Genomic DNA, 57,671 nt, shown 5'->3' on the forward strand with positions numbered 1-57,671 from the left:
CCGCTCGACTTGCATGTGTTAAGCCTGCCGCCAGCGTTCAATCTGAGCCATGATCAAACTCTTCAGTTTAAAAAGTTTGCTCAAACTCATGAATCACGTCTGACTTTTACTATATTCTTCAACCCGAAGATCAAAGAACGTAAAGCGAATTGACATGGTCACTTGTTTAAGACTTCAAAGTTTTTGAGAAGTCTCCAGCAAGCGCCCACACAAATTATCTGATTATCTATTTTAAAGAGCGTCTGACGCGCTGTGCTTCGTTGTTGTGAAGCGTTGTCCGTGTCAGTGGGTGCGTATAATACGCATCAGAATTTTCAGCGCAAGCACTTTTTTAAATAATTTTAAAAAAGTTGCGATTCTTACGATAAAACCACAAAACTGATTATTTATCGATCAAAATCAAGTAGAATACGATCAATTAATATACAACACTTAGCAAAATAGGCCTCATAAAGATTGCTAGACCCCCAACCCTTTTGAAAGGGGTAGATCCCTTAACAGATAGTAGACACTAGAAGCTGATACATAGAAGGGATCTAACCACTGAGCTTGAAGAGCTCTAAAAACAAAAAGAGAAGCCGAAGCTTCTCTTTTTATTGAGCTGTCCAGAAATGCGCTTTAAGCACGCTCTTTCACATACGGCTTGCCAATCGCCTTTGGTCCTACAGCCTTACCAATAAAGCCAGCTAGCAAGAGCACAGTCAACACATAAGGTAATACCTCGATCGCTTGAACCGGTACTTCACCAATACCTGGTAGCGAGACCCCTTGTAGGCGAACCGCCACGGCATCAAGAAAACCAAATAGCAAGCAGGCAAACAAAACCGGTACTGGACGCCACTTACCAAAGATCAGCGCAGCCAGCGCCATATAACCTTTACCGGCACTCATATCTTTTAGGAAACCCGCATTATGCGCAGTAGATAAATAAGCTCCCGCGATACCACACAATACACCACAAATAATCACCGCACGGTAGCGTATCAGTGCTACTGAAATACCCGCTGTATCTACAGCATGAGGATTCTCACCTACTGCACGAAGACGCAAGCCAAAGCGTGTTTTAAAAACCACCCAGTAAGTCAAGGGCACCATAGCAAATGCTAAGTACACCAATATATTGTGACCACTTAGTAACTCAGAATAGATCAAACCAATCACAGGAACATCGGCCAACTGGTCAGCCAAAGGAAACACAATCGGTGTAAAACGCGCATCACCTGTAAGCGATGGTGTTTGCCCCCCTTGATCAAACCAATCCAAACCAAGGGTGATGGTCAAGCCAGCTACAATCGTATTGATCGCCACGCCCGAAACAATGTGATCCCCGCGATGAGTAATACAAGCGAAACCATGAATCAGCGCCAAGCTTACCGATGCAGCGATTGCAAACAATAGTCCAATCCAAGCGGAACCAAATACCGCGGCAGCAGCAGCGGCGGCAAACGCGCCTGCAAGCATTTTACCTTCAAGACCGATATCAACAATACCGGAACGCTCGGAAAACAAGCCGGCAAGAGCGGCTAGTATTAAAGGGGTCGATACGCGAAGCGTCGCATCAAGAATCAGTATTAATGTCTCAAACATACCGCGCTCCTATGCTACCGCTCGACGTAAAAACAAACCTTCAATTTTGCCTTTAAACATATTCTCTAACGCACCAGAAAATAGAATCACAAGACCTTGAATCACCACCACGATTTCAGGGGTAATGGTTGGGATCTCGAAAGCCAGTTCAGCACCACCTTGATACAGTGCGCCAAACAAAATCGCAGCTAAAATAATGCCTATTGGATGATTTCGTCCCATCAGAGCCACAGCGATACCCGCAAAACCATAACCAGCAGTGAAGTTCAGCAATAAGTTATGGTTCACCCCCATAATCTCGTTGACACCCACTAATCCTGCAAAGCCCCCCGAGATCAGCATCACCCAAATGGTCACTTTGGCATTATCTATACCTGCGTATTGTGCGGCTGTTGGGTTTGTACCCACTGTACGCAGTTGATAACCCCAACGAGTATGCCAAACCAATGCCCAGTAAAACACACAGCAGAATAAAGCCAGGACAAACGCGAGATTTAGAGGCGAATCGCCAATATCCAAGCCAAACGGCGCAAAGACATCGTGCATATAAGGCAACCAAGCGCTCTCTTCAAAGGTACGACTAATGGGCGACATCACTCCCTCTTCTTTAAGCCAGTTCACCATCAGGTAAACCATTAACGAAGAAGCGATGAAATTAAACATAATGGTCGTGATCACAATATGGCTACCACGACGGGCCTGAAGATAAGCTGGAATATAAGCCCATGCAGCACCAAATAGCGCACCGCCAATAATCGCCAACGGCGCTATGACCAATAGAGGCAATGAACTGTCGAACCATAAGCACAATAAACCGACACCAAGACCACCAATATAAGCCTGACCTTCACCACCGATATTGAATAAACCTGCTTTAAAAGCAATCGATACCGCAAGACCGGTAAAAATCAAATTGGTAGCGTAATAAAGGGTATATCCAATACCTTCATCGTAACCAAAAGCACCATAAATTAAGTACCCCGCTGCTTCGATAGGGTCTTCACCGATAGCCAGGAACACCAGTCCAGACACAAAAAAAGCAAGCAAAATATTCATTAGAGGGATTAAACCGACACTGACCCATGCAGGGACTTTAGCTTGACTCATACCTGCACTCCTCGTCCCTCATTCCACGCATTGGCCATCATTAGACCCAGCGTACGTTCGTCCGCTTCACTTGCCGCGACTTCACCGACGACAGCCCCATCAAACATCACAATAATTCGATCACTCAATGCCATAATTTCATCTAACTCTACTGATACCAGTAATATTGCCTTACCGGCATCTCGTAGTTTCACGATTTGTTCGTGAATATTTTCAATGGCGCCAATGTCTACACCACGAGTGGGTTGGCCAATCAAAAGCACCTCTGGATTTTGCTCCACTTCCCGGGCAATTACGATTTTTTGCTGATTACCGCCGGAAAAATTGGCGGTTTTTAAATGTGGATTAGGTGGTCGCACATCCCAAGCAGCCATACGCTCATTACATTCGTCTAGCATAGCTTTGCGCTTCATCAGCACCTTACCGTTATAGGCTTCCGAATCGTGATACCCCAGCACTGCTGCTTCGTAGGCTTCAAAACCTGTCACCAAACCCATTTTATGGCGATCTTCAGGCACATGTGCCATTTTCAGATCACGCATCTGCGCTGCATTTTTTGGCGCATTAGCCGTAATGGTTTGACCCGCAAATTGAATTTCACCTGAAGCCATCGGCGTAATACCTGACAACACATTCAACAGTTCACTTTGGCCGTTACCTGAGACCCCTGCTATACCAAGAATCTCGCCCGCTTTTAAATCAAAAGACACCTTTTTCAGACGCTCAACACCCTGGCTATCAAAGTAAGACAACTCTCTGGCTGACAATAACGTTTGTTGTGGTTCGGCCTCATTCTTATCCACTTTAAGGCGCACTTTTTTACCAACCATCAACTCCGCCAGTTCTTCTTTATCGGTGTTCACCGTTTCACGGTGAGCGACCATTTCGCCCTGACGCATTACAGAAACATTATCTGTGGACGCTAAAATCTCACGCAGTTTGTGTGTGATTAAAATGACTGTGACACCCTGATCCTTTAATGACTTAAGGATTCGGAAAAGGTGATCGGCTTCCTGCGGCGTCAACACGCCTGTTGGCTCATCTAAAATCAAAATTTTAGCGCCGCGGTATAATGCCTTTAGAATTTCAACACGCTGCTGTAGACCAACAGGTAAATCTTCGACAATGGCATCCACATCGATATCAAGACTGTATTCTTGCTCTAGACGTTTCAGCTCTTGTCGTGCCGCATCCATGCCTTGTTTTAGAACAGCACCACCCTCGGCACCCAGTATTACGTTCTCTAAGACCGAAAAGTTTTCCACTAGCATAAAGTGTTGGTGCACCATGCCAATGCCGACCTTGATAGCATCTTGAGAATTTCGAATCGAAACAAGCTGGCCATCAATAGAGATAGAACCAGCATCGGCTTCGTAAAAGCCGTAAATGATGCTCATCAAAGTCGATTTGCCTGCGCCGTTTTCACCAATAATGCCGTGAATCGTGCCCGCAGGGACCTGCAAGTCAATATTCTTATTCGCTTGCACTGTACCAAAGCGTTTTGAAATCCCTTTCAGCTCAATCGAGTATGGATGTGTTCGTGGAGTCATATTTCTTTCTATGCAAAGTTCCAAGCAAAAAAAACAGCTGTTCACTATCAAAGATAGTGAACAGCTGCTTATTTAGCGATTAATAGTTACAAGTGCTATCAGACATGTAATCGTGAACACTGATCTCACCATTGATGATCTGCGCTTTCACTTCGTCCATCTTTGCTTTCATTTCGGCACTAATAAGTGCTTTGTTATTATCATCCAATGCCCAGTCCACACCACCGTCTGACAAACCAAGAACTTCTAAGCCTGGCTTCCAAGAACCAGTGTTCGCTTCTTCATAGACTTTATAAGCCGCAGAGTCGACACGTTTCACCATCGAAGTAAGCATGGTACCTGGATGAATATGGTTTTGGTTTGAATCCACACCGATGGCCAACTTGCCTTCGTCTTTTGCCGCTTGGTAAACACCGATACCAGTACCACCCGCTGCAGCAAAGACCACATCAGCACCTTTTGAGAATTGGCTTTTCGCCAGCTCAGACCCCTTTGTTGGATCATTAAATGCCGCACCCGTTGAGCCCGTCATGTTCTGAATGACTGTTGCGTTTGGCGTAATGAACTTCGCGCCTTGCTCGTAACCACAACCAAACTTGCGGATTAGCGGAATGTCCATACCGCCAACAAAGCCTACGGTATCTGTCTTAGAGGCCATGGCCGCAAGCGCCCCCACCAAGAACGAGCCTTCATGTTCTTTAAATACAATTGACTGAACGTTTGGTAGGTCAATCACTGCATCAATGATGGTAAATTGAATGTCTGGGAAGTCCTGCGCTACTTTTTGCACCGCAGACATCATGGTAAAGCCTACCGCGACAATCGGTGAATAACCACGCTTAGCCAAACGACGCAGGTTTTGCTCAACCTGAGCTTCGTTTTTAGGCTCAGACTCACGAATTTCAATACCCGTATCTTTGGTAAACTTTGTGATGCCGTTGTACACACCTTCGTTAAACGACTTATCAAATTTACCTGCTTGATCGTAAACTACAGCAGGTTTAATGTCTGCCGCGTACGCAGATGATGCAGCGATGGCTAACGCAGTAGCCGATGCAAGAAAGACACCTTTCATCAATAATTCCCCTTCAAATGCTTCACTATTCCAGCTGAATAGACATAAAACTGGCTAATCGGTCAAAAATAAACTGATTACTGTTTGAGCGCAATGGCGGCTTGCACATTTGCACCATTATTCGCGTTTATGAAATACGATACAGAGTTAGAAAATAGACCTAAACAGAGCATTTTGCTGAATCAACTTCACAAAAAGCTCTGTTTGGTAAGGAAGTTATTACTTTTGGCAATGGGCACAATACACTGTGCTGCGCTGACCTTGGCGAATTTCTTTTAACGGAGCCTGACAAGTTACGCATGGCTGCTCAGCACGACCATACACTTTTAACTCTTGCTTAAAATAGCCCGGCTTACCTTCGCCGCTGACAAAGTCTTTAAGTGTGGTACCACCTTGTGCAATGGCTGCCGCCAATACAGTTTTGATACAGTCCACAAATACCGCTAAGCGCGCTTTACTAATATTCCCTGCCGCATGAGTTGGGCGAATACCTGCCATAAATAATGCTTCATTGGCATAAATATTCCCCACCCCCACCACGATCTTGCTATCCATAATAAACTGCTTAATCGCCTGTTTACGGCCTTTGGCTTTTTCATAGAGGTAATCAATATTAAAAGCATCGGTAAGCGGTTCAGGGCCGAGATGGGCAATTAATTCATGGGTCTGCCAATCTCCCTCTTGCCATAACATTGCACCAAAGCGACGCGGATCGGTGTAGCGCAGCACTTTATTAAGCCCTGCAAAATGAATATCCACGTGATCATGGAACATTGGTGGCGTTTCGGGAGCAACAAAATACAAACTTCCCGACATACCTAAGTGAATGATCAGCGTTCCAGCATCCGTCTGCACACCAATATACTTGCCACGACGCGTGACACTGTGAACCACCTGCCCCGGTAATTTAGTCGGTACATCATCGGGTATGGGCCAACGCAACTTAGGCTGGCGAATATCAATGCGTTCGATGGTTTGATTTAGAATATGCGGCGCAATGCCGTTCTTAGTGGTTTCAACCTCTGGTAATTCAGGCATACATTCCTCAAATTCAACGTGGTTAGCAAATTTAGGATACAAAAAAACCGGCACTAGGCCGGCTTTTTCGTTTACAAGAAAGCAAAAATTATTTGATTTTCGCTTCTTTGTACATCACGTGCTTACGAACAACTGGATCAAACTTTTTCATTTCCAGTTTGTCTGGAGTGTTACGTTTGTTCTTGTCAGTTGTGTAGAAGTGACCAGTACCTGCAGAAGATACCATGCGGATTAGATCGCGAGCGCCTTTAGAAGCCATGATTCAGATTCCTTATACTTTTTCGCCACGGGCACGCATTTCAGTCAGAACTGAATCGATGCCTTTTTTATCGATGATACGCATACCTTTAGAAGATACACGAAGACGAACGTAACGGCTTTCACTTTCTACCCAAAAACGGTGCCAGTGAAGGTTAGGAAGAAAGCGACGCTTAGTGTGACGCTTTGAGTGAGAAACGTTGTTACCTGTAATAGGACGCTTCCCAGTAACTTGACATACGCGAGACATAATTAAATACCTTATGCTATCCGAAGATTATTGGAAGTTTGCACTTCCTCAGGCGGAGCGTGGGTCACTCTGGAACACTTTACAGCGAACGCGGGGGCCACAAAATCCCGTACCGAGGATATAGCGGCGCGAATTCTCCCACAGTCCCCTGTAAACAGCAAATGATTTGTTAAAAATTTGATCAACTTCCACTGCTCAGTGTACTTTTCCACCGCCAGAGCAAGCAAATCACCCCAGAGATAAAGCAAGCAACGAAGAAAGATAGGATGACATTGGAAATGATGTACAGATCATAAGCTTCTTCAGCATTGCTTGGTTTAAAAGTATCCATCAGAAACTCGCTATACCACATGGGATATTCAAATCCGATTTGGCGATAGTAGTTACCAAGGATATATGCACCCAAGATTGTAAGAAGAACAGTGAGCGTAACTAAGAGTGTCTTTAGCATACCGTTATTTTTCCATAACACTCCAATCCAACTTCTGGTATTACTTCGGTTTCAACACCCTTTAGTAGAGCACGTAATATCTGAAAATCAGAATAACTATTAATTGTTATACAGCCCTGGCTCACCCCTAAAGGCCCTTTCGGGTGTAATCTGAACTGCCCCCGCTTAACTTCATCACAGAAAGTCTCATCATCAATGCTTGAGTCATCAGCATAAAGCGCAAACCACTCATCCTTATCACTAAAAATGTCTCTAAGCGGTCCGAGCATGCCCCCTGACTGCCGATCAAAAATATAATATTCACCCTTAGGTATAGGTCCATGATTCGCTATACATGTGGATAGAACACGATTTACATGCTTTCCCAGCCCAGAAAATGCATCAAATGACCTCTCGCTTCCCATCTTTAAAGAGCTCATAGGTTCATCATTAAGTTTAAAACTAAATTCGAGCACATTAAGTCCTTTTATACTTGATTGTGAATTAAGCATTAATCTTAAATACTAACTCCTTAATCAGTAAATATGACTTACTCTATATTTACACCCAATAAAGTTTTCACGTGGCTCCCACAGTATATTCGTAAAGTTAGAGCCAAGTTAGCCAGCGGTAGCCATCTATAGCTTTATAAGCCTACGAGCAACCTCCAATAAAAGCGCAGAAATGAAAGCGACTTCAAAGCTCTCCGTCACAAAATATACCAAAACGTTAAGAGAAAAGTTCGTAAGTAGAGCAATCAGTACATAGACCCGCCTAAACGCAATGACTAGATACAATAAACTTTTCCTTAGTCTGAACCGAACCCTAGATACATCAATCGCTCCGACTGCCTCATTTATCAAAGGGTCAGCCAAAGGCTCAATAAACAAATACTGCAGATAATATTTGTAATAAAGAACCTGAAGAATTTGCCCCCTAAAGAAAGAAGTAAACAGCCCTACCGGAATATGCAAATTCAATTGCTGAGGATATCCGTGCTTGCCCTCAACATCTTCATCCTCAGGACTTCCACTCAAAGAGGATGTCGTTACAAGCGATTCTAGAATTTCTTCGCCAAAGAGAACTTCAACAAAACATAACCAAATCCACTTAAATAGAGGTACCTTACCTTTAACTTGTCTTCCTCTGAAAAACACAAGCTTAAAGTAGTTTTGCTTAACTATTGATGATGTATCTATGACCTTTAAATACTTTCCCATTGAGACCCCGACAATTCTTTCTAGATATTAAAACTCTATACTAGCCCCCGCTCCGCCAACGACAAGGGCCGGCTATCGCCCACGATAAAATGATCCAGCAAGCGAACATCAATTAACTCTAACGCTTTGCGGATGCGCTCGGTGATATTGATATCCGCTTGGCTTGGCTCTGAAATACCAGATGGGTGATTATGGGCGAGAATTACTGCGGCGGCGTTATGGGTCAGGGCAGCTTTTACCACTTCTCTTGGATAGACAGCCGCGCTGTCTATGGTGCCCATAAAAAGTTCTTGGTAACGGATCAAGCGGTGTTGTGAATCTAAAAACAACACTGCAAAGATTTCCCGCTGGGAATGGCGTAGCTGAGTGGATAAGTAGGTTCGCACGGCTTCCGCGCTATTAAAGACGGTATCGCGGGTCAGTTGCTCTTGCAGGTGTCGCTTGGACATTTCGAGAACGGCTTGTAGCTGGGTATATTTGGCCTCACCTAGCCCATAACCTTGGCAAAAGTCTTCGCGAGAAGCTGACATTAAGGCTCGCAGCCCTCCAAACTGGTGCAACACTTGCCGTGCCAGCTCCACCGCGCTTATGCCTTGCACTCCGGTACGTAAGAAAATCGCTAACAGTTCCGCATCACTGAGCGCGTGCGCGCCCTGCTGCATCAATTTTTCTCGTGGGCGCTCGGCTTCAGGCCACTGTTTTATACTCATAATACTCACCTCCTTGTGGTACTCTTTGCGTATTCTAAACGCGAATAGGTAAGCACTTCCTGTGCCTCATCATATTCTGCGAATATCTGCCACTTTGTGATAAGAAGCGAATTATGTCCAGTCTTGCAAACAAACAGATTCTAGTGGGTATTACTGGCGGTATTGCCGCTTATAAAACCATTGAGCTGATCCGTCTGCTCACCAAAGCCGGCGCAGAAGTTCAGGTGGTATTAACAGAGGGCGCCAAAGCTTTCGTGACAGAAATGACGCTGCAAGCGATTTCTGGGCATCCCGTTCGCAGCACATTACTCGATCCCACAGCAGAGCTTGGCATGGGGCATATTGAGCTAGCTAAGTGGGCCGATTTAATCGTTGTAGCGCCCGCTTCTGCTGATTTTATAGCTCGTTATAGTCAAGGCATGGCCAATGACTTACTGACCACTCTTTGCCTCGCTACCGATGCAAATGTGTTACTCGCACCAGCGATGAATCAGGCCATGTGGCGTCATCCTGCGACACAAGATAATGCCACGCTGCTAGAAAAACGCGGTGTGCTACTGTGCGGCCCTGCTTCAGGCATTCAAGCCTGTGGTGATGTGGGGCCAGGTCGTATGGAAGAGCCAGAAAGCATTTTTGAACACATTGCCAAAACCCTATCACCAACCAAACAAGACTTGCTCGGCCAGCACTGGGTCATTACCGCAGGGCCCACCATGGAAGCCATCGACCCGGTGCGTTTCATCAGTAACCATAGCTCTGGAAAGATGGGCTATGCCCTAGCAGCTGCCGCACAAGCACGTGGTGCAAAAGTCACACTGGTGAGTGGCCCTACGCAGCTCGATGCCCCACAAGGCGTACAACGCATCGCCATTAAAAGCGCCGGCGATATGCTAGCCGCTTGTCGTGATGCCATGAGCAAGCCTGCAGATGTGTTTATCGGTGCGGCGGCCGTAGCCGACTTTCGTATGAAAGAAGTCGCTTCACAGAAAATGAAGAAAACTGGCGACAGCGATGAAATGCAGCTGACATTAGTGAAAAACCCAGATGTGATCGCCACGTTAAGCCAAGAAAAAGCCGCAAAATGCATGGTGGGGTTTGCCGCTGAAACACAAGATGTGATCGCTTACGCGAAAAGCAAATTAGAACGAAAAGGTCTGGATCTAATCATCGCTAACGACGTCTCGCGTAGCGATATTGGTTTCAATAACGATGACAACCAAGTCACTGTATTGTCGAAAGACCAACAATGGACGCCGCCTAAAGGCGCAAAATCCGCCCTAGCCAAAGAGCTGGTCGAGCTGATTATTCAATACCAATCCACCCAGTCATGAGTGAAACAATGAAACACCCTATTCAACTGAAAATCCTAAACCCAAAGATTGGCACTGAACTTCCACTGCCAGCTTACGCCACGGAAGGTTCTGCTGGCCTTGACCTGCGCGCCTGCCTAGACGAAGCGATAGTCCTAGAGCCAGGCCAAACAACACTACTGCCGACTGGCCTTGCGATCTATATCGAAGATCCCAACCTCGCCGCAACGATTTTGCCGCGTTCAGGTCTGGGTCATAAGCACGGTATCGTATTAGGCAACTTGGTTGGCTTGATTGACTCTGATTATCAAGGTGAGCTCATGGTCTCTTGCTGGAACCGTGGTCAAACCAGCTTCACCATCGAGCCCGGTGAGCGTGTTGCTCAGTTAGTACTTTTGCCTGTGGTACAAGCAGAATTCAACATCGTTGAGGATTTCAAAGCCAGTGATCGAGGTGTCGGTGGTTTTGGCTCAACGGGTACGAAGTAACTCTTTTCTAGAGCTAGATAGTTGAATCCAGTTCAACTATCTAGCCCCTCTTTTTGAACCAACTCATGCATCTTATGTTTGGTAAATAAAGATCACCTTAAATGGTCAATTTAGCGTCAATTTTCATTATTTTTTTCTAGAGAGTCGACGCAGTTCACGTTATTATTTTCAACCATAAGTGGTCGCTTACACTCGCTGTAATGATTCTGCTACATACCTTAAGTAAACTTTGGTGAGCAAAACTTTGCGCCCTCTTCACTCTCTTCTTTGACCTAGTCAAAAGAGCTCTTTGAATAACAATAGGAGTGTTTCCATCGTGGCATATACACGCGAATCAGCATTAGATGTGGCTCAGGTATTGAGCGAGTCCCTACCCTATATCCAGCGTTTTGCTGGCAAAACGCTCGTTATTAAATACGGCGGCAATGCCATGACAGACGAAGCGCTTCAAGCAGGGTTTGCGCGTGATATCGTGTTGATGAAAGCGATTGGCATCAACCCTATCGTGGTTCATGGCGGAGGTCCGCAAATCGGCGATATGCTGGCTAAGCTAAGCATCGAATCTAAATTCATCAATGGTATGCGTGTGACTGACACAGCAACGATGGATGTAGTGGAGATGGTTCTGGGTGGTCAAGTAAACAAAGACATCGTCAATCTGATTAACCGTGCTGGCGGTAAAGCCATCGGTCTGACAGGTAAAGACAGCAATTTCATCAAAGCGAAGAAACTGTTTGTTAAACACCAAGCAGAAGGTATGAGTGCACCTGAACAAGTCGATATCGGTCACGTAGGTGAAGTGTCAAGCATTGACACAAGCGTTCTGAAAGTTCTGGAAAACAGTGACTTCATTCCGGTAATCGCTCCGATTGGTGTGGATGACGAAGGCAACTCTTACAACATCAATGCGGACTTGGTGGCAGGTAAAGTGGCAGAGGCGGTGGGTGCTGAGAAACTCATGCTGTTAACCAACATCTCTGGCGTACAAGATAAGCAAGGTAAGGTACTAACAGGCCTAAGTACAGCTCAAGTCGATGCCCTGATTGCTGATGGCACTATCTACGGCGGCATGCTACCCAAAATCAGCTGTGCGCTATCAGCAGTGAATGCTGGTGTGACAAGCGCAGTGATTGTTGATGGTCGAGTACCACATGCAACCTTGCTAGAGATTTTCACCGATACTGGTGTTGGTACTTTGATCACAAACCAGAACAAAGACGCTTAACTCGCATACAACATCAAAAAATAAGCGATAGGCCGTATTGATATGAGTACAAAAAAAAGCGATCGACGCACGGAAATATTACAAGCCCTTGCAGGGATGTTGGAAAGTAGCCCAGGGGCTCGTATCACTACCGCTGCTTTGGCAAAAGAAGTGGGCGTATCAGAGGCCGCTCTGTACCGCCACTTCCCAAGCAAGGCGAAAATGTTTGAAGGGCTAATCGAATTTATCGAGGAAACTCTGTTTACGCGTATAAATCGCATCATACAGGACGAAAGCGATATCAACTTACGCTTGGAGATGATTTTGTTCTTAACGCTGAGCTTCGCGGAACAAAATCCAGGCATGTGTCGTTTACTAACAGGGGATGCGTTGGCTGGGGAAACCGAGCGTTTGCGCGTACGCATTGCCCAGTTGTTTGATCGTATTGAAACGCAGCTACGTCAAATCCTACGCGAGGCAGATTTGAAGCAATCTTTGCGTCCAGTGATGGGTACAACGGCTTGCGCAAATTACTTATTGGCGTTGATGGAAGGAAAGATTCGCCAGTACGTTAGAACCGAGTATAAAACCAAGCCATTACAAAACTGGCAGGAGCAATGGCAAGTCATTGCTCCAACATTAATGGTGGGCCACGCCTAAGCGCGGCCAACCATTAATTAAACACCGTATTGATCGCGGTAAGCTTTGACGGCTGCTAGATGCTGGGCAAACTCTGGTGAGTCCTGCTCTGCTAGGTAAGCCATGATGTCATTCAATGACACAATGCTAACCACAGGCATGTTGAAGTCACGTTCAACTTCCTGAATGGCAGACAGTTCTGCACGACCACGCTCTTGGCGGTTTAGTGCAATCAACACACCAGCAGGCGTCGCGCCCGCATTGTTGATGATTTCCATCACTTCGCGGATCGCAGTACCAGCTGTGATCACGTCGTCGATGATCATGATGTTACCCTCTAGAGGAGCACCGACTAGCGTACCGCCTTCACCATGATCTTTTGCTTCTTTACGGTTAAACACGTACGGTGTATCAATATCATGATGATCAAACAACGCAACAGCAGTCGTTGTTGCCAATGGAATACCTTTGTAAGCAGGGCCAAAAAGAACGTCGAATGACACACCTGCTTCGACCAGTGCTGCGGCGTAAAAGCGGCCTAACTTAGCCAACGCTTGACCTGAATTGAACAGGCCGGCGTTGAAGAAATAAGGGCTCACACGACCCGATTTAAGTGTGAACTCGCCGAAGCGCAATACGTTTTGCTCAATGGCGAACTCGATAAATTCTCTTTGGTAAGGTTTCATGCCGACTCCAGAAAGATAAAAAACTATAAACAAATTGCCTCTTGTCAGCAAAGTATGCTTTCCTGACAAACGATGGGCGCTAATATAACACACGGCTAGGAATTGTAGGGACCAGAAATGAAGGTCATCAGCCTTAATGTAAACGGTATAAAACAAGCTGCTGAACGCGGCTTCTTTGAGTGGATGGTGCGCCAAAACCCTGATGTAGTGTGTCTGCAAGATCTGCAAGCAGATGAACGCAGCCTCAACGACAGCGTATTCTTCCCTCCGGAGTTCAATGCTTACTTCTTTGATTCGATGGAAAATCCAGACGAAGCAGGGGTAGCGATTTATTGTAAAGCCATGCCTAAAGCGATTATGACAGGTATGGGCTTTCCTGAATGCGATTTTGAAGGCCGCTTTATTCAGGCCGATTTTGAAAAAGTCAGCATAGGTTCATTTTTGACGCCACATGGCTCGAACCACGAAGAAGCACTACAAGAGCATAAATACCGCTTTATGGAAGGCTTCAAAAACCACCTGATCAAAACCCGTCGCAAGCGTCGCGAGTTTATTTTCTGTGGTACCACCAATGTGGCGCGGTCGCCGATTGACGTGAGTAGCTGGTTCGTCAACCAACGCAACTCTGGCTTTTTGCCGGAAGAACGTAAATGGATCAACGAGATCTTTAACGATCACGAATACATAGATGCGTTTCGTCAGGTCAATAAGCAAGACAAGCAATACACATGGTGGCCAGACTACGAACGCGCTTGGAAACTAGACGAAGGTGGCCGCTTGGATTACCAAATCGCAACACCAGGTCTTAAGCATGTGATTCAAGGTGGCAGTGTTTACAAAGGTCAGCGCTTCTCTGACCACGCTCCCCTGATTATGGAATACGACTTAGATTAGGCTGTGTAACCATAAAGAAGCTCAGCACTGCTCACAGTGCTGAGCTGTCTCATTATTGGTCAGCGATTAGGACTGCTCTAAAGACTCCACCTGCACCGTAAAGCGTAACTGATGCATCTCCCCCGCAGGGATTTGGTAAGCGTTAGACAAAGCATTAGCGGTCTCGATGCAAACAAAATGACGGAACTCGTCGTCTTCTATATCAGTGCGCAATTTCGCCAACGCTTCACCGGGATTCCACAGTACTTTTGACCGAGCCCCCTCAGATTCAATCCTTAATTTGCGACCTAGTGTCGGATCAATCAATTCAACCCGCTCTGGTGCATGCAGATAAACACGATCCAATTCTTCACAAGGGCTGACAATGCCTTGCTGAACTTTCTCCTTGGCATCATCAAACTTATCCACATACGTCACACCATCTAGCCCATGAACTTGAGCCGTCTGATTGTCGCCAATATAGAAATAGGTATGTAAGGCTTCAGAAATAGGCATGTCTTTATCGGATAAGTTCGCCGCCGAGAAGTTTATGCTGAAGCCCTCACCTAACCGAAAGACTTGACGCAACTCAAAAGCATGCGGCCACATCTCTTCGATCAATGGATGATCTTCTGAGGCAAGGCGAATCACGATTTTTGCATCACCATTTTTAAAGCGCCCCACTTCGACTAATTGCCAACGGAAGTAACGTGCTAAGCCATGGGCAGGCAAATCATCGTCCTCAGCATTCGCACCAAACCAGGGCCAGCAAACAGGCACGCCGAAATGGCGTCGGCCAAATCGTGATTGTGCCCCTTCGTTAATCGATTGAAACAGTAAGTCAGCTTGTCCAGTGGGAACAAAGCTCACCAAGTGCCCGCCCCATAATGCTATACGGGCACTGTAGCTAGGCTGATCGATGAATATTTCATCGCATTCTCTAAGGCTATTTGGACGAATTTCTCCGCCTATTTCCTCAAGCTCGCGCATCAGCTGAGCATCCATTTATCGCTCCAATTTTCGTCTTCGATGGGCTCATATTAGTCCTTCGCGCCTCGATTACAATAGTTTGACACCATGCTGAACATTGAAATCACAAAATCCTGTACGAATACCAAAAATTACTTACTTATTGAGTCGCTTTAGGCTATAACGCAAGCTTGTTACGGCTAGGATAAAAACGAGCAAAATCGCTTACTTGAACTATCATTGTTCAGTATCCTTTTCTCATTCAGTATTATTGAGATCATCGCATTATGAGTGATTTTTTTGACCAAAAGTCAGTGATTGGTAACGCCGAGTGGTGTGCCTTCCCATCCCTAAATATCCCCGCGATCAAAGCACGTGTGGATTCGGGCGCAAAGACATCTTCATTGCATGCCGTAAACATTCAATCGTTCCAACGCGCAGGGCAACTTTGGGTAACCTTCGAAGTTCATCCGATTCAAGATAGCCGCAAAGTGGTGGTTTACTGTGAGACGGAAGTGATCGATCAACGTGTGATCAAAAGCTCTAGCGGTGATCGAGAGAAGCGTTATGTGATTCGTGTACCTCTTCAGCTTGGTGAACGTACGTGGGACGTGGAGCTGACGCTAACGGACCGCGACAGCATGGGCTTCCGTATGCTGTTAGGCCGCGAAGCCATGAATGGTCGCCTATTAGTCGACCCTCAAGTCAGTTGCATCTACGGCGATCGTCCGCAAGAAACACTGGCAAAGCTTTATGAAACACCTGAAATCCGCGAAGGCGGTTTACGTATTGGCGTACTAGCCAGCAACCCTGATTTATACAGCAACCGCCGTATTATTGAAGCAGGTGAGGCCTTGGGCCACGAAATGCAATTCTTAAACGTGCGCCACTGCTACATGAAGCTTGATGCGACCACGCCTGAAATTCACTACCGTGGCGGACGCATTCTAAATGACTTGGACGCCGTGATTCCTCGTATTCGTCCGAGCATGACCTTTTACGCTTGCACCTTGTTACGCCAGTTCGAGTCCCTTGGCATTTTCTGTTTGAACGACTCCACTGCAATCGCGCAATCTCGTGACAAACTACGCTCATTACAGTTATTGCTAGAACATGGATTGGCCATTCCAACAACCGGTTTCGCCAACTCCCCGTTGGACACCACTGACCTAATCAACATGGTTGGCGGAGCGCCACTGATCGTGAAGTTGCTAGAAGGCACACAGGGTAAAGGCGTCGTATTGGCTGAAACTAAAAAGGCAGCTGAATCGGTCATTAACGCTTTCAAGAGCCTAAATGCCAACATCTTGGTGCAAGAGTTTATCAAAGAGGCCAGCGGCAAAGACTTACGCTGCTTCGTAATTGATGGCAAGGTGGTTGCGTCGATTCAGCGTGTCGCTGCTCCGGGTGAGTTCCGCGCCAATATTCACCAAGGCGGTCGAGCAGAACTGGTGAAAATTACAGCTGAAGAAAAACGCATTGCGATAAAAGCGGCAAAAGCAATGAATCTAAAAGTGGCTGGCGTGGATTTGATTCGTTCCAATCATGGTCCACTGCTATTAGAGGTGAACTCATCGCCAGGCCTACAAGGCATTGAAACTGCGACCAACGAAGACATCGCTTCGATGATGATTGCAGCGGTAGAAAAGCGTTTACTGAGTAAGTTACGACAGCCGGAATAACGCGCCCCAGCCCGCTTGCAACGAAAAGGGACCTACACTGTGTGTAGATCCCTTTTTTATAGGCTAATGTTGCAAATCTTAGTCTGCAATGACCGTCTGGTTTCGGCCATTATGCTTAGCTTGATATAAAGCGCTGTCGGCACTTTCGATCCATTGCTCAATCGTCTCATGCTGCTTGCCGATTTCACTGCACCCTAAGCTGACGGTGATCTTAATATCCCCTTTACTGGTGTTGAAAACCCGTTGCTCCACTTGCTCCCGAATTTTCTCACAATAAACTTGGGCACCATTTTTATCAGTATTAAGCAATAATACAGCGAATTCTTCACCACCGTAGCGCCCCACAAAATCACCTCGACGAGAGCCCGATGACAAGATTTTAGCCATCTCTTGTAATACGATATCGCCAATGGGATGGCCATAGCTATCGTTGACGCGCTTAAAGTGATCAATATCGGCCATTACCAAACAATGGGGCCCACTGTTACCCATGGCGAACGAGTCGAACGTCAGTTTCATCGCACGATCCAAACTGGCGCGATTATTGAGCTCAGTAAGGCCATCCGTTTTGCTCATTTGATCTAGTTTACGGTTGGCAGCCGATAACGCGGCTTTATTCACCGCCACATCGGTCACATCGTACACCACTAGACACAGATGATTGACCGTGCCATTGGCATTGTTAATTGGGCGAATCACCACGTTCTGGAACATGGTGTCAGCAATACTGGTGACCGAGCGATAGGATTTAAACGGGAACATATGCGGGCGCTGCTCCCAAGAAACATATATCGGCGTACGCAAGGCCAAAGCATTGTCTAACTTTTGCTGCAACCAAGATTGGTTAATGGTTGGAAAAATTTCAAACAATGAACGATTACGTGCATTGCTCGAACTGACGCCCGAATGGTTCTCCATAAAACCATTCCACAGCTCAACCTCGTACTTCTCATTAATCACCACGAGACCTGCATCGATATGCTGCAACATATCGAACAACCAATGCAGTTCGGTCATGTCTGTTTGCTGCGTCATATTAATCATCCTCTACCAAATACGACAAAAGGTTCTCCAGCACTGGCAAAGAGTCCTCTGTGAATAACAACATCAAATCACAACTGATTTGGTAATTGTCTACTTCGTAAACAATCTCTACCGCGAGGGTGCGTTTCCATTGGGCCCGTTTTACGTTGATCAGATCCGCAACTTTCATATGCTGACCTAAGACAACAGGATGGCTGTGACTAAAGTCTATGTTTAGCTGATCTCCTAACGCCTTAATAAACGGACCAATCAACACAGAGGAGATGTCCATTTGCAGCTCAATAGCTAGGTTGTTATCGATCTCCTCGGTCACATTCAGCAGTTTCGCCATATCTGGAAAGCTTGAATCCGAGAAAATAAGCAAGGCCTCCATGGCAATCCCAGCCCCGACAAAACCTTGCGTCACAGCCGAACATCGACCAGAGTTCATGGCGCCATAGCTGAGCGCCATCTGCAACTCACTTACTTCTAGGATATTGACCTTAGGTACAGGCAGCTTAATAAAGACATTGAGCATGTCCGCCAAGACACTGGCGGCCCGTCCCATAGCAACGTTCGACACCTCTTGCAGGCATTGGCTAAGGCCAAAGTCATCCGCAGCATTGCCTTGAACAACTAATCCTGCATTCGACCCGCTACTAAGCAAACCAAAGGACTGAATGATGCTCTGTAAAACACTTTTATCAACGGGTTTCTTTAGAAAATCCAACGCGCCTAGGGCCTTAACTCGCTCCACGGCTCGTGCTTGAACATCGCCAGAAACGACGATCACCTGCGGAGCATTGGCTATGTCTTTTAAAGCTTCAAGGGTCTGGTAGCCGTCCATTACAGGCATATTCAAGTCAAGGAACAGAATATCCACCGCTTTCGATTGGATATGAGATAATGCCTCTTGGCCATTTGTCGCAAACTCAACTTCCGCATCCCATTCAGAGGGTAGAACTCGAGCAAGCTGCTTCCTGGCAATTCCAGAGTCATCGCAGATGAGAATTTTTTTACTCATGTAAATTACAACCGCCTATTAATCATGAGCGTTGAACGACTCAAGCTTCCTAAAAATTTGCACAAGTGTAGCGTTTTAGCGGCTGAATTTATAGTCTATAAAATATCCAACCCACTAGGCGAAAGAGAGCAGAGCTTCTACCACCAAACGCTCATCGTAACGTTCAGGTTTATCTTTAATTAAGGGGGTTCTCACAACACTGATCCCCCATTTCGCTAAGCGAACGGGATCAATTGCCCCATAGTCATAATCCAGATCCAGTAACACCCAATTAAGCACTGGCGTGTGTAGATTCAGCTCTGGCGAACCAAGTAGTTTCGTTAAAATACACTCTATGCGAGCGATTAACGACCATCCCAATTGCTCTGGGTCCGTTCCTAAATTAGGCAAGTACACTTTCGGATTAGGATTCGCCACAATCGCTTGCGCTACACCAGACACTAATAGGTTTGCCATCAAGCTGGTAAAGAAGCTACCAGGTGGATAACAGATCAAATCCGCCTGCTCAATGCTTTGGCTGCGATCTTCCGCCAAATAGGCTGATATTGGACACTCTGCTTCAAGACCTTGATTCAGCCAGATTTCAGCAATAGGCCGCTGCAGAGGCGGGTGCTCTTTGCCTGTCATCAGGTGTTGGCCCAAAATGACCTCACCAGAGTCCAAACGTACCCCTAAATGATGCGTTTCATCGACGATGGTCGTTACCTGCCCCAACGTTTTAACTAACCGTGAGAACAAGAAAATAATTGGATCTAGTAGCTGTTGGTGGCCAAGATAACCACCAGCAATAATCAAATTACCCACACTGGCACCACGTAAATCAAAACCTTCTGGTAAGTGCTTACAAAGACATGCTAATTGAGTCTTAATCAAGGCTTTCATGGGCGTCACAATTGCTTGCATCAGCGGATGAGAGCCATCCGCCAGCTGTGCCAGCTCTTGCTCTAATTGCTGTGCCGTGGCCTCTTGTGAAAGTCGATAACGAAACAGCTCATAGACATCAGGCTGACCTAATACGGTTTCGTCCGCCAACGCCATAATACGACTACGAAGATCGCCAACCGCGGGCATACTAAACGCCTGACGTAGCTTTGCTGAGCTACCTCCAGAATCAAAAGGAGTCACTAAATGAACGGAATGATGCGTGTAACGCTTAAGCTCCCGAGAGATTTTATTCAATGCCGAGCCGCCACTAAAAAATAGTACCGAAGGTGCTAATTCCGGCAGACTTTGATATCGGTGTATCCGTACTGAGTCAGGAACCTTTAAACGACGCGTAACATTAGCCATAAATCACTTTCAAATTGTGCCACTGTAGACATCACAACAAACTCGTTTCTAGGCCTGACCAGACCATAACGCAGTTGCGTCCCCTCTTCTTCGCTTTATAAAGACTTTTATCTGCTTGATCAAATACTTGCAGCACAGAGTCCTCTGTTTGCGCTTGAATACTGACACCACAACTTACACTTAAAAATTGATGTGGTGAAGACGGATGAGGCACTTCTTGGCTAAAAACATCTTCAACGATTGTTTGCGCAATATCCAATGCCTCTTCGATTCGAGCATTAGGAATAAAAACCAGCAACTCTTCTCCACCATAGCGAATAGCCAAGCCCGTTGTGGGCGTATTGCGCTTTATTACCGTGGCAATCATTTTCAATACATTGTCGCCCTGCAGGTGCCCAAACTGGTCATTATATTCTTTGAAGTAATCCACATCGAAAAGAAGTATGGCAAAGTTAGCTACGCCGTCGCCGTTAGCGTATGCGACCGAAATATTGTCAAACGATTTACGATTTAACAGGCCTGTCAGCGAGTCTGTTTGCGCCTCATTTTGGGCCACTGACAAGGTGCGCTTGAACTCTTGTTCGGCCTTAATATGTTCGGTGACGTCAGAGAAACAAATAAGATCCGCGGGCTGTTTTTCCCAAACAATCGAGTCCCGAGTGATGTCATACCAACTCTGACTCTCTCTATCCCAAAACGCCCCTTCGTAAGTATGCGATTTGCTCTCAATCACTTCCCTAATATGTGCGGCAACGTTTTCCGGGAATCCTTCTAGACCCGTTAGAGCATGATTCGAAAATAACTGCTTAAGCGGTTCACTGCAGTACAAGAGTTGATCGCCTTGCAATACCACGATTTTCATGTGCGAGTGTTTGATAATAGATTGCAGCTGCTGGCTGGTTGTTTCAATTTGCGTTTTTTGTTTCGCAATCGTTGTCATGTAACGCTGCAGCTGTTTAACTAAGCTGCCCAGCTCATTTTGCTCATCAAAAAACGCGACGTCCTCATCGGTTATTTCCCTTTTAAAACTCAACAGCTCTTTCAATGCGTGCAAACGACGGAACAATTGACGATGTAAATATCCCAACAATGAAATCGCCATCAACAACTGCACAACAAATGCGATCACCAAGCCATCAATAAAACTTTCGGCATTCAAAGATAGATTTTTGGCTTGTTGAGCAACGTTAGCTTCGGTTTCCATATACACACGATGACCAAAATCAACCACGTTACCCAGCAGAATCTTATTTTGGGTGCTCATCCCCACGACTTCCGTACGATGTCGCTCTCTGAGCGACAATAAATCAAATACACCTTTTGGTGCACTCAGCAATGTTGAAAGCTCTGTATGTATCCTGGGGGCTATGCTCTCAAGCTGGGTTAAGGACTTTCTTAAGGACGCAACAATTTGATTTTGCTGGTACAAATGACTGACACCAACCAAGTCATTTAAATCCAACAACATGCCATCTAAAATGAGTTCAACTCCCGCCCTAGAAACATCGTTATGATTGCGAATCGTAAGCTTCATGGCTTGTTTAATTTTTTCCAGTAGCTCTGCGTCCACTTGATCTAACATCGCCTTAGACAAAGACATACTCGTCACGCTCGGCTCAATCTTACCCACAATTTCAGTCAATCTAGCAATTTGTTCATTGCCAGCAGTAAGCTTATGTAGGCTGCTTTGTAGCTCTCGAACTTCGTCCCTCACCTGCGACATGAGAATTCGGCTATAGGCAGGAGATGCGCTGTTGGCAACATCATTTGCGAGATTGGAAAGACGAGTAATGCCTAGCTGGACACTATTGAGCACTTGTAGGGAAGGCAGTTCTTGTTCTGCTTGTCGGTTGACTGAATCACTTAACTTCAAAAAGTAGAAAATACACAGCGCGCCCGTCAGCAACATGAGCAGCACCATCATCAAAATAACGGCGGTGATGCGAGCACGAAGGCTTTTACGAATGTGATGATCAACTTCTGCCATAACATAAGCCTTTATTGGACAGGCGTAAGGTTTTCAATACGTCCATCAAGAGAGGGGGTAATGGCATCAAATTGCTCCAAGTAATCTGATACCACATTCCAAACTAAGCGTTGGCTACTGACTTCATCCGATACTTCACGGACATCGCTGAAATCATAATCGTCTCCGCCATGCAACATATAATCTGAAATAGCTAGGGTATACTCAGCCTTAGCTAAGGGTTTCCCTAAAGCGTCTGAAATAGAGACAATGCGTTGACCGATAGGACGACTGGCATCGTATTTATAACGCAAGCCTGAAACCTGTAAAAAACGCCCATCACTGTCTTCTACAACGGAAACACCATGCTCTAAAATCTGCTTCAGTTTTGTCGGACTCACCTTAACCACATGCACCGTACCGCCAAATGGTAACTCTCGTTGCACATCTCGACGCGTCAGCTGATAACCAGCTTCGTAAGTGCGATACCCTCGCATACTGCCACCAATGACTGCTGCGAAATCGGCTTGGGTGTAATGTCTAATTGCATCCAAAACCAGATTCCCGAAGCTTGACTCGGCACTTCTAAGCGTTTCTCGCAATGAGTCCATCGGACCTGCTAGCGTCGTTAGCGGCTTATCTAGCACCACATCAAGCTGATTGGTAAAGCGACTAATCACATGATTCAAGGACGCATCAGGTTCCTCTTGAGCGGTATGAACAATTTCAGCAGAAATGCTCTCATCAGATACATTAAGCACAACCATTTCATCATCCACTCCACCCGAAGCGACCATCAATGGATGGTCCTGTATTTGATGGTCCTCTACATCCTGAGTAACAAGAATACAATCAACCCCTTGTAATCGATCTACTGAAACCGCTTTTAAGTAGTCTCGTTCGGTGACTAATATCACCTTATCGGCACCTTCTAAACGCGCTTGATGTATCTTGCGATTAATTTGCTCGGCGTCTTCGTAAACAACAGCGGTGTTAAATAAAAAAGTAGAGTTTATGTTTTCTGAAACCGTCATAAGCACTGCCACTTTAAGATTCCCTAGCGGCAAAATGACATACGGAAGAAGGCCCTCAACATCGCTCATAGTGCGACGATCGTGCAAGTTAGACAGGACCATTGGAAATTGGGCCTGAGAACTCAGAAGGGTCACCTGATCTATGCCATCGTTAAATTCGCGACGATTGACCGCCAACACATCAACCATCATGGCATTCATAATGGAGATCATATGCACGCCCTTATCATAGACAGATAAAGAATTAGGGGACAAGCTGTCGCCTCCATGAATGAATAAGACAGGCTCCGTACCTTGCTTTAAACGCTGTACAAATGCCGACATTTTCGCGAGAGAGTAGCCGTTTTCTTGAGCATAAAGCTCTGGGACATTGGATGTAAAAATAATCTTGCCAGCCTGCGCACAAGGACTAACGAAACTGACCAGCAACAATACTGCGAGTATTCCTTTCATTTTAATCAGAGCCTCATCCACACGTTATTTAACTGAGTTCAACTAAATTACAGCAAATCTATGGAGCGCATATGACAGTTAGTCATCAATTACAGCTGTGTTTTTTATCCAACCAGTATCCAACAACTTCCGCCAAGCGATCTTTTGAGATAGGTTTCGCCACATGATCATCCATGCCAGCATCAAAGCATAGTTGATCATCCCCTTTCATGGCATTGGCACTCAGGGCGATCACAGGAACATCTTTAGGGGTTGCACTTTGCGGGCCAAGCTCACGGATAGCTCGCGTTGCCTCATAGCCATCCATCACTGGCATTTGGCAGTCCATAAAGATTAAGTCATAGGCTTTTGAGGTAAGCATGTCCAACGCAACTTGACCATTTTCTGCGACCTCAACCGTTAAGCCTAATAATCCTAGAATCCCCTTCGCAACGATCTGATTAGTAAGGTTATCTTCAACCAAAAGCACTAAAGCATCCGTCATAGGCTTAGGCGACTCTTCCTCAGCTGAATCCTCAAATTTCTCATCCTGCAGTAACGCATTCTCAATCGCAGCTCGCAGGGCTCGTCGGTGAACCGGTTTATAAACCGATGCAATGGTGTATTCTTCTGTCAGTTTAGACTGCTTACTTTGCCCCACCAATTCAATCACTTGAGCTCGGACATGCGTTAGCGCCTCGCGCCCCTGCTCATCAATCATATGCTCATCCAGCAAAATCACATCATGAGGCGAGACATCTGTCAGTTGGCTAGTACTACTTAAATAAACCACATCGCATTGCCACTCAGCCAATAGCGCCTTCAGATAAGGCAAATCCGACTCCATTTGACTAATCAGGTACACCTTACCAAGCGAACGCCATACCTCACCCACATCAGCTGACGGTTTATCTTGTAGTTTCACATCTAGTTCAAACCAGAAGTTCGCGCCTTGGCCAAGCTGACTTTCCACATTAATTCGGCCCTCCATCGCCTCAACTAACTCTTTGCTAATTGCTAGACCAAGTCCCGTGCCACCATAACGTCGAGTTGTCGAAGTATCGGCTTGTTTGAAACGCTGGAAAAGACGCTCTTGCAGCTTATCTGAAATCCCGATTCCCGTATCGATGATCGCAATTCGATAAGTCGCTCGATCTTGCTCCCGCATGACTTGTTCGGCAACCAAGCGTACCGAACCTCCTGAGTTAGTAAACTTGATCGCATTGCCGACTAGGTTTAGCATCACTTGACGTACACGCAAGCGATCAGCAAATACCATACACTCTGGCAATAACGTACTTGGTGCAATAAAGCTCAATCCTTTCTCTTCTGCCTTTAAGCGCATTAGGCTAGCAATATCTTCTAATAAATCTTGCAGATCGAAGAACTGTGGCTCCAGCTCCAGCTCCCCTGCCTCAATCTTAGATAAGTCTAAGATGTCATTAACTAGGTCCAGTAGAGCATCTCCACTTTGATGAGCCAGCTCGACTAACTTCAGTTGTTCATTGTTATGCACTTTGCCTTGCAACAACGACAGACTGCCCAGCATGCCATTTAACGGCGTCCGAATTTCGTGGCTCATATTGGCCAAAAAGCGACTTTTCGCTTGATTCGCTTCCTGCGCCTCTAAAGTGGCCTGTCTCAGCTTTTCGCCGGACTCGCGCAAGGCATTATTCGCTTGTGACAGCTCTTTAGTACGAGCAGCAACCTGTCGTTCAACCTGTGCCGCATGGCTAAATACCAAACTAAGCACCCAGCCCAGCAATCCCGCCACAAATAACCCACCCACTAAAACAAAGTGCGTGCTCCAAGGCTGCTCAATAAACTTCGAGTGACTAATATGCACCAGCTCCCAGCGGTGTGCGCCTACAGGAATCATTGCTCGATGCATAGCAGGGAAAGTGTGCTCATTTAACCCTTGAATCAAGGCTTCAATAGACATAGAGGCATTGGCACTAGCTGCCAATATATATGGTGCTTGGTTCACCTGCCGATCCACCAGATAGACCTCTATATTGGGCAGCGAATTGCGCTCAAGAATACGCGAAGATATATCGTCAATCTCAAACAGCGCCGTAGCTAAAGCATACAACTTGTGATGTTTATAGGTCGGCAAAAACATCAATACGGCTTTCGTATTTTGAATCAGCCTGATCGCAGATGTTGGAATCGCAGCATTCAAACGAATCGCATTTTTAATTGCTGCGCGACGAGAGTCTTCAGAATAGACATCAAAACCCAATGCCTTGATGTTTTGCTCTTGCGGATAGATAAGACCAACTGAGACATATCGATCACGTGATCCCACCGGCTCTATCTCACCCGCAGCATTCTTTTGCTTCACCGCAAACGGAAAGCCGTACAATTCAGTCATCTTGGCTTCATACGCCGCTAAATCCTGAGCTTCCAGAACATGGTTGATAGACAGCGCTTTAATCGCCCGATCTTGGCTCATAACACTGTCACTAAAGTCTTGGAACTCTTGCAGCGTCACCTCGCCACTACCACGAACATACCCCGCCAAACTGTATAAAATGTCGACCGAGTTTTTGATACGTTCACTAAGCAGAGTGGAATTTAAATCGGCATTCGACTCAAACGCTTGTCGCTGCTTATTCAGCTCAAAATATGCAGTTGATACAGAAAGAATAGCGGTCGTCAGAAACACGATAAAGAGTGCTAGAAATACTCTGATAGGGTGATCGTAGTACACAGAAAACTGCTTTCGAAAAAGTACGGCAAGCCAAGGTACGACCACAATGACACCAACAGAGTCTCCAAGCCACCAGCTTAGCCAGTTCAGAAGTACTTGCTCACTCTGAATAATGCCGTAGTTATAAAGAATCATTGAGCCGATGCTGGCGCTGACCAAACAGCCTACCGGCCCAGCCAGCACAATAAAACTCAGCACATGACGAATATTGTAGAATTCGAGTTTTCTACCAATCATCATACGCACCAGAGAATAGCTCACTAGCGTCTGAAGCGTGCTGCCTGCTGCAATAAGCATCGGCACTAGTACGTGGATTTCACTAGAGTTACTGTAACCAATGGAAATATTAACAAGCGCTGAACCTAGAAACACACCGAGAGCGGGTGTATATCCGAATAGAAGACAAGCCGAAATGGCGACACCGGAGGCAGGCCAAATAACCGTAGCGTAGCCAGGCGGCACCGCAAATATTTGCCCAACCCAGCCAGCCACAAAGTAGCCTAAAGCCGTTAAAAGAATCACTTTTAAGACGTGCGTCATTTGCGCTACTACCTTCCTTCAATCCCTATCCATCTAAGCGATATCAAGCTTTGCCCCAAAATCACTCGGGACACAACACTACCGCGGTAAAGCTAGAAATATAGCAAAACTGGAAATTTAAACATAAGGAAAGTTGAAATAATGTGTAAGCAAATCAAGGAAAACGGAGCGACAGAAAGACAGGAAGAGCAGAAACAAAAAAGCCTCGCTTTAAGCGAGGCTTTCTGTAGCAATGGTGCCCAGAGGCGGAATCGAACCACCGACACGGGGATTTTCAATCCCCTGCTCTACCGACTGAGCTATCTGGGCAAAACTTGCAACGGCTAAGACACCGTATTCTTGCTAAAAAGCCAACTAGCAGTTGGCTTTTTGAATAATGGTGCCCAGAGGCGGAATCGAACCACCGACACGGGGATTTTCAATCCCCTGCTCTACCGACTGAGCTATCTGGGCAAGTGCGGGGTATTATAGATAACTCATTGAACCCGTCAACACTTTTTTAAAATTTTTATTGTTAAGTTAGTAAATTAGCGCGCTCTGGTATGATAACAACATCTTAAGGAGATGTTCGCATGTTACACATTGTTCTATACCAACCAGAAATTCCACCTAACACCGGTAATGTAATTCGTTTGTGCGCTAATACCGGCTACAAACTGCATTTAATTGAACCGCTTGGGTTTGATTTAGATGAAAAAAAGGTTCGCCGTGCAGGTCTAGACTATCATGAGCTGGCGAATGTGAAACGCTATAACAACTGGGACGCGTTCATAGCTGAAAACGAAGGGCAGCTAGGTACCATCTATGCCTTAACGACCAAAGGCAGTCATACGCATTCTGAAGCGACGTTTAAGGCTAACGACGTATTGGTGTTCGGCCCTGAAACTCGTGGCTTACCCGCTGAGTTCATTGAAGCCTTACCTTTCAGTCAGCGCTTACGCTTGCCGATGCAGGCTGGTTCACGTAGTTTGAACTTGTCTAATACGGTTGCCGTGATGGTTTACGAGTCATGGCGTCAACTGGATTATGCAATGCCCAGCTCAGATTAAAGAGATAGGATTATGGTGCTAGGAAAGCTGATTCATCATAGAAACCGTTCACGTTTACGCTACCGCAAACAAGTGCACCTGCACGCCGTAAAAGATCTAAAACGTCGTTTTGTGATGCTCGCCAGTGTTGTCGCGGCACACAGCGTTGCCATGGTCTACTTTGAAGATCTCGACTGGTGGCAAGCATTCTGGCTGACCATGACGTCTGCCAGCACCACTGGCTATGGCGACATTTCGGCAGCCACCTTCTGGGGACAATTCACCACTATCGTCCTCATTTATGGCTTAGGCATTACCCTATTGGCACAGATTGCCAGTGATTACGTTGAAATTCGCTTGATGCGCAAAGAAATGAAGATTAAGGGACGTTTGGAGTGGAGCGATATGCAAGATCACCTTTTAATCATTAATACACCTACTACCAACACAGAACGCTATCTAAGCTTACTGGTACAACAAGTCTGTAATACACCAGGTATCGATGATGTGCCGATTCAAATCCTCACCCCCAAATTCCCTGAAGGCCTACCAGAAACCCTGCGCGCTCAAGGCGTCGTTCATCACACCGGGGATGCCACGACCCCAGGCATGCTCAATAGCGCTGGCGTGGCGAATGCCAAGTTCATCGTTATACTTTCCCCTGATAGCCTCGATGCACACAGTGACAGTTTAGTGTTTGACGTACTTCACCGTATCAAGGAAATCGGCACACAGGCGTTCATTTTGGCGGAAGCGATTGATGATGCCAACCGCGAACGTTTTCGTCAGTCAGGGGCTAAAGCTGTGATTCGACCGATTCGCGCCTACCCAGAAATGCTGGTGCGCTCTTTGGTCGCCCCTGGCACCGAACAAGTATTAGAAGATTTATTCCGTTATCAAGGCGATCACACGGTTCGCATTAATGTCTCCTTGTATAACGTGCGCTGGGCAGATGTGGTCACCGAATTGATTCAGCGAGATTTTGGTACGGCCATTGGCTTTGAAGACACCATGGGGAAAATCATTACCCATCCAAAATCTAGCGAGTTCATCAGTTTGAACGCTCTTATCCTATTGATTGGTGAAGATCAATTATCACCGTCGGTAGAGCAAGTACAACAGATGTTTTTAGAAAACGCGCGCTAGGTACACAGAAGCGGCTCTAGAAACAAAAATGCCAAGCAAAAGCTTGGCATTTTTTATTACAGCTGACCTGTCAAAACGAGATACTTTTCCATCAACTGTTCTTCCGATTCCTTAAAGTTAGGATCATGGGGAATACAGTCAACAGGACAGACCTGCTGGCATTGCGGTTCATCATAATGACCAATACATTCAGTACACTTAGACGGATCAATCACGTAGATTTCTTCGCCTTGACTGATTGCTTCGTTTGGACACTCTGGCTCACATACATCACAGTTGATGCATTCATCAGTAATCATTAGAGACATGCTGCTCTCCTAATAAATCCAATGCCAACAACTGGCACTCATAAAATCAAGAACGCTTCGCGGCAGAGGCTGCTTGATAGTGTTCGGTCAACACTTGTTTCACTTTAGGATGAACAAACATACCGAAGTCACCATTTAACGAAGCAATTTCACGCACCAATGTGGATGATATGTAAGAGTGCTTTTCTGATGGCGTCAGAAACAAGCTTTCAACATCCGGCGCAATAACACGGTTCATATTGGCTAATTGAAATTCATACTCGAAGTCCGATACCGCGCGTAAACCACGCACAACGACCTGACCATTTACCGAACGGGTAAATTCCGTAAGCAGATTATCAAAGCCAAGTACTTCTACATTCTCTAAATGTGCCAGCACATCCATTGCTAATTGAATTCGCACATCGTGAGCCAATACAGGTCGTTTCTTCGGACTTGCCGCTACCGCAACAATAACCTTTGGAAACAGTTTCGCCGCACGTTCCACAAGATCTGTGTGACCATTGGTAATCGGGTCAAATGTGCCTGGGTAAACTGCGATTGTACTCATAGCTTTGGTCCAAGTTAGTTTTATGTAAAGAACCCGACGATTCTTGGCTTACCTTCTGGCTGCGCATCATATAAGAATATTCAGCGCTACTCAAATGGGCCACCCTTGCGAGTGGCCCATTTTCTAAATTACGAATGGTGCGACGAACTGTTTCAATATAGTAATTGCCAAAAAGATAAAGATTGGCGATAGATCAAAGCCCCCAAGCGAAGGGATAAATCGATGACAAAAACGGTACAATGGCTCACAAATTTGCATGACCAACAATGCACCAGGGTGACTCGAACCGGGCGCAACCCAGCTTAGGATCACTGAAATCAGCATGGCCCAGAAATACAAATCCAACAAGTGATAGGCCACGCCTGCAAGTGTGTAAATCACATAGTGTATCGCTGACAGTTGATAACCAACAATCGCCATCAAAATAGCAAGGATAACAGCCTGCACTGCCAACGCCAGCACTACTGACGAGGTATCCACACGCCCAATGGAGGGAATGACCTTACGCAAAGGTTTCAATAACGGACTGGTCGCTTTCACAATACCTTGGCTAATCGGATTGTAAAAATCTGCTCGACTTAATTGCAGCACGAAGCGCAGCAATACGATAAATAAATATAAGTTGCCAAGTGTTTTTACGATCAAAATTAATGGATTATCCATCATCATTTTGTCACCTACCTTAAATTATTTACTGGCAAACTCTTCGCCAAGTTCTTTAGATCGTTTAGCACATGCGTCAACTGCCGCTGTTATCAACGCTTCAATACCCTGCTCTTCCAAAGCCTCAAGTGCCGCTTGAGTAGTACCATTTGGCGAAGTGATATTACGACGCAACTGTGCAATATCGTCATCCAGTGTAGTGACCATCGCCGCCGCACCTTTCATGGCATAAGTCGACAGCTTACGGCTAGTCTCTTCGTCTAAACCTTGTGCTTTACCAGCGTCAATCATGACTTCTAAAACACGGAAAAAGTAGGCTGGCGCACTGCCTGATAACGCTGTGACAGTGTGCATATGCTCTTCATTCATCACCCAAACGTGACTGCCGAAGCTATCAAACACATTCGAGACCCAAACTTTTTGCTCTTCGTTTGTGCGGCTGTTCGCAATCAAGCCTGACATACCACTGCCAACCAAGGCAGGTGTATTTGGCATTGAGCGCACGACTGACACAGGTTTCACCAGCCACTTTTCTAAGGCACTGATTTCAATACCTGCGGCTACGGACACAAACAGCTGGTCATCACGCACCACGTCAGCAAAATCTTCCACTACTGCTTGCAACATATTTGGCTTCACACACAAAAACACTACATCGGCCTGCGCCACGGCATCTTTGTTGTCTTCATACATGGTAATACCAAAGCGCTGCTCAATGTTTTTATGGTCTCCCACATTGATCGAGCTACCGACAATGGATTCACCTGCGTAACCGCTTGCACGCAAGCCACCAATGATTGCAGATGCCATATTTCCGACACCTACAAATGCAATTTTTAAACTCATTTTTCACCTATATTTCTATAACTTGGGCTGTGTGCATAGACTGTGCGTTTATGCGTAGTTACGGGCACCAAAAATAGCCGTTCCCACACGCACCATGGTACTGCCTGAAGCAATGGCAGCAGCCAAATCGCCAGACATACCAATGGACAAAGTATCAACATCTGGATATTGCTGCTGCAAGGCTTGAAAAGCTTGCTTAAGCGGCTGATAAACTTGAATTTGTTCTGCTTCACTGACTTGCGGGGCAGGAATAGCCATCAAGCCACGCAAACGCAGATTTGGCAACGCCATGACCAAGCTAACCATATCATCTAGCTGATCTAAGGAAATCCCAGACTTAGACGCCTCATCGCTGATATTAACCTGAATGAGTACATTCAAAGGTGGCATATCAGCAGGTCGTTGTTCACTCAAACGACGAGCAATCTTATCGCGGTCAATGGTATGCACCCAGGCCATGGTCTCCGCGATTTGTCGTGACTTATTGGACTGAATAGGGCCAATAAAGTGCCATTCAATATCAGCATAGGAGGATAACTGTTGATGCTTATCTACCGCTTCTTGTACATAGTTTTCGCCAAACAGGCGCTGACCAGCAGCATACGCCGCAAGAATATCTTCTACTGGCTTGGTTTTACTGACAGCCAGCAAACGCACGCTTTCTGCAGGGCGTGCAAAGCGTTGCGTTATTTCAGCTATTTCACAACGCACTTCTTGTAAATTATCAGCGACGCTCACAAGCTAACCTCTTTCCTTTTGCTTACTCATCGTAGGCTTCATCTAGGTCTTTGACAAACTTACCGTAGTACTCTAAACGATAGCCAACGTTCTCTGTGACGGCATTAGCTGCGGCCAATGACGCCAGATACAATTTATTCTGATTCGCTTGCTCGGGATAAAGAGCAACACCAATCTTAATACCGCCACTGAGTACCGATACCTGATTAGGATCCGCTTTTTGTAGTGCCTTTTGCACTTTTTGCGCGACAATCGGAGCATCGTCTAACTGGTTAATACGCATCGCCATGATAAATTCATAGTCCGAGATATTGGCCAATAAGTCGTTGTCACGTAAGGTGTCGCGCAAGGTATCGGATAGCAACTTCAACTCATCCACTTGCGCATCTTTTGACACCAAGACAGAGAGAAACGCCAAACGCTGAAAATAACGGCGCGCATCGCGCAGCATCATATCAAACGCATGATCAAACGCGTGAGGCTGCAACAAGCCTGTGATTTCATTGGTATGCTCTTGTAAACGCGCATCGGTTTTAATCCGTGCCACCATTGCATTGAGCCATTGGGGAATAGAGTGAATGATCTGATCCACGGCCCAAAAGTGCATACGATGCTCAGACTCTGCGGCAAGTTTTGCGGAAAACAAGCAGAAAGTGATCCAATTTTTATCTTCGTCTTGCACGCTGACTAAATCACAAGTGTCGAGAAAATGCTCGTTTAATACATCCTGCCAACGATTCCAGTCTGCGCGAGCAGATAAATTATGTTCACGGGCAAACGGTCGCGATGGGCTTGCAACAAAGGTTGCTAACGGTTGGGGGACATGGCGAACATTACCGAGAGAATCTGACAGCTCAGGCCAGTCTTTATAATTTAAAACACGCCATTGAGTGAGATCTTTGTCACACCAAAATACACAGGGACGCATATTGCTGGTGAGCAAATCGCATATACTGGAAACAATCTGATCAACGTAAGACATGAAGTTAGTGCTGCTGGCAACATGTCCTAGTAAGACATGATCAATCTTGCGTAGCTGTAATAGAAATTCCCTTTGAATCAAAGACTCATGAACGGCTTCCAAAAGCGGGGCATCCTGCAGAATCGCGTCCTTAGTTTCTATTTTCATAAACTCCGATCCGAAATAGTTAAAGCGTAGCGCGTGCACAGTTTGTGCACACGCTATCAATCAGGTAACTCTACCATTAAATCAGAGTCTAATCACGACACTCTAATTTAGAGTGTATACTCGTTGCCCCGAAATAAAGGTTTGACAGACTCGTCCGATCATCTGTTCGCCAGCGAAGCCTGAGTTAGACCCTTTGGATTTACGCGTACTTTGATCCCAAATCCATTTCTCTGTGCTATCAAAGATCACGAAGTCGGCAAAACTGCCCACAGCCAAAGAGCCCGCTTCCAATCCGAAGCAAGCCGCTGGACCATATGTCAGAGCTGTCAACAACTGCCCTAATTCCAAATCCCCTTCATCCATCAGACGCAGCGCTAGAGGCAACAATACTTCAACATTCGCCATACCGGGTTCGGTCGCCGCGAATGGCGCAACTTTTGCCATTTTTTCATGGGGTTGATGATCTGAACAGATGGCATTGATCACGCCTGTTTTCAAACCTTCAATCAAGGTTAAGCGGTCATTTTCAGAGCGTAGTGGTGGCAACACATGAAATTGACCATCGAACTCTTTCAACACTTCGTCCGTGAGCAATAGATTATGTAGCGCCACATCACAGGTCACATCTAGGCCTGCCGCTTTAGCATTGGCGATCATCTCCACAGATTTAGCACACGACAAGCGCGCAAAGTGAGCACGTACACCGCTTTTCTCAACCAATAGCAGGTCTCGCATCAGAGCAATCGTTTCTGCCGTTTCAGGGATCCCTGCTAAACCGTGCATCGTAGACATAACGCCTTCGTGAGCACAGCCGCCCTCTGACAAGCTTGGATCATCTGGGTGGAAGACCACCAACAAATCATGAGTTGCGGCGTACTCCAGCGCACGAGACAACACACGATTGCTCGCTAAGCTTCGACCGTGGTTTGATAACGCCACACAACCGGCATCGGTCAAGGCTACCATGTTGCTCAGCTGCTCACCTTGTAAACCTTGCGTCAGAGCTCCAATAGGAAATACGTTGGCCATGCCTGCTTCATCGGCTTTATCTTGGATCAAGGCCGCCACCGCTGGTGTATCAACGATTGGTTTTGTATTGGGTGGGCAAACTAAAGTCGTCACCCCCCCAGACACCGCGGCTCGACCTTCGGAGGCAATAGTGCCTTTCTGGGAATAGCCCGGATCACGTAGCGCAACAGCAGTATCCACCAGACCTGGCAACACCCATTTGTCAGTAGCATCAACCACTTCCGCGTCATCAAAGCCTAATGGCGCTTCACCGATAGCAACAATACGATGGTCTTCGATAAACAGATCAACAACCGCATCTAGGTTTTGGCTTGGGTCGATTACACGACCATTACTAATGCGAAGTTTCATATCAGCCCTCTTCCCCTACTGCCTGTTGCTCTTGAACTTGACCGCTCATGGCCATCGACATGACCGCCATTCGAATTGCAATACCATTGGTCACCTGATCAAGAATCACCGCTTGATCACCATCCGCTACTTCCGAGGAAATTTCAACGCCACGGTTAATCGGGCCAGGGTGCATAACGATTGCATCAGGCTTCGCCCAAGCTAACGATTCTTCTGTCAGACCATATAAACGGTAGAACTCGCTTTCACTCGGTAGCAAGGCACCTGCCATACGCTCTTTTTGTAGGCGCAACATAACGATGACGTCGACATCATCAAGACCTGCCTTCAAATCATGGCAAATGGTTGCCCCCATATCACGGAAGAATTCAGGCACCAAGGTTTTGGGGCCGACTAAACGCACCTCTTCGACGCCTAGGGTTTTCATGGCATGCAGTTCAGAACGAGCTACACGCGAGTGAAGAATGTCACCAACGATCGCGATTTTTAGACCTTCAAATTTGCCCTTGTGACGACGAATCGTCAGCATGTCTAGCATAGCTTGTGTTGGGTGAGCATGACGGCCATCGCCTGCGTTAATGATGGCGACATTTGGCGTGCAATGCTCTGCGATAAAGTGCGGCGCACCGCTATCTTGATGGCGCACAACAAACATATCACTCTGCATCGCCTGCAGGTTTTGTAGCGTGTCTAGTAGTGATTCGCCCTTTGAGGTGGCTGACGTAGCAATATTTAAGTTGATCACGTCAGCAGATAAGCGCTTAGCAGCTAACTCAAATGTGGTACGAGTACGAGTGGAGTTTTCAAAGAATAGATTTACAACGGTTTTACCTCGTAGCAGAGGTACTTTTTTAACGGACTGTTCCCCCATTGAAAGGAACGACTCGGCTCGGTCGAGGATTTCCGTCAAAATATCTTTACTCAAGCCATCCAGAGTTAGGAAGTGCTTTAGTTGACCTTGTTCGTTTAGCTGTAACGCCCGAGGGTCGGATCGCATCATAGTTTGCTTTCCTCAATCACTATGTATGATAGGAAAATGCCCGGCGTAGGCAATATGCTACGACCGGGCATTCGTGGGCTAGATAGGCGATTTGGCACTTTACGTCGCCAAACATCACGTTATTAGCGAACCACTGTATCCAAGCTCTAATTGTCGTATGAGTTGCTTAAAAAATAAAGCGTACTGGCCAATTTTAGTGGGTTTCAATCACAGAAACCGTTAATGGCGTCGGCCCCGATAACTTCACGCGCTGATTTTCCGCCAAAGTCAGCTGCTCGCCGACGATGTCAGCGCGAATCGGCAGTTCACGACTGTTCAGATCAAACAAAATCGCCAAGGTAATACTTGCAGGTCGACCAAAGTCGAAGATTTCATTCATCGCGGCACGAATCGTACGACCTGACATCAAGACATCGTCTACCAAGATCACATGGCGATCTTCAATGGCCGGCAAATTGGTCTGCCCCACTTGCGGATGCAAGCCCGCAAAGGTGAAATCATCACGGTAAAAAGTAATGTCTAGCGTAGCCAGCTCTTCGTTTGTTGGCACGGCATCAAGAATCTCATTGGCGACCCAAACACCACCAGAATGAATCCCTACCACGATAGGGTTTTCAATGTTTTGCTGCTGACAGTATTCAGCCAATTGCTGCTTCATTGAGTTAAGCGCTTTGTTTAGATCCAACGTCATATGTGCTGCTTATCCTTGGTTCATAAATCCGATGCACTGGCCTGTTGGGCAAACCATGACTCTAAGATCATTTGTGCTGCCAATCCATCTACTGAATTCTCTTTAAAGTTTCGGTTTCCGCCTTGAGCAATGACCTGCCCTTTTGCTTCGTAAGACGAAAGGCGTTCATCCATCATATGGTAAGGACGGTTATAACGTCCATGCAGACGTTTGGCGAATTTTCGTGCCCGTTGACACATCTCATTTTCGCTACCGTCCATATTAAGCGGCAACCCCACCACAAAGGCATCCGGTTGCCACTCTTCTACTAGGGCAGAAATAGTATCCCAATTGGGAATACCATCGTTGGCTTTTAACGGCGCTAATGGACGCCCTTGTCCAGTTAAACTCTGGCCAATGGCAACCCCAATACGGGTCGTACCAAAATCAAACCCCAATACCGCGATAGCAGTATTGGGGTTCGTTGACGTCTGTAAATTCGACGTGTCAGTCATTAAGCGTGTCCTATATCCGGCGACAATAAACTCATATCCAGTCCCAAAACTTTTGTTGCTGCGGTAAACTGCATATCACTGGGAGTGTTAAATAATACGTCTAAATCCGCCTCGCACACCAGCCAATCGTTATTGGCGATCTCGCTTTCCAGCTGCCCTTCTTCCCAACCGGCGCAACCTAGCGTAATCAAAAACGATTGTGGACCGTCCCCTGCTGCAATGTGCTCAAGCGTTTCCAGAGACGCAGATAAGCAGACATCATCGGTCACTTTAAGTGTGTTCCCCCAATGCTTATCACTGGTATGTAGAATAAAACCTCGCTCAGATTCGACTGGCCCACCGATATAAACAGGCTCAGCGGTTAATGTAGGTAACGCTATCGACATACCTAGATGCTCGGCCAACTCACCAAAATCAATACTGGAAGGACGGTTAATGACTACGCCCATCGCCCCCGTATCAGTGTGTTCGCACAGATAAACGACAGTATGCTCAAAGTTCGGATCGTTCAAATGCGGCATAGAAATCAAAAAATGATTCTTTAACGATTGAAATGTGTTCGTCATATAAAACGCCCTCTGTTTGAAACGACGCAAGAGCTCGCGTCTGAATTCCTCGATCGTAAATAATCGCTCTTTCTCAATAACACTGAAAATCGAGGACCGTAGTGCCAGTATAGGACAATCGGTGCATTTGCCCACCAATAAGTATCTTTTACCTGAATTAACCTTCATTTTGCAAAAAATGCTGTTACCATAACCAAAAGTTGATCATTTGGTTAACTATGGCACTATAACGTACCCTTTAACGCAGTTAAGGATTTTCTCTTGCAAGACAAATCGCAACAAATTTGTTTGGAAGTATGGCGCGACCAGTACCTAGAAGAGACCATCGATCTACGCTACTTTTTTCACAGCGGCTGGTCTTCTTAGGCTGTTTCCTATTATTTTCGTCAATTTATTTTTTCTTTGGCTGAGCTATGCTCAAGCCCAATCGGATCTACACATAGGAAACTCCAATGACTTTAGAAGCCGTTGATTATCAAAGCCCAAGCGCCGCCCAAGACTTCGTTAAATCGCTACGCGAAACAGGTTTTGGTGTCCTTAAAAATCATCCTATTCGCCAACAGCTAGTGTCCGATATCTATCACCACTGGCACACTTTTTTTAATAGTGACGACAAACATCACTATCGTTATAACCTTGGCACTCAAGATGGTTATTTTCCAGCGGAGGTGTCAGAAACCGCCAAAGGACATAGCAAGAAAGACATCAAAGAATACTTCCACTACTACCCTTGGGGGCAATGTCCAACCGAATACAAAGCTGAATTGGCACAGTATTACCAAGAAGCCAATCAGCTGGCCGAAGAATTGTTAGGTTGGATCGAGCAGTACACGCCTACAGACATCGCCCATCACTACTCGCAACCTCTTTCAAGCATGATCGAAAACAGTGATCAAACCCTATTACGCGTATTGCACTATCCCCCACTAAAAGGTGACGAAGAGTTGGGGGCCATTCGTGCAGGCGCTCACGAAGACATTAACTTAATCACTATTTTGCCCGCCGCCAATGAGCCGGGATTACAGGTCAAACTCAAAGATGGCAGTTGGATGGATGTGCCTTGCGACTTTGGCAGCTTAATCGTCAACATTGGCGACATGCTGCAAGAAGCTTCTGCAGGTTACTTTCCTTCTACATCACACCGTGTGATCAACCCAGAAGGTACTGATAAAACAAAAGCACGCATTTCCTTACCGCTTTTTCTGCACCCACGTCCAGACGTCAAGCTGTCTGAGCGCCATACGGCAGGCTCATACCTACATGAACGACTGGTTGAGTTAGGTGTCATTTAATCAACCTCAGCAAGTCCATCAAGGCGCTAGTAAAGCGCCTTGATTAGCAAAATCAGCCCAGATAACGACAACATTGACATTGCCAAGCGCCTTACCGCTTTGGCAGGAACCATTGACAACAAATAACGACGCGAGACATAGGTGCCAAGTAACACAAGGGGGGCACCAATAAAGCTTACCGTCCACATGGCCTCCGTCACCATACCGTTAAACATCGCAGTACTAGTACGAAAGCTGGCAAGTACCAAGAATACGCTGAGTAACGTCGAACGAATAACCACTAGCTCCACAGGTTGGCGATACATCAGATAAGAGATAGGTGGCCCAGCCGTAGAGAATAGGCCACTAAGCACGCCTGCAAAAGCACCACTTAGGCCAAAATGCCAAGCAGGTGATTGCGTTGCTCGGGGCTCAGGGCGCAACAAAGAGCTGACACAGACCAGAATCATAACGACCCCAAGCAATGCCTGTAGCGCATTCAACCCAAACTGACCAAGATGATTAAGCCAATACAGTCCCACGACAACCATTGGCAGCGCCGCCATCAAGAACACCAACATTTGTCGAAACATTGCGTGACGCCAAACACCGCCGTAGAGACCGGACACCCCATTAACGAGACTTAAAGTACTCGCAATAAAAGCAAGATCGGCAATTGGCAGCAGCCCCAACGCCCCACCGACACCCATGACAATCAAGCCAAAGCCAAAACCGGTCGCGGTTTGGATATAAGTACCGGCAGCAATCACCCCTAACAAACTCAGCAATGTGATAGACATTAAACACCCCTCTTAGGCTATGCAACGCATGATATGTGCATATTTGGACTCAGAGACAACAAATTTGGACTGGGAAACAAGTCTTTCTCACACGTTTCGCTAAGTTAGATAGCAGCGGTAGTTAATTTTCGCCATGTGTCCGCTGCTAAAAATAATTAAGGGAGTATGTTATGAAAGCTGCTGTTGCCAATACTTTTGGCTCAATTCTAAATATTGAAGATGTACAAAAGCCTACCATTGAACCGCATCAAATCTTAGTCAAAATTCACGCCTGCGGCGTCTGCCATACGGATTTACACGCTTGTCACGGCGACTGGCCCGTAAAACCAACCTTACCCCTTATTCCAGGACATGAAGGAGTGGGTGAAATTGTTGAAGTTGGCAGTGCAGTGTCTCACTTGAACATCGGTGATCGTGTCGGTATTCCTTGGTTGTACAGTGCCTGTGGTCACTGTGAGTATTGTTTAGCAGGCCAAGAAAGCCTATGTATGTCTCAGCAGAATGCAGGCTATTCGGTTGCTGGTAGCTACGCGGAATACTGCGCTGCACACGCAGACTACGTGGTAAAAGTTCCTGAAGGCCTTAATTACGTTGATGCAGCGCCACTGTTCTGTGCTGGCGTCACCACCTACAAAGCCCTAAAAGTTTCTGACGCGAAACCAGGTCAATGGGTGGCAGTGTTCGGGGTTGGTGGCCTTGGCCACTTGGCGGTGCAATACGCTGTTGCGATGGGCCTACGTGTGGTTGCCGTAGACACCGGCGATGCCAAACGCAAACTAGCCACCTCTCTGGGCGCTGAATACTTCTTTGATTTTATGACCGATAACGTAGTAGCTGACATCAAAGCCGCAACGGGCGGTGTGCACGGCAGTGTTTGTACCGCCGTTAGTAAAGCTGGTTTCCGTCAAAGTTACGATGTAGTGCGTCGCGGCGGTAAATGTGTGTTGGTGGGTCTACCACCAGAGGATATGCCACTGCCAATCTTTGATACGGTCTTGAATGGCGTGAGTGTCGTAGGCTCAATTGTTGGTACACGCAAAGACCTTGAAGAATGCTTAGAGTTTGCCGCTCGCGGAAAAGTCAAAGCCATCATTACAGAGAAGAAACTCGACGATATTAACGAGATTTTCCAGGACATGGAAAAAGGCGAGATCACTGGTCGAATCGTCATGTCACTGTAATCACGCTGGGTTCATTCGTAACTCACTAAGAGCGAAGAAGAGGCTCTCTTCTTCGCTCTTTTCATGACCCCATTTCATCACTTTATAACGCACTTTTCGGTCATAAAAGCGCCAGTATTGCTGTCAATTTTTCCTTACTCTGTGTTATCTTATCGCGTCCTTGAACATTGTTTGCATTTTTCTACTTAAGACAGGCTAGGACGACTTATTCAAAGGGGGTTCTGTGTTTTCTCAGCGAGTGCAAAAGTCTTTGCTGTTGTCCGTTCTATTCAGTTGTCATGTAAGTGCTTGGGGGCAAACGGTTACAATTCCGGTTGTTAATTTTCCGCCTTATATCATCATCTCGCCTATGGAAAACACTATCTCAGGGATGGACATCCGCATCGTACGAGAGGCCTTCGCGCAACGGAATATCGACACTAAATTTGTCAGTCGCCCATGGCTATCTATCATGCAAGGCATGCAAGCGGGCAGCACGCTTGGCACCGTCTCCTGTTCTCGCCGACCAGAACGGGTTTCCTTTATGCTGTTTAGTGACGAATTGAGCACCACAAATCGTGCAGTCATCAGTCGTACCGAACTCGATACTCACGCGATCGAAAGTGTCTACGATTTGATGGATTACCGGGTAGTAGCGGTCAAAGGCTGGGACATGGAGCAGCAACTGTTGGAACTGAATATACCTCACCAACAAATCAGCTCCATCAGTGACGGACTTAATGCCGTGATCAATGATACTAGCGACCTGTTCTATGTATCTGATTACCCTGCGATGTACCAAGCGCGCTTACAAGGCATTCATAAGCAACTCAAAGTGACTAACATCGTCTCTGAGCCATTGGTTCCTCTACATGTTTGCTTTAGTAAAAAGAACCCAGAAGCACGCTCGCTAATGCAGGAATTCAATCAAGGACTACAAGCCATCAAACGTAATGGCACCTACCAAGCCATTCGTAACGAATACTTGTAGCCCTCGCTATTGATCGCCTTTGTTAGGCGATCGGACAAGCCGGTAAATGCCAGATTTCATCGGCGTACTCTTGAATAGTACGATCCGACGAAAATTTCGCCATACGCGCGGTATTAAGGATCGCCATCTTGGCCCAACGGGCTTGATCACGATACGCGTCTGATACCCGATCCTGACAATCAATGTAAGCGCGGTAATCGGCCAGCACTTTAAAGCGGTCACCATGATCTAACAAAGTGCTACGAATCTCATCAAAGGCATGCGGGTCATTTGGGCTAAAGTAGCCCGAACACAACCAATCCAACGCATTTTTTAGCTCTTCATCGCCATGGTAGTAGTCGTATGGATAGTAACCCTGATGCTCCAACGCCTGCACATCTTCTACTTTCAAACCAAAGATAAAGATGTTGTCATCGCCTACCTCTTCCTTGATTTCCACGTTCGCGCCATCCAGAGTACCAATGGTCAACGCGCCGTTCAGCGCCAGCTTCATATTGCCGGTACCCGAAGCTTCTTTACCCGCTGTGGAAATCTGCTCCGACAAATCCGCCGCAGGGATGATCTTAGCGGCAAGGGATACACGATAGTTCGGTAGAAACACGACTTTTAGTTTGCCACGGATGCGCTGGTCATTATTGATCACATTGGCGACTGCATTGATGGCATAAATAATAGTTTTCGCCAGTCCATAACCAGGCGCAGCCTTAGCACCAAAGATAAACACTCGCGGCACAACATCGCGTTCAGGCTCATTTAACAAACGGTGGTACTGAGTCAGTATATTTAACAGACTTAAATGCTGACGTTTGTACTCATGCAAACGTTTAATCTGCACATCAAACATGGCATTAGGATCGACCTCTACACCACACTCAGCCTTGATGACATCCGCCAAACGCTCTTTATTTTGGTGCTTAACCGCCATAAAAGCTAACTGGAAGTCACTGTCGTCAGCGTAGTGTTCCAGCTTACGTAGACGCTCAAGATTTTTGGGCCAATCGGCTTCGATACCATACTGCGCGAATAATTTACCTAAACCTAGATTGCAGTTCAGCAACCAACGACGCGGTGTAATGCCATTGGTTTTATTGGTTAATTTATCTGGGTAAAACTCATGGAAGCGAGCAAACAGTTGCGTTTTCAACAGCTCGGAATGCAGTGCCGCGACACCATTGACTTTATGGCTCCCCACGACAGCTAAGTGAGCCATACGCACCATTTTATGGGCGCCTTCTTCGATGATCGACAACTCAGCCTTGATATCATCTCGTCCTGGCCAACGTTGCTCTATTTCTGCCATAAAGCGGTAATTAATTTCATAGATCAATTGTAAATGGCGCGGCAATACCTTTTTAAACAGCCCTACACTCCACGTCTCTAAAGCCTCTGGTAACAGTGTGTGATTGGTGTAAGCAAAAATACGCGTCACCAATGACCAAGCATGATCCCAGTGCAGACGCTTGTCATCCACCAAGATACGCATCAACTCCACCACCGCAATGGCTGGGTGGGTATCGTTTAATTGGATCGCGGCCTTTTCTGGAAGCTTGTCCCAATCAGCGCCATTACCTCGCTCAAAACGGCGCATGATGTCAGCCAGCGAACAGGCGACAAAGAAGTACTGCTGCACTAAACGTAGCTCTTTGCCGTTTTCATTTTTATCGTTGGGGTACAAGACCTTAGAAATGGTTTCACCGATGGCTTTAGAACGCACCGCTTCTACGTAGTCACCCTTGTTGAACTCGTCCAAGTCAAAATCTTCGGTCGAGCGCGACGACCACAGGCGTAAGAAGTTCACGGTCTTGGTGTCATAGCCTGCCACCGGAATATCATGGGGAATGCCCAAGACATTTTTCGTATCCACCCAACGTGGATGATAGTTACCAAAGCTGTCATAGGACTCTTCTACACGCCCATAAAACTGAATGGTTTGCGCGTATTCTGGGCGAATCAATTCCCAGGGTGTACCGTAGTTAATCCAAGTATCTGGGTGCTCGATCTGTTTACCGTCTTGGAACTCTTGTTTAAAGAGGCCAAATTCGTAGTAAATACCGTAGCCAATGGCAGGTAGATCTAAAGTCGCTAAAGAGTCAAGGAAACACGCCGCGAGACGGCCTAGGCCACCATTGCCTAATCCCATGTCTATTTCTACATCGCATACTTCATCCCATGACAATCCCAACTCACTGATGGCTTGCTGCGCTTCTTCAAACACACGGACGTTGTGCACATTATTGATCAACATACGTCCCATCAAATATTCCATCGATAAGTAATAGAGACGACGCACATTGTCTTCGTTATGACGGGTTTGCGTCGTCACCATATCGTCGATAATACGATCCCGTACCGCAAGGGATAAACACAACCACCAATCTCGAAGGCTGGCTTGCTCCGCTCGCAGCGCTAAGGTGTAGCGCATGTGGTACAAAATGCCCTGTTTGAGTTCAAGGCAAGAGGCCATCTTGGTCGTGGATAGCTGTTCTGATGGAGTTGGCATTGCTATCGTCCTCTACTTTAGGGAAGGTTTTTTGACAGTGTATCGACGCTATGTTGCAACAGCATTGCGCTGCAACGCTAGCCGCCAATCAGCTAACGCCCACTATACACTAGGCTATCGGAGCGCTGAGGCTTTTCACATGCAAAAAAAACGCCGCACCGTAGCGTCGCGGGCAAATCAAAGAGAGAAACTTGTTGCAAGAGCCACTACCAAATGAAATGACGTGCTTCTACATCCAGTGCGGTAAATGGGATTGACTGTCCCTGCTTCTGCGCCACCGCGTGACACACGATCAGGGGAATCAAGTGCTCCTCACGTGGATGACAAAAACGCCCGCCCTCGACACTTGACCATTTGGCCCAGCGAGCTTTGGCATCTGCCATACTCACATCAGAGCGGGTTACAGTGTCGTCTAGCCATTTTTGAAACACGTGCACATCATGGTTAATTTGCACCGTTTTTGGTGCAAAGAAGGTACGCATATTGTGAAAACTAAAGCCTGAACCGATCACCACAGCATTTTCTGGTAGTACCTTAGCCAGCCGCTCACCAAACTCCCAATGCTGAACTGGGTTCAATGAACTCGCCAAGGAAATCTGCAGCACCGGAATATTGGCGTCTGGATACATCAACATCAGCGGGATAAACATACCATGATCAAAGCCACGACTTTCATTCAAGCGAATGTGGGTACCTTGCGCCTCCATTTTTGCAGCGATATCGCGCGCTAACTGTGGTGCACCAGGGGCCGGATATTGAAGTTGATAAGACGCCTCCGGAAATCCATAGTAATCGTAAATCAAATCGGGAGTAGCCCCTGCTGTTATTTCAAAACCCGTGGTTTCCCAATGCGCACTGATCATCACAATGACCGAAGGCTGCTTTGGCAATAGTTGTGTGAGATCTTTTACTGTTGCTACAAGCTGTACGTGGCTAGGATCTCCTAGGACTGGCATTGGACCACCGCCATGAGAAACAAAAGCGACTTTAGACATACTGGACTCCTGAAGAAATTTGCAACGTTCTGTTTAGACCAATATTAGACCTCCCTTTATTAACAATAAACACTTAATAACAAAACAGTTTATTGACTAAAATGAAATAATTTAAGCGATTTCACCTATGAATGACACGTTAAACTTATCTCATTCTTAAAACCATTTGACTCTCAAATAGGATCAACTAGCAACACATTGTGCCAATTAGTCAAATGTTCAAAAAGCAGTCTGCATGTTAGATTCCAACCTTTCATTTACACAACTTGTGCTTAATGCATCCAAAAGTTTACACAATGTCTTGTTCAGGGCAGGCGTAAACTACAATTTGCTGAATACTAGCGACAATTTGCATCACAACAATTAGAAAGCGCTCTATGAGCGATCATCACAGGAGAACGTCTATGCAAGATTTCATTGATTTCCTTAACGGAGTCATCTGGAGCCCTGCCCTCATTTACCTCTGCTTGGGCGCAGGTCTGTTTTACTCAATTTTGACGCGCTTTGCGCAAGTTCGTCACTTTAAAGAAATGTGGTCGTTGCTATTTAGTTCGACGCCATCTGAAAAAGGCATCTCTTCCTTTCAAGCGTTAGCGGTATCTCTTTCAGGTCGTGTTGGTACAGGTAACATCGCTGGCGTCGCTGCTGCAATTGGTTTTGGTGGCCCTGGTGCTGTGTTCTGGATGTGGGTCGTTGCCTTCCTAGGCGCAAGCACCGCTTACGCGGAGTCAACGCTAGGTCAGATTTACAAAGTAAATGATAACGGCCAATACCGTGGTGGCCCAGCATACTACTTTGAAAAAGGCCTAAGCATGAAATGGTTGGGCGTATTGTTTGCCCTAGCCTCAATCATCGCTTGTGGCGTGTTCCTTCCAGGTATCCAAGCAAACTCTGTTGGTAACGCAGTTGTACAGGTGTTTGGCCCAGGTGAAATCTTCTCGACGTCTTTCGGTGAAGTCGGCACAACTAAGATGGTGGCACTTGCAGTAATCCTAGTGGTACTAGCATTCATCATCTTCGGCGGCATCAAACGTATCGCAAACTTCACTCAGGTCATCGTGCCATTTATGGCGATGGGTTACATCATCATGGCCCTGATCGTTGTGTTCCTAAACCTTGATCAAGTTCCTGGCATTTTCGGCCTTATCATCTCGGATGCCTTCTCTGCACAAGCAGGTTTTGGTGCGGCGATTGGCTGGGGGGTAAAACGTGGTGTTTACTCTAACGAAGCAGGTCAAGGTACTGGTCCACACGCAGCGGCAGCAGCGGAAGTAGAACACCCAGCACAACAAGGTCTAGTGCAAGCGTTCTCTGTCTACGTAGACACACTATTCGTATGTACAGCGACTGCATTGATGATCCTGATCACACAGCAATACAACGTACAAGGCTCTCTACCTGACGGTCAGTTCATTGTCCAAAACATACCAGCGGATGTGATCATTGCTTCGCCTGCGTTTACGCAAATGGCACTACAAAGCATCTTTGGTAGCTTTGGTTCTATCTTCGTAGGTATTGCACTGTTCTTCTTCGCCTTCACGACGATTCTAGCGTACTACTACATCGCAGAAACAAACGTGGCCTACCTTCGCCGTGCGCTAAAACTACATGTACCACTAACACTGGTTAAGCTATTGATTATGTTCATGGTAGCTTACGGTACAGTGAATACTGCTGGTTACATTTGGAACCTAGGTGACGTTGGCGTTGGCTTGATGGCATGGTTGAACATCGTCGGTATCATCGTGATCTTCTTTATGGCTCGTCCAACGATGAAAGCCTTGAAAGACTATGAAGATCAAAAAGCTGCGGGCGTTGAAGAATACACCTTCGATCCAAAAGCCCTAGGTATCAAGGGTGCGGATTTCTGGGAAAAACGTCTTGCAGAGAAACAAGCGAAGAAATAATCGCAGCGCCTTTCTAGCACATAGAACAAGGCCGCTTAGGGAAACCTAAGCGGCCTTTTCGTTGCCGTTAACGGCTCAAGGAGCCATCATTCAAAAGAATCTAAGCCCAGCTGATCCAACACAATCTGCCCTAGGGACGGCAAGATATCGCGCGACGTAAACTGCTCACTGTCCCAAATCTGGCTGGCTAACATGGCCTTAGGGCAGTGAAAAAAGAGTTCGCTAATAGTCACTTTCACCACTAATTTCGGTCGCTTAGCCCCTTCCAAACAGCGCTCAATCAACACCTCATCATCGTGCAGGCTTGCTCGGCCTTTTACCCTTAATACTTCATGAATTCCTGGAATCATGAACAAAAGACTTATCTCTGGGTTATGCAAAATATTACGTAGCGTATCGAGGCGGTTATTGCCTGCATGATCCCCAAACGCAATATGAGTACTGTCCAATACTTGCACAAAACCGCCCCTCCCGCCCCGTGGCGAGCAATCCATCTTACCTTGTGCGGTCTGAGTGGCAAGCACGACAAACGAGCTGTGCTCAATAAACGTCTGCGAATGTTGCTCTAAAGCGGGAATGGCCTTTTGCAGCGTAATCGGATGGGGCGCTTTATAGAGGGTTTGCAGTTGCTCAACAGTCGTGATCTGAGCCATAGAATTCTCTTTCCGTTTTTAAACATAACAAATGATAATGAATATGATTAGTATTATCAAATAATCGAAGCTATGCTATCGTAACCTCATCATTCATCAGCACAGCCATTCTATGTTTCAGCTTACCAACGTTTCTTTCAATGTCGCCGATCGCTCCATCCTACAGCCTACCAGCTTAGAGTTTCACAAAGGCAAGATCACCACTTTGCTGGGGCACAATGGCTGCGGCAAGTCGACCTTAATGAAACTACTGAGTCGTCAACAAACACCTACTAGCGGCAGCATCTTACTTGACGGCAAAGAAATTGATCGTTTCGATCATAAACACTTTGCTAAGAAGGTTGCCTACTTACCACAACACCCGCCTATTACCGATGGCATTACCGTACGCGAGTTAGTGAGTTTTGGTCGTTATCCTTGGAAAGGAGCATTTGGTCGCTACAGTCAGACAGATAGGGAGATCATAGACCAAGCCATCGAAAAAGTTGAACTAGCCACTTACCAAGAGCGCTTCGTGGCAACACTGTCCGGCGGTGAACGCCAGCGTGCATGGGTCGCAATGCTGTTAGCACAACAAAGCGAGTGTATTCTGCTGGATGAACCAACCTCAGCTCTCGACATCGCCCATCAGCACGAACTGCTCGCTCTGATACAACAGCTTAATCAGTCCCTAGGTTTAACGGTCATTATGGTACTGCATGACGTTAACATGGCAGCGAAATTTAGCGATCACCTTATCGCACTTCATTCAGGACAAGTGATCGCCCAAGGCGGCGCTAAAACCATGATGAACACGGACACATTAGAAAATATTTATGGCATTAAGCTGGCGTTGTTTCCTCATCCCCATACGGGTCAACTTGTTAGCTACATTCCTTGAGGCATGCTTATGAAATACCTTCTGCTCTGTCTTCTCGCACTCATCACACAAAACACTATAGCGCTGACCATTACAGACCAACTGGGCACTCATCAATTTGAGCAGCCTCCTCAACGGGTTATCACGCTCGATTGGGCGTTAACGGAAACAGCATTAAGCCTTGGTATTGAACCGCTCGGTGTCGCCGATGCCCAAGGCTATCAAGAGTGGGTCAGTTTTCCAGTACTACCGAATAGCAGCGTCGATGTAGGCGCTCGCAGCGAGCCGAACCTTGAGCTCATCAGCCAATTAAAGCCGGACGTTATTTTGATTAGCCCTTATCTGCTACCAGCATTAGATAAGCTTCAAAAAATTGCGCCAACCTTGGTGTTTGGTATCTATGAAGGAAATAAGCAACCCATCGCAAATGCCCAACAGGTAACCTTAGCATTCGGACAATTATTTGATCGCCAAGCGCAGGCGCAAGCGGTCATCGAGCAAACATCGCAAATCCTCAGTCAAAATGGTGCCCGATTATCAGCTACGGTGAACGCTCCACTGCTTTTTCTTCGCGTACTCAGCCCACAAACCTTGCGCATTCACGGTCAAGGGGCGATGGTGAATGACACCATTGAGCGCATGGGGCTGAAAAATTCGTGGCAAGAAAAGACGAATGTTTGGGGCTTTTCAACTGCCGAAGTAGCACAAGTTGCTGCCCATCAGTCCGCTAAAGCGATGTTGTTTGGTCCACTAAAAGCGAGCGAGAAAGAGGCGTTCTTTGCCTCCCCACTTTGGCAAGCTATGGCGTTCACTCGTACTGATAACGTCTACGAGTTACCTGCCATCTGGACGTTTGGTGGTTTGATTTCCGCGCAACGGTTTAGCGACCAATTGCTAAAACTACTACTCCCTGAAGACTAAACTTTCACTCCTGAGAAACTTGTCATGCTCAGCTCTTTTCCTCGAATGGCAGCGCCACTGGCGCTGCTCATGCTTATTTCGCTGCTTATTCAAGCGACTGTACCCTATTCCGGCGGCTGGCCACTCTTGCTGCAGACACTATTTGATTACGATATTAACGACTACCAACAGCTGATTATTCATCTAACCTATTTGCCTCGTTTGGCCATGGCGCTGATGTGCGGCTTTGCTTTGGCTCTCGCTGGTTGCATGATGCAATTTGTCTTACGTAACCCGATTGCTTCGCCAACCACATTAGGCGTCGCTGCTGGCGCTCAGTTAGGAATGGTATTGGGTATCCTGCTCGTACCAGCCTCGTTAGCCCCGCCAGCTTATCTGCCTGCCTTTGTTGGCGGAGCCGCCTGTACTGCCTTGGTATTTTGGCTAGCCGCGCACAAAGGTTTAGCACCGATTCACTTAGTACTCTCAGGAATGGTGGTGAATTTGTTTGTGGGGGCAGCCAACACCATGCTTATGCTGGTGAATGAACGCCACCTCAGCAGTGTGTTTGTTTGGGGGGCTGGCGCCCTAAACCAGAGCAGTTGGGAGCCTCTAATGCGTATGTTACCTTGGCTGGCGATCGCGGCACTGGGCATTGCCTTTATCCATCGGCCACTGTCTGCCTTAGCCCTAGGCGATAACGTGTCCAATAATCTGGGGATCAATGTAAAACATTTAAAAATAACTGCTCTCGCCCTCGCTATTTTTATGACCGCTGTCGTGGTCAGTGAAGTAGGCATCATCGGCTTTATCGGTATCGTGGCTCCTGGTGTAGTGCGTTTAATGGGGGTACGTCAATTGCCTTGGCAACTGCTATACAGCGGCCTGATCGGCAGCGTGATGTTACTCATCGCAGACTTACTGACACAACCGATTGCTCATGCGGTCGGCGAACTATTACCAACGGGAGCAATGACCGCGTTATTTGGTGCGCCCTTTTTATTATGGCTGTTGCAACGTCAGCGTTGGCCAGCACAGCTCAAAGCCACCACAGAAGCCCCTAGTCATTATCAACAAAGGTCTTTTTATAAGATTATTTTTATCGTCAGCGTGATGTTAGCTCTGGCGTTACTGTTGGCTCTAGGAATCAACCGAGATAGCCAAGGATTTCTTCTTTCCTTTAGCCCATCGCTAATGGAACTGCGCTTGCCTCGGGTGTTAGGGGCTTGCTTTGCTGGCATGGGATTGGCCATTGCCGGAACCCTGATACAGCGCCTCACCCATAATCCTATGGCTAGCCCAGAGGTGTTGGGCATGAGCTCGGGGGCGGCGCTAACTTTGGTATTGTGTAGTTTTTTGGGCATGACATTATTGCGTTTTGAGCAGATCCTATTGGGCTCTGCTGGCGCTCTAAGTGTCACCGCTGTACTGTGGTGGCTGGGTAGAAGACAACACTTTGAACCATCCCAGTTATTACTAACAGGGATAGCTCTGAGCGCCGGCTTAGATGCGATTCTACGTATAACCATGGCTGGCCAAGAAAACGTCGGCGCACTGCTCACTTGGCTATCCGGCTCCACTTACTTACTCACCTATCAAGATGTGGCTTGGCTTGCTGGCGGTACACTTATGTTAGCCGTCGCTCCCTTACTATTACACCGTTGGTTCGACCTGATTGAATTGGGTGCGGTCAGTGCCAGTAGTGTGGGCCTGAACTGCCTACATGTCCGCCGCTTAACGCTGTTACTGGTGGCCTTACTGACAACCTTGTGCACAGCCTTTATCGGTCCATTAACCTTTATCGGTTTATTGGCACCGCATATGGCGCGGGCATTACAACAACACAGTGCACTAAAACAGATGATCACTGCGTGCTTATTAGGAGCCCTAGTGATGGTGGTGGCCGATTGGATAGGACGCGTCGTTTGGTTCCCTTGGCAGTTTCCTGCCGGACTGCTGTCAGCTCTGATTGGCGGCGGTTATTTCCTCTATTTAATGCGCCGCTAAGAGCTTTTACATTCAATAAAAAACCTCGGCCTTCAGCGAAGGTCGAGGTTTTTTATATAGGACTAACTTAACCCGCGGTTGGGTTTAAAAGTGATATTTAAACGAACCCACCACTGTACGACTGGCACCAAAGAAGCAGTCACCACGCGCCAAACAAGTCGCGTAGTATTGCTTATCTTCCAAGTTGGTGATGTTCAATGAAGCTTCCCAGTTGTCCTGAGTGTAAGCAATCATGGCATCTACTAAGGTCACGTCCGGTGTTTTCACTCGATCTTGACCACCCCAGCTTGATCCCACATAACGTACCCCAGCACCCGCACGTAAGCCTTCTAGGATGGAAGAAAAGTCATGCTGACTCCAAATGGAAGCGTTGTGCTCTGGCACACTGGCAATGTGTGCGCCTTCATTGGCACCTTTTAACACTTCCGTATCTGTGTAAGCGTAGTTCGCAATCAAATCCCACTGCGGCGTGATCGCCGTTTTCGCTTCCAGCTCTAAACCGCGCGCACGAGTTTTACCTGCTTGAATGGAATTGGTCGGATTATTCGGATCCGACATGCGACGGTTTTTCTCATACAAGTTGTACAGAGTTGCCGTGTACAGGTCGTTCGACCCCACTGGCTGGTATTTCACCCCTAGCTCGACCTGTTCACCACGTAGTGGCTTGTAGGAATCACCATTGGCATCTACCCCTGTCATGGGCGTAAAGGATTCTGAGTAACTAATAAAAGGATTCACCCCTGAATCCATCAGGTACATGGTGCCAATACGTTTGGTGAAGGCTTCATCGGTATAGCTCGCACCACCTTCGGTACGGTTAGAGGCATGATCGTAGCGGCCACCCGCCAACACTACCCAATGATCACCTAAGTACATTTGATCCTGCAGATAAACACCCGTTTGCTCAATGGTGTTCACCGCGATATCGCTGTAATCGCTACGGCTAATACCGGTGTAATTACCGTACACAGGGTTGTAAACGTTAATGTCGCCGATATCGCTCAGGTAAGCAGTTTCACCGCCTGATTCGGCATTTTGATAATCCACACCCAACAGCACATTATGGCTCACTCGACCAGTATCAAATGTCGCCGCCGCACGGTTATCCACCGTTAACGCATCTAGGTAACTGTTTTTGGCGTACGCCACCCGTGCAATATCACCGTTTGGCTGCAAAGCTGGAGTAAAAACCGGGTAGATGGTTTGATAGGTCACATCACTTTCTGAGTAACGCAAACTCTGACTTAATTCCCAAGTCTCATCTAAGCGATGGCGAAACTGCGAAGTAACGGCCGTCTCCTCGGTGTCGTATTTATCGAAATCCGGCTCAGAGATAAAGGTATTGCTGGTGATCTCAGGTAAGCCATAAGGGGCAGCGTAAAGCGTGCCGTACAGAGGTAAGAATTGAGAGGAGGTACCGCTGTGATCGTCTTGACGCAACATCGACACCGTCCAATCTGTGTCCTCTGATAGGCGCCATGTTAAAGACGGTTTAATCAGTAAGTGATCGTCGGCTACTTGATCCACCTGTGTATCGCTATCACGGCCAACCATAATCAAGCGATACAACAATGAACCGTCTTCATTAAGCTTACCGGTGGAATCTAAAGCGATTTGTTGGCGACCATAATTGCCCACTTGTAATTCAAGCTCGTTCGAGGAGGTGTCTTGGGGACGCTTAGACACCATGTTAATCACACCGCCCACAGGCCCCTGACCGTATAGTACAGACGCAGGTCCACGAATCACATCGATACTTTCTAGGGTGTAAGCATCGGTGCGCGGCGACGCATAAGAGCCAAATGTTTTTTGCAAGCCATCTAAGAAGAACACCGGATCGCCGCCTCGAATGGACGCCGCATCACCGCGACTGTCAAAGCCGTAACGCTCGGCACCTACCCCTGATGTATAACGCAGCGCTTCGCGAACGCCAATCGCACCTTGGTCTTCCATTTGATCACGTGTAATCACGGATACGGCCTGAGGAGTCTCTGTGATAGGTGTATTGCTCTTGGTCGCACTACTGGTATTTTTGGCGACGTATCCCTGTACTGGTTGCCCTTCCTTGGAGATCTGCTCGTCTTCCACCTTGATCACATCAAGCATTTCAGCCGCTTGAAGGCCAGCAACATGGATCGCTCCTAGCGCCATAAAAGACGTCAGCAGAGCACGGCGTACATGCTCCGCAACAGGTGTTCTCTTGGGCAAAAACATTTCATCATCCTCATTTATCAATACGTAACGGCACCAATGCTAATGAGAATGATTACTAAAATCAATTTTGTTTGTTTATTTTTGCAATATATTAATACGCCTTTAATAGCATCAATGCCCATCATCTCAGCCATCATCACCACAAGCGTACTAGCAACACGAATAAGCACGGGTATGCGAAGGTAACTCACCAAACAGCTGACGATAGTCCTTAGCGAATTGGCTCATATGCCAAAAGCCCCATTGCGCCGCAATATCTGCTACTTTTGCCCCTTCTTCAGCGGTCATCAGTTTACGACGCACCCCATTTAAACGAGACATTCGCAAGTACTGAATGGGACTTATCGAGAGAATACTTTCAAAGGCATACTGCAGGGTGCGACGGCTGACGCTCGCTACTTCACATAGATCTGTCACGGTAAGAGGTGTATCAGGATGATCGTGAATAAAGGCACGGGCAATATCTACGACTTGCTTGCGATGATGATAGCTTTGCGTGTCTGCAGGTGCTGGCTGCTCAGTTTTCAGTACCTCAAGCAATGCCATCATTAGCAAATCATGTACGAGGCGCTCCGGCATGCTGCTGACAGCATGTCCATTCAGGGAACGACTCAATACATAGCGTACATCGGTCAAGGTTTTCTCAGGCAATGCTAAGCGCCCATATTCGGTCAGCTCCGACCAGTTCAAATCCAGCCCATGGATCTTCGCCATACGCATCAAAGCGGGTAACTTAACCACCATACCGAACAGCTCATAATCCTGCGGTGTGGTTAATTCAAACTCACAATCCCCAGGCCGACACATGATGTGCTGCTCACGCACGGATAACCCATTAATACGACCTTCGTCTTGACCGCTCAATGGGATACCTAACCAAACAGAATCCGGCCACACCACACATTTCTGCTGTAGCGCTTGGCTAGTCACCTCCTTGAATACTTGCAGATCATCAAAAGGTAACTCAACAATCGCACCATGAAAGCCGCCACGACTCGTTTGATCATATTCCTGCTGCCAATTGGTGAGATTGCCCGCGTGTAGATCCGCATCAAACGCTTCTTTATAGGAAACCTGGACGCTCTTTTTTGGTGCAGCACTTGATTCTATCCCTCTCATCTTGATTCTCCGACTATCAAATTTGCGCAAAACACAAAGGAGAAGTCTTTATAGTTATTTGATTTATAAGGATTTTTAAATATTGCCAAAATTCGATAACGCATTTTCGTACACATTTTACAGAATGTTATAACTTGCTGAGCATGACTACAGCAAGCTTTATGCCGATAAGGCAGCGTTATCAAAGAAGGCTTTTAACAGTAGACGGAAACGTTTCATTATGACAAATGATAAGACTCAATTTCGCTTTCGACACACAGTAGGTGAACGGACATTTGGCTTTAAAAGCCTAGCGGAGTTGATGGCTAAAGCGACCCCAGCCCGCTCAGGAGATCGCCTGGCAGGCGTTGCTGCAGAGACCGCAGAACAACGCGCCATTGCTCAGATGACGCTGGCGGATGTACCGCTGAAACTGTTTTTAGAAGAAGTACTAGTCCCCTATGAAGACGATGAAATCACTCGTCTCATCATTGATGAACACGACAAACTAGCCTTTGCACCGATCTCACATCTGACGGTAGGTGGCTTTCGTGATTGGTTGCTGAGTGATATGGCACCCCCCGCGATGCTGGAAAAAGTCCGCGCGGGTATCACCCCAGAAATGGCCGCCGCGGTAAGTAAAATCATGCGCAATCAAGACCTAATCTTGGTGGGCAAAAAGTGTCATGTGAAAACCGCATTTCGTAACACCATCGGTTTGCCTGGGCATTTATCAACGCGCTTGCAGCCGAACCACCCAACCGATGACTTAACCGGCATTGCCGCCAGCATTTTAGATGGCCTGATGTACGCCAATGGCGATGCAGTGATTGGTATTAACCCAGCCACGGACAATGTCGCGCAAGCCTGCCGCCTGATGAAAATGATGGATGAAGTGATCCAGCATTACGACATACCGACACAGTCCTGTGTCCTTACCCATGTGACCAACACCATTGAATGCATCGAGCAAGGCGCACCGGTGGATTTAGTCTTCCAGTCCATTGGCGGCACTCAAGCCACCAACGACAGCTTTGGTTTCAACCTAGCAACCTTAGCTGAAGCTCGCGACGCAGCGTTATCTCTGAAACGCGGCACAGTAGGCGACAACGTTATGTATTTTGAGACGGGCCAAGGTAGCGCCCTGTCCGCCAACGCCCACCACAATATCGACCAGCAGACCTGTGAGGCACGCGCCTATGCGGTGGCACGCAAATTCAAACCATTGCTTGTCAATACCGTCGTTGGCTTTATCGGGCCTGAATACTTATTCGATGGTAAAGAAATCACCCGTGCAGGGCTAGAAGATCATTTCTGCGCCAAGTTACTAGGCCTGCCAATGGGTTGCGATGTCTGCTACACCAACCATGCTCAAGCAGACCAAAACGATATGGACAACTTAATGACCCTGCTTGCGGTCGCAGGCTGTACCTTCATCATGGGCATTCCTGGTTCCGATGACATCATGCTCAATTACCAAACCACCTCGTTCCATGATGCCATGTATGTGCGTCAAGCATTGGGTCTAAAGCCTGCACCTGAGTTTGATCAATGGCTTAAGCACAGCAATATTTTCAACGACGATCAATTCACTTTGAATCATCAGATTCCATCGGCATTTGAAAAATCACTCAAGCGTATATTGGGAGGTCACTAACATGAAACGTGTTTTCCCTACTCATCCCACCAACGATCCGGTGATCGAAAACCCTTGGCAGCGTTTGCGCGAGTTTACCGATGCACGCATCGGCCTTGGGCGCGCGGGTGTCAGTGTACCGACAAAGCACCTCTTGGCCTTTCAGTTAGCCCACGCGCAAGCGATTGATGCAGTGCACACTCCGCTCAATATAGATGGACTCATTGAGAATCTAGTGTCTCAGAGTTGGTGTCCCAAAGGCCAACCACTACGTTTACATAGCCGTGCAGAACATCGCGATATGTATCTGCAGCGTCCGGATTACGGTCGTCTCCTAAATAAAGCCTCAGAGCAAATCCTAGAGGATCACGCTTACCTATGTGATGACAAATACGATCTGGCGTTCGTTATTGTTGATGGTCTATCGGCGTTAGCCATTGAAGAGAACATAGCGCCCTTCTTAGGCGAACTGATTCCAGCACTGACCAGTGGCCCAGAGCCTTGGCGTATCGCTCCGCTTTGCTTTGTCGAGCAAGGGCGCGTTGCCATTGGCGATCATATTGGCCAACTACTGAACGCAAAATGCGTGGTAGTGCTAGTCGGTGAGCGTCCAGGACTGAGTTCTCCTGACAGTATGGGGTTGTACCTTACTTGGGGCCCAAAAGTTGGCAAGACCGACGCCTATCGTAACTGCATTTCCAATATCCGCCCAGCCGGATTGAACTACCCCGAAGCCGGCCGCAAAGCACGCTATTTGCTCAATGAAGCACGTACCAAGCAGCTGTCTGGGGTGCAATTAAAAGACCGTACCGATGAGACGGCGCTCGAGCACGACAACGATAACCACAATTTTTTGATTTCAAAGAAGTAGTCGAACTACCCACTATCACAGACACATGAGGAACACACATGGCTGAACAAATGGATCAAGAGTATCTGGCAAAACGCCAGCTCAAACGCGGCACCGCAGGCTGGCTTTTGCTAGCAGGACTCGGTGTCTCCTATGTTATTTCTGGCGACTTCGCCGGCTGGAACTTCGGTAT

Annotated in this window: 53 protein-coding genes, 2 tRNA genes, 1 rRNA gene and 1 pseudogene (1 of these 57 running past the window's edge); 19 read left to right on the forward strand and 38 right to left on the reverse strand. The window is 46.9% G+C overall.

Annotation, left to right across the window (positions count from 1 at the left end; all coding sequences use genetic code 11):
• The 11 genes from ASC49_RS14595 to radC form a co-directional block, all read right to left on the reverse strand.
• Window positions 1-69, reverse strand: a 16S ribosomal RNA gene (locus ASC49_RS14595); the annotation flags it as partial.
• Window positions 70-618: 549 nt separating this feature from the next.
• Window positions 619-1,587 carry an ABC transporter permease gene (locus tag ASC49_RS14600; RefSeq protein WP_055463992.1) on the reverse strand — a complete coding sequence of 323 codons (969 nt, stop codon included), beginning with the start codon at window positions 1,585-1,587 and terminating at the stop codon, window positions 619-621.
• Window positions 1,588-1,596: 9 nt separating this feature from the next.
• A complete protein-coding gene (locus ASC49_RS14605) occupies window positions 1,597-2,694 on the reverse strand; it encodes an ABC transporter permease (RefSeq protein WP_055463993.1) in 1,098 nt (365 codons plus the stop codon).
• Window positions 2,691-4,244 carry an ABC transporter ATP-binding protein gene (locus ASC49_RS14610; protein ID WP_055463994.1) on the reverse strand — a complete coding sequence of 518 codons (1,554 nt, stop codon included), beginning with the start codon at window positions 4,242-4,244 and terminating at the stop codon, window positions 2,691-2,693. The genes ASC49_RS14605 and ASC49_RS14610 overlap by 4 nt, the downstream gene beginning before the upstream one ends.
• Before the next feature lie 79 nt (window positions 4,245-4,323).
• Window positions 4,324-5,319 carry a BMP family lipoprotein gene (locus ASC49_RS14615; protein ID WP_141656860.1) on the reverse strand — a complete coding sequence of 332 codons (996 nt, stop codon included), beginning with the start codon at window positions 5,317-5,319 and terminating at the stop codon, window positions 4,324-4,326.
• 219 nt (window positions 5,320-5,538) lie between these two features.
• The gene (mutM, locus tag ASC49_RS14620; protein ID WP_055463996.1) at window positions 5,539-6,357 is read right to left on the reverse strand and encodes a bifunctional DNA-formamidopyrimidine glycosylase/DNA-(apurinic or apyrimidinic site) lyase; all 819 of its coding nucleotides are present in this window, start codon (window positions 6,355-6,357) and stop codon (window positions 5,539-5,541) included.
• A gap of 88 nt (window positions 6,358-6,445) precedes the next feature.
• A complete protein-coding gene (rpmG, locus tag ASC49_RS14625; RefSeq protein WP_011978459.1) occupies window positions 6,446-6,616 on the reverse strand; it encodes a 50S ribosomal protein L33 in 171 nt (56 codons plus the stop codon).
• 12 nt (window positions 6,617-6,628) lie between these two features.
• Window positions 6,629-6,865 carry a 50S ribosomal protein L28 gene (gene rpmB / locus ASC49_RS14630; RefSeq protein WP_055463997.1) on the reverse strand — a complete coding sequence of 79 codons (237 nt, stop codon included), beginning with the start codon at window positions 6,863-6,865 and terminating at the stop codon, window positions 6,629-6,631.
• A 444-nt stretch (window positions 6,866-7,309) separates the two neighbouring features.
• A complete protein-coding gene (locus ASC49_RS14640; protein WP_055464098.1) occupies window positions 7,310-7,771 on the reverse strand; it encodes a DUF2778 domain-containing protein in 462 nt (153 codons plus the stop codon).
• Between the two features lie 162 nt (window positions 7,772-7,933).
• Complete coding sequence (locus ASC49_RS14645) at window positions 7,934-8,515, reverse strand: hypothetical protein (protein WP_055463999.1); 582 nt, start codon at window positions 8,513-8,515, stop codon at window positions 7,934-7,936.
• A 35-nt stretch (window positions 8,516-8,550) separates the two neighbouring features.
• Complete coding sequence (radC, locus tag ASC49_RS14650; protein ID WP_055464000.1) at window positions 8,551-9,225, reverse strand: RadC family protein; 675 nt, start codon at window positions 9,223-9,225, stop codon at window positions 8,551-8,553.
• Window positions 9,226-9,338: 113 nt separating this feature from the next.
• Here radC and coaBC point away from each other — a divergent pair, with 113 nt between their 5' ends.
• The 4 genes from coaBC (at window position 9,339) to slmA (ending at window position 12,887) form a co-directional block, all read left to right on the forward strand.
• Window positions 9,339-10,556, forward strand: coding sequence for a bifunctional phosphopantothenoylcysteine decarboxylase/phosphopantothenate--cysteine ligase CoaBC (gene coaBC / locus ASC49_RS14655; RefSeq protein WP_055464001.1), 1,218 nt, complete (start codon window positions 9,339-9,341; stop codon window positions 10,554-10,556).
• An 8-nt stretch (window positions 10,557-10,564) separates the two neighbouring features.
• Window positions 10,565-11,023: a dUTP diphosphatase gene (gene dut / locus ASC49_RS14660; protein WP_055464002.1), complete on the forward strand. Its 459-nt coding sequence runs from the start codon at window positions 10,565-10,567 to the stop codon at window positions 11,021-11,023.
• Window positions 11,024-11,339: 316 nt separating this feature from the next.
• Window positions 11,340-12,248 (forward strand): acetylglutamate kinase, encoded by a 909-nt coding sequence (argB, locus tag ASC49_RS14665; protein ID WP_055464003.1) that lies wholly within the window; start codon window positions 11,340-11,342, stop codon window positions 12,246-12,248.
• A gap of 42 nt (window positions 12,249-12,290) precedes the next feature.
• Window positions 12,291-12,887 (forward strand): nucleoid occlusion factor SlmA, encoded by a 597-nt coding sequence (slmA, locus tag ASC49_RS14670; protein WP_055464004.1) that lies wholly within the window; start codon window positions 12,291-12,293, stop codon window positions 12,885-12,887.
• 17 nt (window positions 12,888-12,904) lie between these two features.
• Here the strand turns inward: slmA and pyrE are convergent, their stop codons facing one another.
• A complete protein-coding gene (gene pyrE / locus ASC49_RS14675; protein WP_055464005.1) occupies window positions 12,905-13,552 on the reverse strand; it encodes an orotate phosphoribosyltransferase in 648 nt (215 codons plus the stop codon).
• A gap of 117 nt (window positions 13,553-13,669) precedes the next feature.
• Between pyrE and ASC49_RS14680 the strand changes: the two genes are divergently transcribed.
• On the forward strand, window positions 13,670-14,446 hold the full coding sequence (locus tag ASC49_RS14680; RefSeq protein ID WP_055464006.1) for an exodeoxyribonuclease III: 777 nt from the start codon (window positions 13,670-13,672) through the stop codon (window positions 14,444-14,446).
• 66 nt (window positions 14,447-14,512) lie between these two features.
• On the opposite strand, the gene ASC49_RS14685 is transcribed toward ASC49_RS14680, so the two are convergent.
• Window positions 14,513-15,430 (reverse strand): D-hexose-6-phosphate mutarotase, encoded by a 918-nt coding sequence (locus ASC49_RS14685; protein WP_055464007.1) that lies wholly within the window; start codon window positions 15,428-15,430, stop codon window positions 14,513-14,515.
• A gap of 251 nt (window positions 15,431-15,681) precedes the next feature.
• Between ASC49_RS14685 and ASC49_RS20080 the strand changes: the two are divergent.
• Together ASC49_RS20080 and rimK are read left to right on the forward strand one after the other, a co-directional pair.
• Window positions 15,682-16,095, forward strand: a pseudogene (locus ASC49_RS20080) (ATP-dependent zinc protease family protein); the annotation flags it as partial.
• A gap of 66 nt (window positions 16,096-16,161) precedes the next feature.
• Window positions 16,162-17,076 (forward strand): 30S ribosomal protein S6--L-glutamate ligase, encoded by a 915-nt coding sequence (rimK, locus tag ASC49_RS14690; RefSeq protein WP_245624739.1) that lies wholly within the window; start codon window positions 16,162-16,164, stop codon window positions 17,074-17,076.
• A gap of 78 nt (window positions 17,077-17,154) precedes the next feature.
• Here the strand turns inward: rimK and ASC49_RS14695 are convergent, their stop codons facing one another.
• From ASC49_RS14695 to ASC49_RS14730, 8 genes are all read right to left on the reverse strand, one after another.
• Window positions 17,155-18,111, reverse strand: a complete 957-nt coding sequence (locus tag ASC49_RS14695) for a GGDEF domain-containing protein (protein WP_072242130.1) — start codon at window positions 18,109-18,111, stop codon at window positions 17,155-17,157.
• 1 nt (window position 18,112) lies between these two features.
• Complete coding sequence (locus ASC49_RS14700) at window positions 18,113-19,123, reverse strand: response regulator (protein ID WP_055464010.1); 1,011 nt, start codon at window positions 19,121-19,123, stop codon at window positions 18,113-18,115.
• Window positions 19,124-19,237: 114 nt separating this feature from the next.
• Window positions 19,238-20,413, reverse strand: a complete 1,176-nt coding sequence (locus ASC49_RS14705; RefSeq protein WP_055464011.1) for a GAK system CofD-like protein — start codon at window positions 20,411-20,413, stop codon at window positions 19,238-19,240.
• Between the two features lie 31 nt (window positions 20,414-20,444).
• On the reverse strand, window positions 20,445-22,400 hold the full coding sequence (locus ASC49_RS14710) for a GGDEF domain-containing protein (protein ID WP_055464012.1): 1,956 nt from the start codon (window positions 22,398-22,400) through the stop codon (window positions 20,445-20,447).
• An 11-nt stretch (window positions 22,401-22,411) separates the two neighbouring features.
• Complete coding sequence (locus ASC49_RS14715; RefSeq protein ID WP_082443855.1) at window positions 22,412-23,866, reverse strand: bifunctional metallophosphatase/5'-nucleotidase; 1,455 nt, start codon at window positions 23,864-23,866, stop codon at window positions 22,412-22,414.
• 85 nt (window positions 23,867-23,951) lie between these two features.
• Window positions 23,952-27,098 (reverse strand): ATP-binding protein, encoded by a 3,147-nt coding sequence (locus tag ASC49_RS14720; protein WP_055464014.1) that lies wholly within the window; start codon window positions 27,096-27,098, stop codon window positions 23,952-23,954.
• Between the two features lie 233 nt (window positions 27,099-27,331).
• Window positions 27,332-27,407: transfer RNA gene (locus tag ASC49_RS14725), tRNA-Phe, on the reverse strand.
• A gap of 68 nt (window positions 27,408-27,475) precedes the next feature.
• Window positions 27,476-27,551, reverse strand: a tRNA-Phe gene (locus tag ASC49_RS14730).
• Between the two features lie 119 nt (window positions 27,552-27,670).
• Here ASC49_RS14730 and trmL point away from each other — a divergent pair.
• Complete coding sequence (trmL, locus tag ASC49_RS14735; RefSeq protein WP_055464015.1) at window positions 27,671-28,147, forward strand: tRNA (uridine(34)/cytosine(34)/5-carboxymethylaminomethyluridine(34)-2'-O)-methyltransferase TrmL; 477 nt, start codon at window positions 27,671-27,673, stop codon at window positions 28,145-28,147.
• Window positions 28,148-28,159: 12 nt separating this feature from the next.
• Window positions 28,160-29,272, forward strand: coding sequence for a potassium channel protein (locus tag ASC49_RS14740; RefSeq protein ID WP_055464016.1), 1,113 nt, complete (start codon window positions 28,160-28,162; stop codon window positions 29,270-29,272).
• A 56-nt stretch (window positions 29,273-29,328) separates the two neighbouring features.
• On the opposite strand, the gene ASC49_RS14745 is transcribed toward ASC49_RS14740, so the two are convergent.
• The 11 genes from ASC49_RS14745 to ASC49_RS14795 form a co-directional block, all read right to left on the reverse strand.
• Window positions 29,329-29,580, reverse strand: a complete 252-nt coding sequence (locus ASC49_RS14745; protein ID WP_055464017.1) for a YfhL family 4Fe-4S dicluster ferredoxin — start codon at window positions 29,578-29,580, stop codon at window positions 29,329-29,331.
• 46 nt (window positions 29,581-29,626) lie between these two features.
• The gene (gene coaD / locus ASC49_RS14750; protein ID WP_055464018.1) at window positions 29,627-30,130 is read right to left on the reverse strand and encodes a pantetheine-phosphate adenylyltransferase; all 504 of its coding nucleotides are present in this window, start codon (window positions 30,128-30,130) and stop codon (window positions 29,627-29,629) included.
• A gap of 123 nt (window positions 30,131-30,253) precedes the next feature.
• Window positions 30,254-30,799, reverse strand: a complete 546-nt coding sequence (locus ASC49_RS14755; protein WP_245624735.1) for a YggT family protein — start codon at window positions 30,797-30,799, stop codon at window positions 30,254-30,256.
• Between the two features lie 18 nt (window positions 30,800-30,817).
• Window positions 30,818-31,639, reverse strand: a complete 822-nt coding sequence (gene proC / locus ASC49_RS14760; protein ID WP_055464019.1) for a pyrroline-5-carboxylate reductase — start codon at window positions 31,637-31,639, stop codon at window positions 30,818-30,820.
• Between the two features lie 48 nt (window positions 31,640-31,687).
• Window positions 31,688-32,377 carry a YggS family pyridoxal phosphate-dependent enzyme gene (locus ASC49_RS14765; protein ID WP_055464020.1) on the reverse strand — a complete coding sequence of 230 codons (690 nt, stop codon included), beginning with the start codon at window positions 32,375-32,377 and terminating at the stop codon, window positions 31,688-31,690.
• A 22-nt stretch (window positions 32,378-32,399) separates the two neighbouring features.
• Entirely contained in the window at window positions 32,400-33,506 is a 1,107-nt protein-coding gene (locus ASC49_RS14770) for a GGDEF domain-containing protein (protein ID WP_055464021.1), read from the reverse strand.
• 102 nt (window positions 33,507-33,608) lie between these two features.
• Window positions 33,609-34,886 carry a dihydroorotase gene (locus ASC49_RS14775; protein WP_055464022.1) on the reverse strand — a complete coding sequence of 426 codons (1,278 nt, stop codon included), beginning with the start codon at window positions 34,884-34,886 and terminating at the stop codon, window positions 33,609-33,611.
• A 1-nt stretch (window position 34,887) separates the two neighbouring features.
• A complete protein-coding gene (locus ASC49_RS14780; RefSeq protein WP_055464023.1) occupies window positions 34,888-35,886 on the reverse strand; it encodes an aspartate carbamoyltransferase catalytic subunit in 999 nt (332 codons plus the stop codon).
• A gap of 193 nt (window positions 35,887-36,079) precedes the next feature.
• Window positions 36,080-36,577 (reverse strand): bifunctional pyr operon transcriptional regulator/uracil phosphoribosyltransferase PyrR, encoded by a 498-nt coding sequence (gene pyrR, locus ASC49_RS14785; protein WP_055464024.1) that lies wholly within the window; start codon window positions 36,575-36,577, stop codon window positions 36,080-36,082.
• A gap of 20 nt (window positions 36,578-36,597) precedes the next feature.
• Complete coding sequence (gene ruvX, locus ASC49_RS14790) at window positions 36,598-37,071, reverse strand: Holliday junction resolvase RuvX (protein WP_055464025.1); 474 nt, start codon at window positions 37,069-37,071, stop codon at window positions 36,598-36,600.
• Complete coding sequence (locus ASC49_RS14795) at window positions 37,071-37,637, reverse strand: YqgE/AlgH family protein (protein WP_055464026.1); 567 nt, start codon at window positions 37,635-37,637, stop codon at window positions 37,071-37,073. Before ASC49_RS14795 ends, ruvX begins: the two co-directional genes overlap by 1 nt.
• A gap of 452 nt (window positions 37,638-38,089) precedes the next feature.
• Between ASC49_RS14795 and ASC49_RS14800 the strand changes: the two genes are divergently transcribed.
• On the forward strand, window positions 38,090-38,929 hold the full coding sequence (locus tag ASC49_RS14800) for a 2OG-Fe(II) oxygenase family protein (RefSeq protein ID WP_055464027.1): 840 nt from the start codon (window positions 38,090-38,092) through the stop codon (window positions 38,927-38,929).
• A gap of 26 nt (window positions 38,930-38,955) precedes the next feature.
• On the opposite strand, the gene ASC49_RS14805 is transcribed toward ASC49_RS14800, so the two are convergent.
• Window positions 38,956-39,708 (reverse strand): sulfite exporter TauE/SafE family protein, encoded by a 753-nt coding sequence (locus ASC49_RS14805; protein WP_055464028.1) that lies wholly within the window; start codon window positions 39,706-39,708, stop codon window positions 38,956-38,958.
• A gap of 170 nt (window positions 39,709-39,878) precedes the next feature.
• On the opposite strand from ASC49_RS14805, the gene adhP reads away from it, so the two are divergent.
• Window positions 39,879-40,889: an alcohol dehydrogenase AdhP gene (gene adhP / locus ASC49_RS14810; RefSeq protein ID WP_055464029.1), complete on the forward strand. Its 1,011-nt coding sequence runs from the start codon at window positions 39,879-39,881 to the stop codon at window positions 40,887-40,889.
• Between the two features lie 223 nt (window positions 40,890-41,112).
• Window positions 41,113-41,859 carry a transporter substrate-binding domain-containing protein gene (locus ASC49_RS14815; protein WP_055464030.1) on the forward strand — a complete coding sequence of 249 codons (747 nt, stop codon included), beginning with the start codon at window positions 41,113-41,115 and terminating at the stop codon, window positions 41,857-41,859.
• A gap of 22 nt (window positions 41,860-41,881) precedes the next feature.
• Here ASC49_RS14815 and ASC49_RS14820 read toward each other — a convergent pair whose 3' ends face one another.
• On the reverse strand, window positions 41,882-44,359 hold the full coding sequence (locus ASC49_RS14820) for a glycogen/starch/alpha-glucan phosphorylase (RefSeq protein WP_055464031.1): 2,478 nt from the start codon (window positions 44,357-44,359) through the stop codon (window positions 41,882-41,884).
• 206 nt (window positions 44,360-44,565) lie between these two features.
• The gene (locus tag ASC49_RS14825) at window positions 44,566-45,354 is read right to left on the reverse strand and encodes a DODA-type extradiol aromatic ring-opening family dioxygenase (protein WP_055464032.1); all 789 of its coding nucleotides are present in this window, start codon (window positions 45,352-45,354) and stop codon (window positions 44,566-44,568) included.
• A 404-nt stretch (window positions 45,355-45,758) separates the two neighbouring features.
• On the opposite strand from ASC49_RS14825, the gene ASC49_RS14830 reads away from it, so the two are divergent.
• Window positions 45,759-47,261, forward strand: coding sequence for an alanine/glycine:cation symporter family protein (locus ASC49_RS14830; RefSeq protein ID WP_055464033.1), 1,503 nt, complete (start codon window positions 45,759-45,761; stop codon window positions 47,259-47,261).
• Window positions 47,262-47,347: 86 nt separating this feature from the next.
• Here ASC49_RS14830 and ASC49_RS14835 read toward each other — a convergent pair whose 3' ends face one another.
• Window positions 47,348-47,914, reverse strand: a complete 567-nt coding sequence (locus ASC49_RS14835) for an MSMEG_1061 family FMN-dependent PPOX-type flavoprotein (protein ID WP_055464034.1) — start codon at window positions 47,912-47,914, stop codon at window positions 47,348-47,350.
• Between the two features lie 112 nt (window positions 47,915-48,026).
• Here ASC49_RS14835 and ASC49_RS14840 point away from each other — a divergent pair, with 112 nt between their 5' ends.
• The 3 genes from ASC49_RS14840 to fhuB are packed head-to-tail and all read left to right on the forward strand — an operon-like array spanning window position 48,027 to window position 51,680.
• Window positions 48,027-48,794: an ABC transporter ATP-binding protein gene (locus tag ASC49_RS14840; RefSeq protein ID WP_055464035.1), complete on the forward strand. Its 768-nt coding sequence runs from the start codon at window positions 48,027-48,029 to the stop codon at window positions 48,792-48,794.
• Window positions 48,795-48,803: 9 nt separating this feature from the next.
• Entirely contained in the window at window positions 48,804-49,694 is an 891-nt protein-coding gene (locus tag ASC49_RS14845) for an ABC transporter substrate-binding protein (RefSeq protein ID WP_055464036.1), read from the forward strand.
• Window positions 49,695-49,718: 24 nt separating this feature from the next.
• On the forward strand, window positions 49,719-51,680 hold the full coding sequence (fhuB, locus tag ASC49_RS14850; protein ID WP_055464037.1) for a Fe(3+)-hydroxamate ABC transporter permease FhuB: 1,962 nt from the start codon (window positions 49,719-49,721) through the stop codon (window positions 51,678-51,680).
• A gap of 84 nt (window positions 51,681-51,764) precedes the next feature.
• Here fhuB and ASC49_RS14855 read toward each other — a convergent pair whose 3' ends face one another.
• Complete coding sequence (locus ASC49_RS14855; RefSeq protein ID WP_055464038.1) at window positions 51,765-53,894, reverse strand: TonB-dependent siderophore receptor; 2,130 nt, start codon at window positions 53,892-53,894, stop codon at window positions 51,765-51,767.
• Between the two features lie 150 nt (window positions 53,895-54,044).
• Window positions 54,045-55,013, reverse strand: a complete 969-nt coding sequence (locus tag ASC49_RS14860) for a helix-turn-helix domain-containing protein (RefSeq protein WP_055464039.1) — start codon at window positions 55,011-55,013, stop codon at window positions 54,045-54,047.
• Between the two features lie 220 nt (window positions 55,014-55,233).
• On the opposite strand from ASC49_RS14860, the gene ASC49_RS14865 reads away from it, so the two are divergent.
• The 3 genes in view from ASC49_RS14865 to eat are tightly spaced (at most 38 nt apart) and all read left to right on the forward strand, a layout consistent with a single transcriptional unit that may run on beyond the window.
• Window positions 55,234-56,649 carry an ethanolamine ammonia-lyase subunit EutB gene (locus tag ASC49_RS14865; RefSeq protein WP_055464040.1) on the forward strand — a complete coding sequence of 472 codons (1,416 nt, stop codon included), beginning with the start codon at window positions 55,234-55,236 and terminating at the stop codon, window positions 56,647-56,649.
• A gap of 1 nt (window position 56,650) precedes the next feature.
• Complete coding sequence (eutC, locus tag ASC49_RS14870; protein WP_055464041.1) at window positions 56,651-57,499, forward strand: ethanolamine ammonia-lyase subunit EutC; 849 nt, start codon at window positions 56,651-56,653, stop codon at window positions 57,497-57,499.
• A 38-nt stretch (window positions 57,500-57,537) separates the two neighbouring features.
• Window positions 57,538-57,671, forward strand: partial view of an ethanolamine permease gene (gene eat / locus ASC49_RS14875; protein ID WP_055464042.1) — the 5' end (the start) only. Its footprint extends 1,273 nt past the window's final position; 134 of the gene's 1,407 nt are visible here — the first part of the coding sequence; it begins with the start codon at window positions 57,538-57,540; its stop codon lies off the right edge, out of view.

It is taken from the genome of Marinomonas fungiae (assembly GCF_001418205.1).
GTDB classification, from domain to species: Bacteria; Pseudomonadota; Gammaproteobacteria; order Pseudomonadales; family Marinomonadaceae; genus Marinomonas; species Marinomonas fungiae.

Excerpts from the sequence above, each read along its gene's own strand:
- proC (WP_055464019.1), bottom strand. The coding sequence starts at position 31,639 with ATGAGTTTAAAAATTGCATTTGTAGGTGTCGGAAATATGGCATCTGCA.
- pyrR (WP_055464024.1), bottom strand. The coding sequence starts at position 36,577 with ATGACGTTGGATCTAAACAAAGCGCTTAACTCAATGAAGCAGCAATTG.
- ASC49_RS14780 (WP_055464023.1), bottom strand. The coding sequence starts at position 35,886 with ATGATGCGATCCGACCCTCGGGCGTTACAGCTAAACGAACAAGGTCAA.
- adhP (WP_055464029.1), top strand. The coding sequence starts at position 39,879 with ATGAAAGCTGCTGTTGCCAATACTTTTGGCTCAATTCTAAATATTGAA.
- ASC49_RS14830 (WP_055464033.1), top strand. The coding sequence starts at position 45,759 with ATGCAAGATTTCATTGATTTCCTTAACGGAGTCATCTGGAGCCCTGCC.
- ASC49_RS14795 (WP_055464026.1), bottom strand. The coding sequence starts at position 37,637 with ATGACGAACACATTTCAATCGTTAAAGAATCATTTTTTGATTTCTATG.
- pyrE (WP_055464005.1), bottom strand. The coding sequence starts at position 13,552 with ATGAAACCTTACCAAAGAGAATTTATCGAGTTCGCCATTGAGCAAAAC.
- ASC49_RS14705 (WP_055464011.1), bottom strand. The coding sequence starts at position 20,413 with ATGGCTAATGTTACGCGTCGTTTAAAGGTTCCTGACTCAGTACGGATA.
- ASC49_RS14845 (WP_055464036.1), top strand. The coding sequence starts at position 48,804 with ATGAAATACCTTCTGCTCTGTCTTCTCGCACTCATCACACAAAACACT.
- ASC49_RS14805 (WP_055464028.1), bottom strand. The coding sequence starts at position 39,708 with ATGTCTATCACATTGCTGAGTTTGTTAGGGGTGATTGCTGCCGGTACT.
- ASC49_RS14720 (WP_055464014.1), bottom strand. The coding sequence starts at position 27,098 with ATGACGCACGTCTTAAAAGTGATTCTTTTAACGGCTTTAGGCTACTTT.
- ASC49_RS14865 (WP_055464040.1), top strand. The coding sequence starts at position 55,234 with ATGACAAATGATAAGACTCAATTTCGCTTTCGACACACAGTAGGTGAA.
- ASC49_RS14700 (WP_055464010.1), bottom strand. The coding sequence starts at position 19,123 with ATGAGTAAAAAAATTCTCATCTGCGATGACTCTGGAATTGCCAGGAAG.
- ASC49_RS14755 (WP_245624735.1), bottom strand. The coding sequence starts at position 30,799 with ATGATGATGGATAATCCATTAATTTTGATCGTAAAAACACTTGGCAAC.
- coaBC (WP_055464001.1), top strand. The coding sequence starts at position 9,339 with ATGTCCAGTCTTGCAAACAAACAGATTCTAGTGGGTATTACTGGCGGT.
- ASC49_RS14740 (WP_055464016.1), top strand. The coding sequence starts at position 28,160 with ATGGTGCTAGGAAAGCTGATTCATCATAGAAACCGTTCACGTTTACGC.
- ASC49_RS14835 (WP_055464034.1), bottom strand. The coding sequence starts at position 47,914 with ATGGCTCAGATCACGACTGTTGAGCAACTGCAAACCCTCTATAAAGCG.
- ASC49_RS14820 (WP_055464031.1), bottom strand. The coding sequence starts at position 44,359 with ATGCCAACTCCATCAGAACAGCTATCCACGACCAAGATGGCCTCTTGC.
- ASC49_RS14745 (WP_055464017.1), bottom strand. The coding sequence starts at position 29,580 with ATGTCTCTAATGATTACTGATGAATGCATCAACTGTGATGTATGTGAG.
- radC (WP_055464000.1), bottom strand. The coding sequence starts at position 9,225 with ATGAGTATAAAACAGTGGCCTGAAGCCGAGCGCCCACGAGAAAAATTG.
- ASC49_RS14615 (WP_141656860.1), bottom strand. The coding sequence starts at position 5,319 with ATGAAAGGTGTCTTTCTTGCATCGGCTACTGCGTTAGCCATCGCTGCA.
- trmL (WP_055464015.1), top strand. The coding sequence starts at position 27,671 with ATGTTACACATTGTTCTATACCAACCAGAAATTCCACCTAACACCGGT.
- ASC49_RS14710 (WP_055464012.1), bottom strand. The coding sequence starts at position 22,400 with ATGGCAGAAGTTGATCATCACATTCGTAAAAGCCTTCGTGCTCGCATC.
- ASC49_RS14800 (WP_055464027.1), top strand. The coding sequence starts at position 38,090 with ATGACTTTAGAAGCCGTTGATTATCAAAGCCCAAGCGCCGCCCAAGAC.
- ASC49_RS14610 (WP_055463994.1), bottom strand. The coding sequence starts at position 4,244 with ATGACTCCACGAACACATCCATACTCGATTGAGCTGAAAGGGATTTCA.
- ASC49_RS14715 (WP_082443855.1), bottom strand. The coding sequence starts at position 23,866 with ATGAAAGGAATACTCGCAGTATTGTTGCTGGTCAGTTTCGTTAGTCCT.
- rpmB (WP_055463997.1), bottom strand. The coding sequence starts at position 6,865 with ATGTCTCGCGTATGTCAAGTTACTGGGAAGCGTCCTATTACAGGTAAC.
- fhuB (WP_055464037.1), top strand. The coding sequence starts at position 49,719 with ATGCTCAGCTCTTTTCCTCGAATGGCAGCGCCACTGGCGCTGCTCATG.
- ASC49_RS14775 (WP_055464022.1), bottom strand. The coding sequence starts at position 34,886 with ATGAAACTTCGCATTAGTAATGGTCGTGTAATCGACCCAAGCCAAAAC.
- ASC49_RS14605 (WP_055463993.1), bottom strand. The coding sequence starts at position 2,694 with ATGAGTCAAGCTAAAGTCCCTGCATGGGTCAGTGTCGGTTTAATCCCT.
- rpmG (WP_011978459.1), bottom strand. The coding sequence starts at position 6,616 with ATGGCTTCTAAAGGCGCTCGCGATCTAATCCGCATGGTATCTTCTGCA.
- ruvX (WP_055464025.1), bottom strand. The coding sequence starts at position 37,071 with ATGACTGACACGTCGAATTTACAGACGTCAACGAACCCCAATACTGCT.
- eutC (WP_055464041.1), top strand. The coding sequence starts at position 56,651 with ATGAAACGTGTTTTCCCTACTCATCCCACCAACGATCCGGTGATCGAA.
- ASC49_RS14600 (WP_055463992.1), bottom strand. The coding sequence starts at position 1,587 with ATGTTTGAGACATTAATACTGATTCTTGATGCGACGCTTCGCGTATCG.
- ASC49_RS14770 (WP_055464021.1), bottom strand. The coding sequence starts at position 33,506 with ATGAAAATAGAAACTAAGGACGCGATTCTGCAGGATGCCCCGCTTTTG.
- ASC49_RS14680 (WP_055464006.1), top strand. The coding sequence starts at position 13,670 with ATGAAGGTCATCAGCCTTAATGTAAACGGTATAAAACAAGCTGCTGAA.
- ASC49_RS14645 (WP_055463999.1), bottom strand. The coding sequence starts at position 8,515 with ATGGGAAAGTATTTAAAGGTCATAGATACATCATCAATAGTTAAGCAA.
- ASC49_RS14855 (WP_055464038.1), bottom strand. The coding sequence starts at position 53,894 with ATGTTTTTGCCCAAGAGAACACCTGTTGCGGAGCATGTACGCCGTGCT.
- ASC49_RS14685 (WP_055464007.1), bottom strand. The coding sequence starts at position 15,430 with ATGGATGCTCAGCTGATGCGCGAGCTTGAGGAAATAGGCGGAGAAATT.
- mutM (WP_055463996.1), bottom strand. The coding sequence starts at position 6,357 with ATGCCTGAATTACCAGAGGTTGAAACCACTAAGAACGGCATTGCGCCG.
- ASC49_RS14860 (WP_055464039.1), bottom strand. The coding sequence starts at position 55,013 with ATGAGAGGGATAGAATCAAGTGCTGCACCAAAAAAGAGCGTCCAGGTT.
- ASC49_RS14840 (WP_055464035.1), top strand. The coding sequence starts at position 48,027 with ATGTTTCAGCTTACCAACGTTTCTTTCAATGTCGCCGATCGCTCCATC.
- coaD (WP_055464018.1), bottom strand. The coding sequence starts at position 30,130 with ATGAGTACAATCGCAGTTTACCCAGGCACATTTGACCCGATTACCAAT.
- ASC49_RS14825 (WP_055464032.1), bottom strand. The coding sequence starts at position 45,354 with ATGTCTAAAGTCGCTTTTGTTTCTCATGGCGGTGGTCCAATGCCAGTC.
- ASC49_RS14695 (WP_072242130.1), bottom strand. The coding sequence starts at position 18,111 with ATGACGCAGCAAACAGACATGACCGAACTGCATTGGTTGTTCGATATG.
- dut (WP_055464002.1), top strand. The coding sequence starts at position 10,565 with ATGAAACACCCTATTCAACTGAAAATCCTAAACCCAAAGATTGGCACT.
- slmA (WP_055464004.1), top strand. The coding sequence starts at position 12,291 with ATGAGTACAAAAAAAAGCGATCGACGCACGGAAATATTACAAGCCCTT.